The following is a 57,671-nucleotide window of genomic DNA, read 5'->3' as shown; positions in this document are numbered from 1 at the left end:
AACCGATGAATGGTTTTTAGACTGACTTCGCTCACTACAGGTACCACAATATTCTGAAAAGACATCACGATATTTCCTATTTACTTGCAAGCCTGATTGAATCAATCTCTTTTATCATCTTACAAGCTATTGATCATTTTTTAAGGCATTTAAAGGTTGAAATTTAAGGAAATTTTATAAAAAACTCCAAGCTCAAACTCAAAAACCACATTACGACTTCATCTATTTTGTGAAATACCTCTCATTTTTAAACGATAAATTTTTTAGAATGATTTATGCTATATCACACATCAATAAACGAAAATTGAATAACAAGAGAGTTTGATCTATGCCACATTCTTACCACCTCGAAAAACACTATATTGAACGGTCTGGATGGTTACGTGCTGCAGTATTGGGTGCGAACGATGGGATCATTTCTGTGACCAGTTTGGTCGTGGGGATGGCAGCCAGTGGTGCATCTTCTCAAACATTGTTAATTACCTGTATTGCAGGCTTAATTTCGGGCGCTGCTTCTATGGCAGCAGGTGAATATATTTCGGTGAAATCTCAACAAGACATTGAACAAAATGACCTTGCGATGGAAGCACGCGAATTAAAACTCAATCCAGAGCATGAGCTAAAAGAACTCACCAATATTTATATGATTCGCGGTTTAGATGCCGAATTGGCAGAACAAGTCGCCATACAACTGACTGCACACAATGCTTTAGATGCCCATGCCCGTGACGAAATTGGTATTTTAGAACACACCTCAGCGCAGCCATTTATGGCAGCTTTTTCGTCGGCATTGGCATTTACTGTAGGTTCATTATTCCCGTTGGTGTCTATTTTACTCTTACCTGAACATCTGTTAGACAAAGGCGTAATGTTGGTTGGTGTAATTAGTCTAGGGGTTATGGGTGCGCTTGCCAGCTATGTCGGTGGTGCAAGTATGTGGAAAGGCGCATTGCGTGTCATGATCTGGGGTATTGTCGCCATGGTATTCAGTGCGTGGATTGGTTCAATGTTCCATGTCGCTGTGGCTTAAAAAATCTAGGAAATTCAGTGTAAATCTCTGCCCTATCTTTGGATAAAAATATATTCAGAGATAGGGGGAAACTTCAGAAATAGCGTGAATGAGCAGCTTGCCCATACAAAGTTTACATCTCTAAAATTTCTTCTATCTTCAAAATTATTCCAATAAACCCCACAACATATTTAGCCCACAATTTTAAGTCCGTTTTAAGTTTCAAATTTTAAGCTAAAGCATCTTAAGGTCTTTTGAATCATTGACGATGTCTAAACAGCCCCAATCACCACTTGCTCCGTCTTTCTTTGCCCGACTGCGCTTTTGGCAAAAACCGATTTCTTTATTCTATTTCAATCTACTGCTTGCCCTATGGTTAGGCTTGGTATTGAACTATGGATTTTATGAGAAAATTCAACAATTCACACCTTATCAGGGCATTAAAGCCATAGGCTTATTGATTGCAACTGTGATCGTCATCGTATCGGCGTATCATCTGTTGCTGCAATGGCTAAACTGGCGTTGGAATGCCAAAATATTAGCCAGTATTTTGATTGTAGTCGGTGGATTCAGCGCTTATTTTGTTAATAGCTTGGGCGTAGTGATTACCGCAGACCAAATTCAAAATATGCTGCAAACCGATGTACGTGAAGTACGTGATCTTTTGTCTGTACGCTTAGTGGTTTGGAGTGTGCTGTTTGTACTATTGCCATTGGTCTTGGTGTGGTCTGTTAAAATTCAGCCGACTCATTTTGCCCGTCAATTACTGCAAAAGACTTTAGGCAGTGTAGTTTCGATTGTGCTGATTTTGGGTTTATTGTTCTGTTTTTATGTGGATTATGCTGCAATCTTCCGCGAGCATCGTGATTTAAAAGGCATGCTTTCTCCACAAAATGCGATTGCCTCTAGTCTATCGTATTATAAAAAGAAAGCACCCAAACAGAATTTGCCGCTGCTGCGCTATGGTGAAGATGCACATTTAATTCAACGTGCGCAAACAGGCACAGCACCCAAAATTATGCTGTTGGTGGTTGGTGAAACTGCACGTGCCGAAAGCTTCTCGCTGAATGGCTACGCAAAAAATACCAACCCTGAACTCTCTAAGCTGCCTGTGATTAATTTCACTCAAGTCAGCTCTTGTGGTACAGCCACGGCTGTTTCTGTGCCGTGCATGTTCTCGGGGATGCCACGCCAAAATTATGATGAACAACTGGCAAGTCACCGTGAAGGATTACTGGATATTGCTCAGCGTGCAGGTTATCAAGTCACTTGGATTGATAACAATTCAGGCTGTAAAGGTGCCTGTGATCGGGTGCAGCAATATCAAATTCCTGCAGAACTAAAACAAAAATGGTGTGATGCCAGCGGTGAATGTTTAGACGAAATTTTAGTAGACAGTTTACAGGCTTATCTTGCTCAACTGGACCCGAAAGACACGCGCTCACATTTAATTGTATTGCACCAAATGGGCAGTCATGGACCTGCTTATTTCAAACGCTCAACCGCAGCTTATCAACCCTTCCAACCGACGTGTAACAGCAATGCGATTCAGGGGTGCAGTGCCGATGCCTTACGCAATACCTATGACAACTCGATTGTCTATACCGACCATGTTTTAAGTCAGTTGATTCAAACTTTAGAGCAACAAAAAACTATCAAACAAGTTTTTGGTATTTGTCTGATCATGGAGAATCGACAGGCGAACATGGTTTATATTTACACGGCGCACCGTATTCTATGGCACCCACTCAACAAACTCATGTACCGATGCTGATGTGGTTTTCAGAAACTTGGCAACAACAAAATGCTGCGCAAGTGAATTGCTTAAAAGCACAACGCCAAACAGCATTGAGTCAGGACAATCTTTTCCCAAGTTTATTGAGCTTACTAGATGTAAAAAGCCAAGTGATTGATCCGAAAAATGATATGCTGAATCAATGTTCTGCCCCATCTACCACTCAACCGCAGCACGAGTCATCACATGCCTAAAATATTAATCATTGAAGATGATTTTATGATTGCCGAATCGACCCAGACCTTGCTCAAGCTACAGCAATTTGATGTTACTTGGGTGAATAACGGGATGGATGGCTTAAAGCAATTACATCAACATGATATCCAGCTGGTGTTGCTGGACTTAGGCTTACCCATGATGGACGGCATGCAGGTATTAAAAAATATTCGCCAGTTACATCCACAATTGCCCGTGCTGATTATTTCTGCGCGTGATCAATTGCAACAACGGGTTGATGGTTTGAATCAGGGCGCAGATGATTATCTAATTAAGCCCTATGAGTTTGATGAATTACTGGCGCGAATTTATGCCCTACTCAGACGCAGCGGTACACAAAATCCAGTGAATAATACTGCGCATATTTTAAGTTATGGCGATTTAGTCTTAGATACCGAACAACATTTGGCAAAATTCAAAGGTGAATATATTGAACTGTCGAATCGTGAATGGGCAATTTTAATGGCTTTGCTCAGCCACCCTAATAAAATTTTCTCTAAAAGTAATTTAGAAGATAAATTATATGATTTTGACAGTGAAGTCAGCAGCAACACCATTGAAGTCTATATTCACCATTTACGCGCCAAACTTGGCAAGGACTTTATTCGTACCATTCGTGGTTTGGGCTACCGTTTAGGGCAAATTTAATGCAATCCTACTCTTTGCAAAAACGTCTGATTGTTTATGTTTCTATCTTTAGTGTCATGTTGGGCTGCGTTTTGGTATTTGCAGCCTATCGAATTGCCCTAGAAGAAATCAATGAAATTTTAGATGCTCAAATGCAAAGTTTGGCAGAACGCATTGCAGCGAACCACCCAGAACCTACGCGAAGCCAAATCAATTTAAATCAAAAATATAGTGAAGAAGACTTATTTGTCGATATTTGGGCGTATGCTGATGCAACGCCACAATTACACCCTCAAGATGTATTACTACTACAGCCTGTAGAAAAACCGGGTTTTTATAGTCATCAAACTCAATCTGAATTGTGGCGTACTTATATTTTGCCGCAGGAAAATCTGCAAATTCAAATTAGCCAGCAAAACTCTGTGCGCCAATATTTAGCTTTAGAGTTAGCAGCAAATATGTTTATTCCCTATGCACTATTTTTACCCTTTGCATTATTGGCTTTAAGTTGGCTAATTCGCCATAATTTTCGACCTCTAAATGACTTTAAAAGTGAATTGGCACGTCGTAAAGCGCAGGATCTCAATCCAATTAGAATGCTGGATTATCCAGTTGAGCTTGCACCCACGATTCAGGAAATGAATCAGTTATTTACGCGAATTTCTGCCGCACAGCAGGAACAGCGCCAGTTCGTTGCCGATGCTGCACATGAATTACGTACCCCACTCACTGCACTCAATTTACAAGTACAAATTTTATTGCAGCAATTTCCACATAGTGATGCCCTCAATAATTTAAGCCAAGGGGTTTTGCGTTTACAGCATTTAGTCAATCAGTTATTAAGCTTAGCCAAGCAAGATGCCTCAGATAGTCTAATTGAAAACGATCAAACCCTATCTTTAAATCAAATGACCATTGCCTGTGTGGAACAACTTATTCAATTGGCATTGCAAAAAGATATTGATTTAGGTGTCGAACAACGCCAAGAGTTGAATATTCATGGGCAAAGTTCTGCTTTGCATTCCATTATTTATAATTTAATTGATAATGCGATTAAATATACGCCCAAACAAGGCGTGATCAATGTGACTATTTTTCAGCAAGAACAACATGCAATTTTGCAAATTGAAGACAGTGGTGCAGGCATTGACCCCGCACTATTCAATCAAATTCGACAGCGTTTTTACCGTATTCACAACCATGCAGAAATTGGCAGCGGTTTAGGTTTATCTATTGTAGATAAAGCCACCCAACGCTTAGGTGCAAGTTTAGAGTTTTCTAAAAGTGCCAGTTTAGGTGGTTTATGTGTGCAGGTTAAATTTCCGATGCGTTAAGATCGGGTTTTAATTTAGATTTTGATTGTGGCAATTTATGCGCCAAGAATGCATAGGCAACCACATTTAAACACCAAGTAATCCAGCCTGTCCAAAGATTATGACTAAAAAAATGTGCCCCGCGCATCATTTGCGCCCAGCCCATCCCCATGCCTAAAATACATGCTGCAATTAAGAAAAAATAAGCACGTTTAGGTTGAGCAACCCGATAAACAAAATACCCTACCAATAAAGCAAAACCACTTGAGGCATGCCCACCAGGAAAACAATGCCCTGCCGTTGCACTTAAATCCTACCAAACGCCATGCGCTGTGGCAATGCTCATATCCCACGGGCAAGCATGTGCCGACTGCGATTTAAGTATTGCAATCACACTGGTTGAAATCACCGCCATCCAAAAGAAATAGCCAAACTTCCAACGACGAGCACGTAATTTTTGAAATCTGAAAGACAGCAACCAAGCCAGCAAATAGCTCAGATATACTGCAATCAGGATATATTTGACATAACGATGATTTAATTCAGCCAATGCCCAATTTTGTCGCAGTGGAAATTCTGCATGAGCATCCACAAAGGGTTGAATTAGGTGTAAATCTTGCGTGCCTGCAACGCTAAAAAAATTGAGCAATATCAGCAAACTCAGAAGGAGTAAAATTGCTTGAAGAAGTAAAAATTTTGAATGCTGATGCCGCATGAGGATTACTCAACTCACTATCTATTTTAAAGTCTGTCTTATGCTTTTTTGAAGGATTAAGCAGGAATCAGGCATGCGCCCCAAGTCAATGTGATAATTGCCAAAGCAACAAATTGCGCTGCACTGCCCATATCTTTGGCATTTTTAGACAAGGGGTGTTGCTCCATCGAAACACGATCGACCACGGCTTCAATAGCAGAGTTAATCAGTTCGACAATGATGGCAAGTAAACACACCACAATCATGAGCACTTGTTCAACACGACTGACAGGCATGAAAAAACTGAGCGGGATCAGCAGTAAATTAATCAGAATGATTTGCCGAAATGCCGCTTCATTTTGAAAGGCGGCTTTAAAGCCTGCCAAAGAATAGCCTGTGGCATTCAAAATCTGTTGTAAACCAGAAGTGCCTTTGTAAGGAGAGCGTGGAAGCATAGTGAATCTGATTTGAAATAAATCGGATGTTAAGTGGTTTAGCTTAAAATTGGCTTAACTATAACCTTTTGAGACTATTAAATTAAATCGGTGTAATATGTAACATTATGAGTGCCCTATTGAATAATAAGACTCCATCTAAAGTAAGCTGTAAATACCATCAATTTCTTATTGTTGAATCTAAGGTTGTATCAATTGCTCGGCTTCAACTTGCTTAATATCAAAATCAGGACTTTCTTTGGCTTGAATAATTTGCACAGGAATAAAGCGCACTTGAACCACACTTGGTTTTCCACGTGGGTCTTGTGCTAATTTTTGATTCAATGCAGAAATCTGTTGAGGTTTTGGCGCTATATCTCCACGCAAGACTACGCGAATTAAAGTCATCTCTTTACGCCGATCAAACTGCACCGTATCAATCAAATTATTATGTTGATTAAATTGACTTTCAATCAAGCTTTCTACCTGATGTTCATACATCTGTTTATTTAACATCATCATAAAGTTAAAGCTTAAATAGATACCCAGCGCAAAAAGTACTAAAAGACTCACGATATTTCTTTTAATAAATTCAATTACTGTGCTATTTACTTCTTCATCTGAACCGCGTCTAAAACCTGCTGCCCATAACACCAGTGAAGAACTAATTTGAATAGCAACAATATTGGTCAGTGCCAACAGCAGAGCATTTGCTGCATGTTTCCATTCCAGATGCGCAATTAATATGCCACTTGCAACCAGCGGCGGTACCAAAGCAGTCGCAACTGCAACGCCAACAACAGCCACAGACAGACGTGGTGAAACGGCTGCAAATGCCCCTGCTGCACCACCCGCAAGTGCAATCATTAAATCCATAATGGTAGGCTGAGTTCTAGACAGAATTTCATGGGTGATAGGTAAGTTAATATTGATAAGACCTAAAATGATGCCAATACTGACAATCATCGACACACCTAAAACTAAGGTTTTAAATGCTGTTTTAAAAAACAACCATCGATTATCAATAAATGCTAAAGCCATACCTGAAATAGGGCCTAGCATCATCGCAACCAGCATTGCACCAATCACCACTGCGGCTGAATTTGACAATAAACCATAGCCCGCAATAATCGCTGCCAAAGCATTCATTATAAAAAAGGTTTTGCTTGGTAAGGCATCCGCTTGAATGTTCAACCGTACTTGTTTATGATCAATTTTTTTAGAATTTTCGCGCTCCGCCTGTTTGTATTTCAGCTTTTCTTTCAAAAGTTCATATTTTTCTTGTTCAGGACTGTCTTCAACCACTATCGTTGGATCTTGATCTTTTTCCAAAGCATACCTCCGTGTCAGCTAAAGAAGAATCTTTCCAAATCCTCATACGGCCGTAGACTTTGTGCAATTACGCCCATCATGTTTAGCTTCATACAATTTATTATCTGCAAGTTTCAGTACATCAGAAACATCTTCTGCATCTCGAGGCCAAAAAGCGATGCCAACAGAGATGGTGATTTGACCCATCTGATTAATCGTAGTTTCCTGCATGGTTTTTCTAAGCCGCTCTGCAGCTTTGTACGCCACATTTGCATCTGCAGTCGTCATTAAAACCAGAAATTCTTCACCGCCACTACGACAGCAAATATCCTGTTCCCTAAAATTAGTTAGCATTAGTTGCGCTAGCGTTTTAAGTACCACATCACCCTGATCATGCCCATACTGATCATTAATTTTCTTAAAAAAATCAATTTCAATGGCTAATACTGCAAACTCGGTACGAGTCTCTAGCAGTTCATTTAAAAATAATTGCATACCACGACGGTTATATAAACCTGTCAACGGGTCCGTATTGACACGATGTTTTAACTCCGCAATCCGATGACTAAAGGTTTCCGAACTCATTAATAATGAGGTTCTAAACTTTAAAACCTCGAAATACCATGGATCAATTTCTTTAATTTTATTTTCAATGTCCGCATGATTAAGCATACTTGCCATACGTGCCAGGCGGTTCAAAGGAGAAGAAATAAAGCTTGAGATATACCAAATCAATAAAAAAATAAAAAAGTAGAAAATGAAGATTCCAATCGATACTTTTGAAATCAGCGTATACGCTTGTGCAAGTAAATCCTCTGTGGGCTGCTGAGAAACTACAATCCAATTTACACTTGGAATATGTGCAAAACCTGCTAAATTATCTATACCTAAACTATTTTTTAAACGGATTGAGCCATTTTTATGCTGATTAATATAGTCTAAACCCGTATTGTTGATAATTTTTTCACCAATCCGCTTTTTATCTGGATGAAAAATAATACGATTATTTTGATCAATCACATACATATAACTTTTTTTATAATCATACTGTGTATTGAGCATGGTATTGATCAAGTTCTTCTTCTGTAAATAAATCGTACCACTGATCATGCCTAAATATTGATGTTTTGCATCATGAATAGGTTGTGACATCATGACAACTAAATTATTAGTTACTGACCAATAGGGAGATGAAATATAAGTTTTCTTTTTCTCAATAGATTCACTAATACCAACAGAACTATAAGCATGATTAAAATTAAGTTTTAATGTGTTAGGTGCATAAGCTAAAATATGTTTATTCTGCCCTAGCAATAAAACACTATTAAAATTATTGGATTGATTTTTTAAGCGTTGTACTTCTTCTTTTCTAACTTGTGTATTGTAAAAATTTTTTTCTAATAAGCGTGCACTATAATCCAACTCTTGAATCATATCTGAAAAATGTTGATTGGCACTGGTGGCAATTTTTTCTGCATATTTTTCATTGATCGAAAGTGAATTTTGAATTAATTGTTGTTTAATTACATAATTTAAAATAAAAATACTTACGACAAATAAGCCTGATACACTTAAAATTGTGGAAATTAAAATAAGTTTACGCAGATCCAATCCGAGTCGTAGTAAAAAATGTTTCAACAGCTCCTACCCCAAAAAATTAAACAACTGTGACAAGTATCTATTTTAACACATAATTTTACAACTCAATCACATATTTGAAAGCAATACAGTTGAATTTTAGTTGTGAATTTTTGATGTTCAATTGCACAAATTAGATAGTTCGTTTGTTGCTGACCACCAACTAAATCAGAAATATATCCTCTAAATACAATTTCTACCACACACTTCCTAAGAATGCACCGACTAATAACAAATAATGACAACTTGAATTTTTCGTTCTTATTTTTTGCTGAAAACCTTGTCTATTCGATAAATTTTTTGGGTCAATGACTCATAAAATTACAAAAAACTATTATCTTTTTTTGCTTTAAATTTACATAACCACTTAATAAATAGGTTTTTTCTTATATTTAAGCAATATTTTAATTTAAGCGGTTGCTCATTTTTAACAGTCTTTGTTGTGGACGCATTAGCATCAGGGCAAATTCCCATGATCATAACTCAACCTCAAACTCTACTCAGTACACCTATAGAATGCGCTGCTCAACAAACCCTTTATGTGCCAATACCTTGGTCTTATCCTGCACAAGCATAGTAACAAAAATTTCAATATTAAAACCTAAAATGGTCGCTGCGTCGATTTTAGTCATAAAATCAACTTAGCTTTCAGAATTCGCAATGTCATGATGCTACTCATCCACATTTTATTTTCCATCCTGATCAAAACATTAGCGTGCAAGGCAAATGCCTAAATATGGCATGAAAACAGAAACATGGTGATGCTGAAGTTATTGCTTATAACTTTAATGGACAAAGTAACCAAAATGGTATCTCGATAGTCAGTGTATTCGTAGTGCTGATACAGGCGAATGTTGAGACATTTATATGGAAAATTGAAAATGTATAGCTGCAATCTAAATCGTGGTCAGAAATTCAATTTTATTGCATTACAAATAAAAATCACTCATCCGATTAACCTAGTCTTTTCATTTAAAGATGGGGGAATTAGTGAATGATGATTTAAAAACAACTTTAAAAAAATTTAAACACCATTAATTAAGGATGCTGGCTAAACAAATCAAAAATCACTTTTCTTAACCACTGATGACAGGTTTGGTGATGACAAGACGTATGCCAATACTGTCGTACAGGATAAGTTGGAAAATTCAACGGCGCACTTACTACTTGTAAATTCCCACGTGCCAACAATACCTCACTTAAATAATAAGGTACTGTCGCAATCATATCGGTTTCTTGCACAATTAAACCAACGCCCAAATAACTTGGGATACTCATTAGAATATTACGTCTTAAACCACGATTGCTTAATTCATTTTCAATATGGTAGTGACCTATACTGGTATCTACATCGACATGCGATTCACGAATATAAGCTTCAACATCTAAACTTTTTTCACAAATACGTGGATGATCTTTACGACTAATCACCACATAATATTGTAAAAATAATTGCTGCTGATAAAAACCCTGCTCTAACTCAGGTAAAAAACCAATCGCAAAATCAATTTCACCATTTGCCATTTGATAACTGGTTTCACGGGTAATAGGACGAATTTTAATCCGCACTGAAGGTGCATATTTTTTTAAAAACTTGGTCAGTTTTGGCAATAAAACCAAATGCGAAACATCGGTCATTGCCAAGGTAAATAATTGATCGGAATGTGTCGGATCAAAATCGACTTTAAAATTATTGACCGTTTCAATTTTATTAATAATTTCACTAATCGGTGAAAAAATCTGTTTCGCCAACTCTGTAGGCAACATTTCATTGCCAACCCTTAAAAATAATGGGTCATTAAAATGCTGACGAATCTTATTTAAACAGTTACTAACCGCAGGCTGACTCATGCCCAACGCATCTGCGGCAGCAGACACATTTTTTAATTTATACACATAATAAAAAATCTGTAGCAGTCTGCTATCTAACTTAAACATATCCATCTATCCTTAGAATCAGTTTCACTGCTCAGTTTTCATCTGTATTCAACGCCAAGCTTTTAATTTTGAGCTATGTCCAATGCCCACATTAAAACAATTGGTCGGGTCCAATTTTTGATAATGTTGCTTCAGGGCAGGCTTCGCCACATATAAATGCCCAACATTATGTTCTGCAGGATACTCTGCCCCACGTGCATCTAGCAATGACCACATTTGATGTTCCATTGCCAATGGGTCTAGACCTTTTTTAATAATATAGTCCTGATGAAAGACATGACATAAAAAATGACCATAATACAACTTATGAATAATCGCCTGCTCCAACTCTTCGGGCAAGGTTTCAACCCATTGCTGATCATTACGTCTTAACGCAATATCTAAAGCAACAATGTCTTCCACTTCATTTCGATGTGTATCACGATAACGGATTGCAGCACCTGCCACTGCAAAGCGATGCAGAAAAGCCTTGCGGCCTTCATCTTCATTACATAGAAAAAAACCGCCGGAATTGCGCGTGATAAAATAATCCATTAAAAACTGCTGTACTGCCGCAACATCTTGCTGCTCAATGCGCAAAATTAAATGATGTTCATACAAATCACGAAATTGGTTCATGCGTTCTGGTAAATGATTTGGCAGTAGTTTCGTGAACATTTGCAAAACTTTATCCGACAATCCACGCATGCCCCAACGGGTTAGAAAACCATCAACTTTATCTTTCATGGCAAAAGCTGCAGGTACTTTACTGGTGCCAAACTTCTCGATAAACAAGAAGCTGTCTTTGCCATATTCTGCACCAATGTCATAGGCATCTCGATGAATATACTCGCCAGCAATCGGTACACGCGGCAAATCACGTAATAAAAAACGGCGAATCGCGGTTAAATCATCCTGCTGATTGCTGCCGATATAAAACACCTGACTCGGAATTTTCTCAAATGTATCCAAACGCACTGCAAACACACAGACTTTACCTGCCGAACCCGAAGCTTCAAACAAACGGCTCGGGTCGGCATTAAACCGTGCAGGCGTATCGGCATCGACTTGGGCAACATCATGCACGTAACGCTGATCTGAAGCACAACAATGTTCCGAATATTCAATATCTTCAGGGCGATATTGTTGTTGCTCAAGTTTGGTTAAAATTTCTTCTGGCGAGTTCCCTAAATTCACCCCCAAATGATTGATGAGTTGCAACTCGCCCAGTGCATCGACTTGTGCATATAAGGCCAACTCAGTATAGGCAGGACCACGTCTGACCAATGCACCACCTGAATTATTACATACCCCGCCCAACACTGAAGCGCCAATACAAGATGAACCAATGACTGAGTGTGGCTCACGCTGATGCGGCGCCAATTGCTGTTCCAAAGCATCCAATGTTGCACCAGGCAAGCAAATCACTTGCTTGGCATCGTTGATGAGCTGAATACCTTTTAAACGTTGGGTGTTGATCAAAATTACAGGACGATCATAGTCATCACCAAAAGGGGTAGAACCACCCGTGAGTCCAGTATTGGCGGCTTGCATAATAATAATGCAATCTGCTGCCACAGCCACTTGTAACACTTGCCACTGCTGCAATAAAGAACCTGGCGTGACCACCGCAAAAACCTGTCCTTCGCCAAAACGTCGCCCTTGACGATATAAACGAGTATCTGATTCATGGGTCAATACATGCGCTTTTCCCACAATATCGACCAAGTTTTTGAGGGTTGCTGCAGCATCAAATTGTGTTGCAGAAGAAATTGTCTGTGGCATAGTGTACAAGTCCTGAAACAAGGTGAAAAATACAATTAAGCGATTCAGCCAAATGCATCGGTTGATGGATTGATCGCTCCTGTTGGCAATTTAGCCTTTCAGTTCACGCTCAAGTTGTACCAAGCAATCTGAGTTAATCGCTTGAATGTTTTTAGCACCCGTTAAGGTCATTGCGACTCGCATTTCTTTATCAATCAATTCGAGTAAATTACTCACACCCGCCCCACCTGCTGCACCTAGTGCATAAATAAAGGCACGTCCGAGCATACAAGTATCCGCACCCATCGCCAACATGCGCACCACATCTAGGCCATTACGAATACCTGAATCCACTAGAATTTTTAGATCTCCTTTTACTGCATCGGCTATTGGCGGTAAAGCACGTGCAGTCGAGAGCACACCATCTAACTGACGACCACCGTGATTGGACACCACAATTCCATCAGCCCCAAAACGAACAGCATCCTTAGCATCTTCTGGGTCTAAAATGCCTTTAATGACCATTGGGCCATCCCAGAATTCACGAATCCACTCCAAGTCTTTCCATGAAATAGATGGGTCAAAGTTATTGCCTAACCAGCCAATATAATCTTCAAGTCCTGTTGGTTTGCCTAAGTATTTAGAGATATTGCCCAAGTCATGCGGACGACCTAGTAAGCCAACATCCCATGCCCAGTTTGGATGCATCACTGCCTGCATATAGCGGCGCATAGCAGCATTTGGACCACTCATGCCCGAATGTGCATCCCGATAACGTGCGCCAGGCACAGGCATATCTACTGTAAAGACCAAAGTTGAACAGCCTGCTGCTTTAGCACGTTCCAAAGCATTACGCATAAAACCACGGTCACGCAATACATATAATTGAAACCACATTGGCCGTGAAATGGCAGGCACCACTTCTTCAATTGGGCATACCGACACGGTAGATAAAGTAAACGGAATGCCTTTTTTGTCAGCTGCAACTGCAGCCTGCACTTCACCACGGCGCGCATACATGCCCGTTAAACCCACAGGTGCCAAAGCCACAGGCATTGACAAGGTTTCATTAAATAAGGTGGTTTCTAAACTCAAAGCCGACATGTCATTCAAAACACGTTGGCGCAAGGCAATCTGTGAAAGGTCTTCCACATTTCTTTTCAGCGTTTGTTCCGCGTACGCACCTCCATCAATATAGTGAAATAAAAATGGCGGTAAACGGCGTTTGGCTGCTTCGCGGTAATCATTCGCAGAAGAAATAATCATGGCGCTATCCTGTTTAATCGACTCGCACGCTGACGACGCGCATCTTCCTCGTCTATCATGCGTACTTGTTGAACTACAAATTCAATATGTCCACACACTGCCGTACGGGCAGCTTCTGGATCCTGGCGTTCAATTGCATCCATCACTTGAAAGTGCTGATCATGCAACTGATCGAAACGGTGGGCTTCGGTATAAACTTTACGTCTGCCCAAAACCACGTTGTATTGCAACAAATCAAATAAGCCGCGCATCATTTGAATGAGCACCAAATTGTGCGATGCCTCGGCAATTGCCAAATGAAACTTGGCATCGGCAATTGCCGCCTGATCGTCATCACCCAAAATCTGAAAATGGGCGATTTGCTCATAACAGGCGCGGATGTTTTGCAAATCTTCTGCGGTTGCTCGCTGAGCGGCATACCATGCAGTTCCGCCTTCAAGCACCATCCGCGCTTCCTGCACATCAAAACGATAAGCAGGGTCTTCATCAATCAGGTTACTTAAAGGCTGCACAATTTGATATTGCGACCAATTGGTAGGCAGTTGTTGCAAAAAAGTACCCGCTCCAACTTTGCTGACCAGCATGCCCTGACTGGTCAATTGCTGAATAGCTTCACGCAAAGAGGAACGGGAAACCCCGAGTTGTTCACATAACTTTCTTTCGGCAGGCAATCGGTCTCCGACTTGCATCTGATTTTTTTCAACCAGTGTGCGCAGGTCTTGTACAACTTTGTCGGAAACTTTCATGCGGCTGTCCTCTTGTGCATGTGGTTATGGAATCATCCATGGGAACACATAAGCTTGTAGAGTGATAATAATACCGATCATTACGGTGAACGTGATACTGTGTTTCACGGTAAAGCGGAATAAATCCGATTCTTTTCCGACTAAACCCACTGCCGCACAGGCAATTGCAATCGATTGTGGTGAAATCATTTTGCCTGTTACTCCACCACTGGTATTGGCAGCAACCAACAAGACTTCTGGTACACCAATTTGCTGTGCAGTTGTGGCTTGCAAGGCAGCAAATAAGGCATTGGCTGATGTATCTGAACCTGTCAAGAACACTCCAATCCAACCTAAAAATGGCGAGAAGAATGTGAAAGCATTGCCTGTGTGTGACAAAGCCAGTGCCAAAGTCGCAGACATGCCTGAATAATTGGCAATAAAAGCAAAAGCTAACACCATCCCAATCGAATAAATTGGTGTTTTTAGCTCGTTGATGGTTTCTGCAAAAGTTTTAACCGCTTCACGTGGTTTCATTTTTAAGTAAATGATGGTGATGACAGCCGCAATCATAATTGCAGTCCCTGTTGCACTCAGCCAATCGAACTTAAAGATTGCATCGTAGTCTTTAACTTCAGCAACCACAGGCGGCATTTTTTGCACCAATTGATGTAAAAATGGCACTTTGATGGAAATTACCCAGTCGTGCATTGCGCCATCTTTGGCAAATAAATCTTTAAACGGCTTGATGCTCCAAATAGTGACCATCACCGTTAACACTGCAAAAGGTGACCATGCTTTGACAATCTGACCCATGCTGTATTTTTGCTGTTGTTCTGCAACTAAGTTGGCATCCACTTTGGTGTCTGCATCGCTAAAACGGAAAATGTGTTTTGGCTGCCAGAATTTAAACAACACCGTTAAACTGACCAAAGATGCAATTGCAGCGGTAATATCGGGTAACTCAGGCCCTACAAAGTTAGAGGTCAAGTATTGTGCAATCGCAAAAGCACCACCACCCACCAACACTGCAGGCCAAGTTTCCTTAACACCGCGCCAGCCATCCATAATTGCCATAATCCAGAACAGTACAATAGGCACCATAAATGGCAACTGACGTCCAACCATCTGGCTAATTTCCATAGTTTCTACACCCGAAACCTGACCCGCCACAATAATTGGAATCCCCATTGCGCCAAACGCAACAGGTGCGGTGTTCACAATCAAACATAAACCCGCAGCGTATAAAGGTTTAAAGCCTAAACCTACCAACAAAGCTGCAGTAATTGCCACTGGCGCCCCAAAACCCGCTGCACCTTCTAAAAATGTCCCAAACGCGAAGCCGACTAATAGCATCTGGAGACGCTGATCTTCTGTAATCGAAAGAATAGATGAGCGAATAATGTTAAATTGCCCTGTTTTTACAGAGATTTTATATAAGAATAATGCGCCAATAATAATCCATGCGATTGGCCATAAACCGTAAAAAAAGCCATAGATCAATGAAGCAAAAGCCATTGGTGCAGGCATGCCATAGGCAAATAACGACACCAATAACGCCAAAATCACCGTAATTGTTCCCGCAACACTTCCCTTTAAGCGAAATACAGCCAATGCCAGAAAGAAAAAGATAATCGGGATTAATGCAATAAGACTCGAAATCCAAATATTTGCCATTGGATCGTAGATCTGTTGCCAATGTTGAAGCATTGTCATCTCCTTGAAATGCTCACTCAAACGTAAACATAGGTCTAAGCATATAGATAAAATTCTAATTTTGGTCTGACCAATATTAAGATAAAAATCAAAATACTCTTAATATTTGCAACAAATAATAGTTTTATACAAATAAATGTCAACATTGGTCTGGTTATTTATTTAAATGGTCATACCAATTTAAATAAAGATGATCTTTGTTCGCAGCATAAAAAATACGGTGAAGAAAAATTTAAACTTTGTTTTTTCTGTAGTTTTTAAAAGGAAGGAAAAACCAAATTTATTCGGCACAGCCTTATACAACTTTCGTCTAATACAGTAAAATACGTGTGCTTTCTTCTAAGATGAATTGAACGCTTGATCAAAGGAATCATGGATAAATTCAGCTCAAGTGGCCGCTATTCGGCTTAAAAACATGTGGATTAAAAGAATTTTTTAGACAAAAAAATAACGCCATTATTGACTGCAACAATGGCGTCATCGTGTATTTATAACAGCAACTCACACCTTACTGTGGCTTAACCTGTCACCACGTTCAGGCGCTTTAAACGCGAAATATGCAAATCAATTTGCCCTGCAATTTCAGGTAAAATTTGCTTTAAAAACTGGCTATAGTTCATTGCATCTTCTGCTCTTAATACGCCTGCTTGTACCAATTGTTCCTGCTGTAGCAACATACTTTGTACACGGTTTAAATCAGGCTTTTGCCCTTGGCTTAAACCTGTACTAATTTGCTTAAAGCCTAAATACAACTGATCACGTTGCTGGATTAATTGCTGCATTTCAACTGCAGATACCGCAGCACGCTCTAGCATAGCGTTTGTTTCCAGTACATTTTCAGATTCATCTGAATATAGACTTTGCGTTGTTTCTATCTCTGTGGAAGCCGTGTTCGGTTTCACCCACACTGTTTCCGAAACAGTCTTATTCGGTGGTTGAAACACATACACCACGGTAAACAACACCGCGACCGCCAAAACAAAAAAGCCAATACCGAGCCATCGAGTCCCATTCATGTGCATGCTCCATAAGCAAACCATCCTAAAATGCGCTCAATTCAAATATCGTCTTGAGCGCCTTAGCATGCTTTGCCTGTTATGATCGGCTTAAAAATTACGGCGTCGACCAATCGCTTGGTGCATAACCCAAACGCACTCGCTGTGGGTGATTCCCCACTGGCACACTGCGGACTTTTTCTCCCGTAGCAAAGTCAATCACCGTTACCACATCGGTTTCACTTTCTGAAATCACACAGCTTTTTCCATCTGGGCTACGGGTTGCCCAATATGGTTTACCTGCAGGAATCAGTTTGCCTGCTTTTAAACTCTGACGGTCTACAATGGTCGCGTAATCATCCATCGTGCCTGCCACACAGAGTTTTTCGCCATCTGCGCTGATGGATAAACCATGATGACGTGAATCATTTACCCATTTGCTGCGGTCTTTTGGAATTGTACTGCTGCCCGGTAATTGTCCAATACGCGTGACTTTATCGGTTTTTAAGTCGTATTCCACCAAACCATTAAAAAATGAAACCTGCGCATAAAGTTTGCTTTCATCTTTACTTAGCACCATAGGACGCACTGAGTTGGATAAATCTTTACGTCCAAAGGCATCTAACGCAGGTCGGAAATCAATTTTTTTCAGAACTTTATAATTGTTGGCATCGGCAATGGTAATAAAGCGCTTACCTTTGGTAAAATCTTGCCACTGTGCATCCATCGAAGTTTCTACGTTACCAATCGCAGAGTTTAAGATTTTCGTTCCACCTGCAAAGTAAATATTTTCGTGCGGCTTATCCCCTGTTGCAAAACGCCCCAATTCTTTACCTGTATGAATATCTAAAACATGCACCACATTACCTGACGATGCCGACACAGCAACACGTTGTCCATCTGGTGAAACCGCCATGTGGTCTGCGCGGAAACCTTCGACTGGCGTACGCCAATTAATTTTGCCCGTTTTAATGTTGATGGATACCACATCGGCAAAACTTGGACGTGAAGCCACAATCGACTGTCCATCTGGCGTGGAATACATATCATCCACCAACTGGTCATTGCCCTCACCTGCAGTTTGTTGAATGTAAGTGTAGGCAATCAATTTCACTGGATTTAAATGAATTTCTAATAAACGCTCTTTGCGGTCAGGAATCATATTGACCACACCCACTTTGCCAAAGTCTTGTGAAGGGTGAATCACCGTCACTGTGCCATCCCAGTTATTGCCGACAAAAAAGACTTGTTGGGTATTCGGTGGCTGCGGTAAATAGGTCGAATCTGCATAACTTTGTGCGCTGACACAACTTCCTAAAGCCAGCACGCCTTGAAGTAGATGTTTAAACACCTTGTTGGAATAATTCATGTTCTTGTTCTCCCTGAACAGCAAAATGAAAGTGTTGTTTTTGTTTTGGCTTGTGTTTTTACATATTTGTTGTTTTTAACTGAAGCCTGCCTAATCCATCTTGAAGCGATCTTGAAGATTGTTGGCGTGGCATTGATTGGGCAATAGCATAAGAGTTTTTGTAATTTTGCGTCTAGGGTTCGAGCTAGACTATCCGATAGCAGGTCAAGTTTCAGATAAACAGAAATACAGCATCACATCCTGTTAAAATGCCAAGTATGATAAAAGCTTGTTTTTGTCGATGAAATGACAGTAATCCCATACCCATTCAAGCATTTAAACTCAAGAATATAAGGATGTGCCGAGATGCAGTTGTTGGAACTTAAAACCTTGCGTAAACAGCTTCGACAACAGCGCAGAGCGGTCACGCGCACCCAACAGCAACACGCACAGCAAGCTGTTTTGCAGCGGCTAATACGACTGCCAAAATTTCAGTACGCAAAAAAAGTGGGTATGTATTTACATGCTTTTGGTGAAATTCATACACACCGCATCATTGAATATTGCTTCGCGCATAGCAAACAAGTGTATTTGCCCATGATTTGCAATATGAATCAACACTTGGTGTGGGTACAAATCACCCCACAACAATATCGTCAGCGTCGCTTTGCCCATCATCGTTTGGGGATGCAAGAACCAAGAACAAGTCGCGGAAAACACATCTCCCATTTAGATTTAGTCTTGATGCCCTTATTGGCTTGCGATACGCATGGCACCCGCATTGGAATGGGCGGTGGTTATTATGACCGCACTTTAGCCTCTGCCCCGCAGCATCCTTATCGCTTAGGGATTGCACATGATTTTCAGCTAATTCATACACGCTTGCCACGTGAAAATTGGGATCAACCTGTAGATGCCTTACTAACTCCACAACATTTTTTACAGTTTAAACGCACCTTGAAACGCTAAATTGATCATTTTGACTGAATAGATCAATTTAAAATCACATATTTAGCTACTTTTTAAACAATTTGTGTTGACCTACCCTTGTATTTTAAAAAATACCCATCACTATTAAAAACATGGCAACACCGTTGTCACTCATTAGGAGTGCCCATGTCTGAAATTATTATGAATCAAGAAACCTTAGAGCCTCAGGTTCCAAGTGTATTACCGCTTTTAGCGCTACGTGATGTGGTGGTTTATCCACACATGCAAATCGCGCTATTTGTAGGTCGTGAAAAATCGATCAATGCAGTTGATGTGGCTCGTAACAGTGACAATCTAGTATTTGTAGTTGCGCAAAAAGATTCGCTTACAGAAGAAATTGATCACGACAATTTATATCAATACGGTACTGTCGCGAAGATTGTGCAAGTTGTGAATCACGAAAATGATGAAAACTGTATCAAAGTTCTGATTGAAGGCTTATACCGCGCCAAACTCGAAAAAATTATTGATGAAGACGCGTATTTGACTGCAGAACACAGCTTGAGCCCAATGACTGTTGCGATGGATGAAAATACCCAAGCAACACGTTTGCAAGAATTACGTGCCTTATTTGCGCAATATGCAGAAGCAAAATTACGCAATGCACGTGAACTGATTGCTGCTGCCAATAAAATTGAAGATTTATTGCAGTTGTTGTTCTTTGTTGCAACCCGTGTGCCATTGAATATTGATGTCAAACAAAAATTCCTTGAGCACGATGAGTTTGAAGCTCACTTGACCGAGTTAATGACTTATTTATTGCAACAGTCTGAAGAACAGCAGATTGAGCAAACCTTGCATGACTCTGTTAAACGCCAGATGGAAAAAAATCAGCGTGAATACTTCTTGAATGAGAAGATGAAAGTCATTCAACGCGAACTGTCCGATATGAACGGCGGTGCGGAAGATGATGTCGCTGAAATTGAAAAACGTCTGGCCGAAGCAGACTTGCCAGAACATGTCCGCAAAAAAGCAGAAGCTGAGTTCCGTAAGCTAAAAGCCATGCAACCTGCATCTAGCGAAGCGGCTGTGGTACGTAACTATCTGGAAGTAATTTTAGATACGCCATGGAACAAAGCCAGCAAAGTCAGCATTAACTTGGCGAAAGCACAAGAAATTTTAGATGCCGACCATTACGGTTTAGATGAAGTCAAAGACCGTATTGTGGAATACCTTGCTGTGCAGTCGCGCGTGAAAAAACTCAAAGGTCCAATTCTGTGCTTAGTCGGTCCTCCGGGTGTAGGTAAAACCTCACTGGGTGAATCGGTTGCAAAAGCCACTGGACGTGAGTTCGTGCGCATGGCGCTAGGCGGCGTACGTGATGAAGCGGAAATTCGCGGTCACCGCCGTACCTATATTGGTGCGATGCCGGGTAAAATTGTGCAGTCATTGACTAAAGTTGGTGTGAAGAACCCACTGTTCTTGCTCGATGAAATTGACAAAATGGCACAGGATTACCGTGGCGACCCTGCATCTGCTTTGTTAGAAGTACTTGATCCATCACAAAACAACAAGTTTAATGATCACTATTTAGATCTAGACTTAGACTTGTCTGAAGTGATGTTCATTTGTACTGCCAACAGCATGAATATTCCAGAAGCTCTGTTAGATCGTATGGAAGTAATTCGTCTACCGGGTTATACCGAAGATGAAAAAGTGAATATTGCAGAACGCTATCTTGTCCCTAAAGCCATCAAAAATAATGGCTTGCGTGCTAAAGAATTGACGGTTCATGAAGAAGCGATTCGTGACATTGTGCAGCGCTATACACGTGAAGCAGGTGTGCGTAGTCTGGAACGTGAAGTGTCAAAAATTGCCCGTAAGGTGGTGAAAGAAGCAGTCAGCAAAAAAGCCAAAAACCTACAGGTAGATGTGACTTCACAAAACTTGCCTGACTACCTTGGTCCACACAAATTTGACTATGGTATGGCAGAAGAAGAAGCCGAAGTGGGTCGTGTAAATGGCTTGGCTTGGACTTCAGTGGGTGGTGAATTACTCACCATTGAAGTGGCAACCATGAAAGGCAAAGGTAATTTCATCACCACAGGTTCATTGGGTGATGTGATGCAAGAGTCAATCAAAGCCGCGATGACCGTTGTGCGTACCCGTGCCGACAGTTTAGGCATTGAAGCCAATGTATTTGCCGAAACCGATGTACACGTACACTTGCCAGAAGGTGCAACACCTAAAGATGGTCCATCTGCAGGTTTGGCATTGACTACGGCATTGGTATCTGCATTTACAGATATTCCAATTCGTCCTGATATTGCCATGACAGGCGAAACCAGCTTACGTGGTCGTGCAATGCGCATTGGTGGCTTGAAAGAGAAACTTCTTGCGGCACATCGTGGTGGTATCAAACTGGTATTTATCCCACAGGAAAACGTGCGTGACTTGTCTGAAATTCCAGACAATGTCAAAGAAGGTTTGGAAATCAAGGCTGTGAAAAGCATTGATGAAATCTTGCCTTTGGCACTGACCAGTATGCCTAAGCCTTTAACCAAGGCACCGATTGTGAAGCCAGTAGCAGCAGGCAAAGCCGCACGTCATTAAGCAAGTTACTCTGCTTTAAGCATAGAACATCTCAAAAGAGCACTTCGGTGCTCTTTTGTTGTATTTAGATTCTGGATTTAAAATAATTGAATAATTTTTTAATTATTTTTAAAATGGATAGTCTGTTTTTAATTCAATTTCCTTGAAAAATAGGCAAACCATCCACATATATAAATTTAAGATACATCGCGCTGTATGTTTCTTGTTTGGTCTATTTAGACCGATAAATTGATCAGACGCTTTTGATTGAAGTGTGCTTCATGGTCTGGTCATCCATATCTCCAGGTGGATGACCTTTTAACCGCAGTCCTATTTCAATTCAGGGCTGCGTTTTTTATGCGCTGCGATCAATCATCAAGGTGATAAAATCTGTGCAACCAAGCCATTCACGACATGTGCCATTTTTTCAAAATTTACTGTTTTTAAAGTATCACCTGTGGTATGGCGAAGTGTGCTGCGATAACTGCCTGTATCGGTAATTAAAATGGCAGGAATATCATATTTCCAATAATTTAAATGATCTGAAAAATCCATGCCCTTGACGAAAGTCGGTGCGACCACACGCTCACATTGCAATTGATTCAAACGCTGCATCGCATTGCAATAGCTTGCACTCATTTCACGTGACTGCATATTGCTCAATGCCGCAATAAAATTGCCATGACTTGGGTAAATCCACTTTAAACCGATTGGGTAATTTTGCACCAAATTTTTATCGTAATAACCAATCATATCCAGCACATACACCGCACGGATTTTTTCCTTTTCAGCCTGCACAGATTTGGCATGTATAAAACTGCCCATCGACTCGGTTTTAAAAAATGGTGGCTCTGCCAAGGTATAAAAAACAAATTCAACATTTTGACTAAGTTTATTCTTTTCCTGCGCCAAAATTCGTGCTGTTTCGATTACACCTGCAACGCCAGAAGCGTTGTCATTTGCCCCCTGCTGCTGCCCATAAACATCGTAATGCGCACCAAAAATCGTTTTTTGCGCAGCACCGATATTCAATTTGCACACCACATTGCGGTAGCTTTGCTGATTGACCACATAATTTTGAAATTGACACGGAATTCCAAATACTCGCATTTGTTCCCGAATCCATGCCGAAACCCGATTCAGTTCAATCACATTTTTATAATGACGATACTGTTCGGAATTACCCAAACCCTGCTGCCCAATCACTTGCTGCATATAGACTTGCAAATTGTTTGGTTCTGCCCATTGAGCCTCAGGCACAGCAAATGTAGCAGTGGTCATCAATCCCATACCCGCGCCCAATATCCATGAATATAACTGCTGACTTTGAAACGCGCGCATGCTGATAATTCCAAGACAAAAAAGACCAATAAGATTGCTGAGTATTAAAGCAACAGCCTGTTGGCAAATTCAATTGCAAATTGTGTCGTTACACAGCGCTTGTGTTGAATCATGGTTATAATGCGAGATTCTGATTGATCGCTACATGAACTCGCCTATGAAAATTCGCATTCTGACCATTGGACAAAAAATGCCTGCTTGGGTGCTGACTGGTTTTGAAGATTATTTCAAACGGATTCAGCCTTTTGTGCAGACTCAAATTGTCGAACTGCCAATGGCGAAACGTGGCAAAAATGATTCTGAGGCCGATATTCTAAAATATCGCCAAATTGAAGGTGATAGCATTTTAAATGCCATGAAAAACAATGAGCTGTTAATTGCCTTGGAAGTGGGCGGCAAAGAGTTCAGCACCGAAAAACTTGCAGAAACCATGAAAGGCTGGATGCTAGAAGGCAATGATGTCGTGCTTGCGATTGGTGGACCAGATGGTCACTCTGAAGCAGTACGTAAAGCAGCAGCATGGCATTGGTCATTATCCAAACTAACTTTGCCACACCCTTTAGTTCGCGTGATGCTGATTGAGCAGCTATACCGTGCTATGAGCATCAACCACAACCATCCTTATCATCGTGCAGGTTAAATCAACTTATTCAATTTGTACGTTGAGTTATCAAAATATCTTCAACTCAAACGACGTTGCAAAGCTGCAACATAGCGTTGAACAAAAGTACATTTCGCTATACACACTTTTTTGCGATGCTGTAGAACAGCAGGCTTTAGGGATCTAGGCATGAACTTACAGACATTACCCGGTTTATTTATCTCACATGGTTCGCCCATGTTGGCACTCAATCCTGAACAGGTCGGGCCTGCACTCAGCCGTTTAAGTGAAAATTTGCCAACACCGCAAGCCATTGTGGTGATGTCGGCGCATTGGGAAAGTAATGCACTGGAGGTCAACACAGGTATTCGCCCTGAAACATGGCATGACTTCCGTGGTTTTCCTGAAGCCTTGTACGCCCTGCGCTACCCTGCACCTGGATTACCTGAACTGGCAGAAGATATTTTGCAGCGTTTGGCTGATGCGGGCTTTGCTGCCCATGCCAACAGCACACGCCCGCATGATCATGGCGTATGGATGCCATTACTACACATGTATCCCGATGCCAATATTCCAGTGATTACCATTTCTTTGCCCATGAATATGAGCGCCGAACAGATTTATCACATTGGGCAAAGTTTAGCGCCATTACGTGAACAGCAAATTTTACTGATTGGCTCAGGCAGTATCACCCATAACTTACGTGAATTATCATGGAATACACCCAATGCGGCTGTGCCTGAATGGGCATCTAGTTTCCGTAATCGTGTGGTGCAGCATTTAAGTCATCGCAATTATGATGCAGTACTAGATTGGCAACAATTGCCACATGTAGCACGTAATCACCCAACCCTAGAACACTTTGCACCGCTGTTTTTTGCAATGGGTACGGGAGATCGATTTAACATTGTACATAGCAGCTTTAGCATGGGTTCACTCGGTATGGATATTTATCGTTTTGACTAACCGATAGCTCCGCTTATTTAAAATCTGACTTTTTAATTTCGATACATTTTGTTAGCAAAAGCTACGATTTGTATCCATATTTTTTGTTAATCTCTTGATTATAATCACGTTGAAACTTTAGCACATAGAATATAAACCAATGAAATTCAGTATTTTTGCGCTTGCCCTGCTCCCTTTGGCTTTAACTGCATGTCAATCTTCACATCTTCCTGCCACTTCAGGAGATCCGGCTATTTCTACTCTATCCACCACATTAAAAACGCCTACACAAATTTTGCCCGCTTATACCTGGGAACTTGATCGTGGGCTGCAACGCCCGATTGTTCTGAGCTTTGATCAACGAGGCAGACTAAGTGTAGCTTCTGGCTGTAATGGCCTTGGCACGAGCTGGACTGTTAAAGATAATACCCTGAGTACGGGTGACATGATGGGCACCATGATGGCATGTGATGCACCATTAATGGAACAGGAACGTTTTATCAGCCAGCTTCTGCAAAAGCGTAATATTCCGTTTAGTTTGGATCTAAATGATGCCAATCAGCCAAAACTGAGTATTACTGCAGCTGATGGTCAAAAATATGTCTTTACCGGAAAAATGACACCGGAAACCAAATACCAAGGTCAGGCAGAAACCATTTTCCTGGAAGTTTCGTCACAGACTAAAGCCTGTACGGGTGTAGCTCAGCAAACCTGCTTACAGGTGAAAGAAATCAAATATGATGAAAAAGGCTTAAAGACTCAGGTCGATAAAGACTGGACTTTATTTTACGATCAGATCGAAGGTTTTCAGCATTCATCGAATGAGCGTCAGATTATTCGGGTAAAACGTTATGAAATTAAAAATCCGGCAGCTGACCAGTCTAAATATGCCTATGTATTCGACATGACCGTAGAGCGTGAAGCAGTCAAAGGCACTCTATAACGATAAAATCGCAATATAAAAAAACCGAGGCATTCACCTCGGTTTTTTTTCAAGCTTAAACTCAGTCAGACTTAGAATACGCCTTGAGAAAGCATTGCATCAGCAACTTTTACGAAGCCAGCGATGTTTGCGCCGTCTACATAGTTCACGGTACCGTCTTCTTTCGTACCGAATTTTACGCAGTTGCGGTGAATTTCTTTCATGATTGCGTGTAAGCGCTCATCAACTTCTTCGAAAGTCCAGCCTAAACGCAATGCGTTTTGAGACATTTCCAGACCAGAAGTTGCTACACCACCGGCGTTAGATGCTTTACCTGGCGCATAAAGAATTTTCGCTTCAACGAATTTCTCAACCGCTTCAAGTGTAGAAGGCATGTTCGCACCTTCAGCAACACAGATTACGCCGTTTGCAAGAAGCGCTGCTGCATCATTCGCATCAAGTTCGTTTTGAGTCGCACATGGAAGCGCGATATCACATTTAATACCCCAAGGACGTTGACCTTCAAGGTATTCAAAACCGTGCTTAGACGCAAATTCAGAAATACGACCACGTTTTACGTTTTTAAGTTCCATCACTTCAGCAAGTAATTCTGGCGTGAAACCTTCTTTCACGTACACAGTACCATTCGAGTCAGAAAGTGAAACTACTTTCGCACCCAAGTACATTGCTTTGTCTGCAGCAAATTGTGCAACGTTGCCTGAACCAGAAATCGCAACGACTTTATCTTTAAAGCAATCGCCACGAGTCTTGAGCATTTCCTCAGCGAAATACACAGTACCGTAACCTGTAGCTTCTGGACGCGCCAAAGAACCACCGAAAGACAAGCCTTTACCTGTGAATACACATGAAGTGTCATTGCTGAGCTTCTTCATCATACCCGCCATGTAACCCACTTCACGACCGCCTACACCAATATCACCCGCAGGAATATCCGTGTTAGAACCTAAATGACGATATAACTCGATCATTAAGGCTTGGCAGAAACGCATAATTTCGCCTTCAGACTTACCTTTAGGGTCAAAGTCTGAACCACCTTTACCACCGCCCATTGGCAATGTAGTCAAAGCATTTTTAAAGGTTTGTTCAAAACCTAAGAATTTTAAAATAGAAAGGTTCACTGATGGGTGGAAACGCATACCACCTTTAAATGGACCAATTGCTGAGTTGTACTGTACACGGAATGCACGGTTTACGTGGGTTTGACCTTGGTCATCTACCCAAGAAACGCGGAACTGAATTGCACGCTCAGGCTCAACCAAACGCTCAAGCAAACCATGTGCTGCATATTGAGGGTTCTTTTCAATGAATGGCCAAAGACTGGTCATTACTTCTTCTACAGCTTGTAGAAACTCTGGTTGATGTGCATCACGTGTTTTAACGTAATCTAGGAATTCGTTAAGGCTGTTGTATTTCAACGCTTAATCCTCAGCAGAAAATGGATCAAAATTGGTCAAAATTTCAATCAATGATATATTTTGGCGCAAAATATTAAATATCTTTTGTTAACAATCTACAATAGTTTTTTTCAAAAAACTTTAAAACATTTGTATTTTCATAAATTTAACTTATTTTTTAGCGTGTTAAGCCCATAAGTTAATGTAACAAATTAATTCATAGTTTTGAGCATTTTTGCCCAAAAAGCTAGCAATTGTTGTTCTTAATTTGCGCACAAGCCTAAAAGCAAAAATCGTGCTAAAATCATCGACCTAGAATTTTCCCCTAGCCTTATCTTCCGTTTTTCTGCTGCTGTTTAAAGTGGCATTGGTTTGTCCATGAATTCGCAAATTGCTCTGATTCAAAATATTGATGCGCTACTCCCTCAAACTCAATGTGGCTTATGTGGTCACCGTGATGGCTGTTTACCCTACGCCAAAGCGATTGCAGAAGGCGAAGCGGCCAATAAATGCGTACCCGGTGGACAACCTGTTGCAGATGCACTAGCAAACTTACTGCAACGCCCTGTATTGACCGCAGAAGCCAGTGTTTGGCCTGTGCAGGCAGATGGACGCCCACAGCGTATGAAAGCGCTAATTCGTGAAGATGAGTGCATTGGTTGTACCAAATGTATTAATGCCTGCCCTGTCGATGCCATTTTAGGCTCAGGCAAACTCATGCACAGCATTTTGACTGATTTATGTACGGGCTGTGAATTGTGTATTCCGCCTTGCCCTGTCGATTGCATTGACTTGGTAGAAGATACACAACCCCTGCTTTCTGATAGCGCACGAGTGGCAGAACAGAATGATTTACGCCAACGCTACTACGCCCACATACAACGTGAAGAACAACGTCGTCTGCACCGTAAAGGCCCTGTGGTACGTGCAGAAATTGATACCGAACTGTTTGCTCAATTTTCTGCACAAGCCGATGCTGCTGTGCCTGTGATTGAATTGCCTGTGCAAAAAAATGAACAGATTTCCACTGCCGATGCACAAACCACCATCGAACTGGCAAAATTACGCACACAAATTAAAAAACTCGAAAAACAACTCAGTGTGCGTGACGATGAGAAAAAACGGCTATTACTAACCAATTTACAACAACAGTTACGTGAATTAGGAGCATAAACATGCCCGAAAGAAATACACGTCTGACCAATAAAGCGGTCAAAACAACGGCTGCCAAAAGCACCACGCTCAAAGAAAAGCCGTCTAAAAATATGACCAAAAAGCAAATTCAGACTTTTTTTGAGCGCTTACGTGACCAACGTCCAAATCCGACCACTGAACTGAATTTTTCCAATCCATTTGAATTGCTGATAGCGGTGACCTTATCTGCACAAGCGACCGATGTCAGCGTCAATAAAGCCACCGACAAACTGTTTCCTGTTGCCAATACTCCCGAAGCGATTTATGCCTTAGGTGTGGAAGGTTTAAAAGAATATATTAAAACCATCGGGCTGTATAATTCCAAAGCAGAAAATGTCATTAAAACCTGCAAAATTCTCATCGAAAAACACGGCAGCATCGTGCCTGATAATCGTGCCGATTTAGAAGCCTTGCCTGGCGTGGGACGTAAAACTGCCAATGTGGTCTTAAATACCGCGTTTGGACAGCCAACCATGGCGGTCGATACGCATATTTTCCGCTTAGGTAACCGTACAGGTTTAGCTGTGGGTAAAAATGTTTTAGAAGTCGAACACCGTTTAATTAAAGTCATTCCTAAAGAGTTTTTAATTGACTCACATCACTGGCTGATTTTACATGGCCGTTATTGTTGTATTGCGCGTAAGCCTAAATGTGGTGAATGTGTGGTGTCAGATGTGTGTAACTGGCCTGATCGCTTTGAATTTGGCGCGCATCGGCATATCACGCTGCATGAAATTCATCACGAGCCCGTATCTAAGTAAGTGCTTCGGTAGAGTTTTGCAAAGTGATCTAAACTTATTGAAGACAAGCTAGATCATCAAAGCAATGTGGATCATCCAAAATAGTGTGGATAACTGTGCAATCTATGCACAAGATTGTACAGAGATGAACTTGTTTCTTCATGGTTGGTATTTTCACCGTTACCTAATCTTTTTGTCTCTGTAACTGCTTGAGATTTTATAAAAATTACAATACCTGAAGTAATAATACCAACCACAAGAATTATTAATAGAATTTTATTCTTTTTCATAAGGTTTTATAAAAACTGCCCAAATTTAAAATTGCAATCTTTTGCAGATGTGTGATGGTTTATTTATCCTGAGAATCTTCAGACTGACGTTGTTGCTCTTGCTGTTGTTTAAGTTTCGGATGCAATTGATAGTGCTTGCCTGATTTTTTTTCAGCCGAATTCTGAGCTTGTGTGTTGCGCAACAACTTATAGCTCACAAAAACAAGAAAGCCTAAAACGGCAATACTTGCCAATAACATGATGATCACAGCAGCATGTTGCAAAGCACTCTCCCAAACTAAAACAAATAAAAAGAGCCCTAATATGAATCAGGACTCTTTTAAAGTCAAAACAAGCAGCCTGTTTAAGCGATTTTATTTTCTTTTAAACAGACTTGGTCTAAGACCTAGACTTATTTTGCTTGGTCTAAAATAGCAAACAAATCTGCTTGAACTTCTTCAATTGGACGAAGACCATTCAATTTGTTATAGCTTGGTGCATTTTCACCAGAAGCAGCACGACCTTGATAGAAGCCAACCAATTGCTCAGTTTCTGAGTGATACGCTTTTAAACGCTTACGAATGGTTTCTTCTTGGTCATCTGGACGTTGAACCAAATCTTCGCCAGTTTCGTCATCTTTACCTTCCACTTTTGGTGGATTGTAAACAAGGTGATAAATACGACCAGATGCAGGGTGCTGACGACGACCAGACAAACGTTGTACGATTTCTTCGTCTGCAACATCAATTTCAATCACGTGGTCGATATTGATGCCTTCGCTTTCCAAGGCTTCAGCTTGTGGAATAGTGCGAGGGAAACCATCAAAAATACAACCATTCACGCAATCTGGCTGCGCAATACGCTCTTTCACTAAGCCAATGATCAGTTCATCAGATACCAAACCGCCACCGTCCATGACGCTTTTGGCTTGTAGACCTAATTCAGTACCTTCACGAATTGCAGCACGGAGCATATCACCGGTTGAAATTTGTGGGATATTGTAGCGCTTACAGATCAACTGAGCTTGTGTACCTTTACCTGCTCCAGGTGGTCCGAGTAAGATAATGCGCATAAAAAAACATCCTCATTTTAACAATGTATTTGACACTCGTTGCATATCAGAGCCATCGCCCTTTACGCAGCCAGCATCCTCTTATAAGAAAGCGACAAACAAATGTATTAAACCAGCAATAAAACCAGTTACACCACCCAAGACAATTAAAATCCACTCATCTTCCTGAAAGGCAGGACGCAAGAGATTCTGGAATTCTTTTGGCGTCAGTTCACGAATACGATCTCTGAACATTTGATAAATTTTCTGTGCACGGCTCGCATTAAAGGCAGGGTCGCATACAGGCACCATCGTAATTTCAATCGAACGATCAATCAAGTCAGTCTTGAGTTTGGCATACTCTTTTGGCCCCAAAGACAACTGTAAAGAGGTACGAACCAATGGTGTTTCCATAATTTCGTTGATGTGGCGTTTGACAATACGGCGGGTTTTGTCTTTTTTACTGCCATACATCATTTCAGTCATAATCGATTTTAACGTAATCAGATCTTCTGTGACTACCGTTGCAAACACATCCGAGACTTCTTCTTGGCGTTTCATGAACGCACCCTGAATATTATAAGTCCCAATGCGTGGAATCACTGGCTTAATCCATGGAAATTGACGATTTTCAGTCAATTTAAAGAACTGCGGATATTTCACGTAATGTGGTTCGACTGGGTTAAATACCATCCAAATCGCAATCCAGTTGGTCAAGAAGCCCCAAATTGCCGCCCAAAATGGAACCGTCCAGTGCCATGGTACAAGAAACCAAACAATCATTTGGAAAATACCAAAGAACATCCCAATCAATGCACTGATATGCCAAATAAAGTTAATTTCTTTTTGACCGACTTTTAGGAACATACGCACCATTAAGCGGCGATCACCTTCCATTTGGCTGACCACCATTTCACGCATATCCACCAAGGATTCAACATTCAAGGTCAGTTCAGTCACCAATTCACGCAGCACACCTGGCAATTGTTTATGCGCCTGTGCGTAAATACGGCGTTTAATCGAATACGGTAGGTTTTCCCAAAGCACAGCATTGCGGTCTAACATGACCTCATCAATTAAGTGCTCAAGTTCAAAACCCACTTGCTCACCAATAATACGCGCCATATCTTCAGGGTCCATAGCATTGAGAAACTCACGCAATGAACCTAATTTTGACAATGTGTTATCGGTAATGATGCCTGAAATACGCCCTGCTTTACGCGGTACAATCCCCTGCCATCCCACAGGAATAGGCCCAAGGTGAAAGCCCCAAAAGCTAATTGGATAGAACACCATTTTTAGTGCCATCCACACGTGCGCCCAAGTCACAAAAGCAGTCACAGGAATAATACTGAGCACGGCCCAAAAATCTGGACGATTCAAAAAGGTTTGCCACAACTGATTGACGTACTCAAGCATGCATTTTTTCCATATTTAGTTCTAATTACAAGATTCTAAGGTAGTTAAAAGTCACTATTCTGACTACAAACCCATACTGAGCGTATAGGAAAATTGTAGTCTAGGCTCAGTTTCCGCAATCACTCGCCCTTGTCGATCTTCCAATTTTTCACCTGCGCCAATGCCAACACTAAAGCTACTGATGCGTTCAGGGCTCAGTAATACATAAGCCAGATCAATGCCTGCACCTAAACGCGCTTTTTCTTCACCATCCACCCATTTAGATTCTAGGTGTCCTGCGTAAGCGCCAATATAATAACCATTTTTGTCTTTACCTGTGAGGTGGTATGGGTAACGAAAACCTGTTTGCCCACCGACTTCATGGTCACCATTTAAAAAAGCCCCCGCTTTTAGATAGGCAATGCCATAAGGATTGACCCATTCACCATTCAAATGCAGTAATTTTTGGGTAATACCCGCCCCTACATTCCAGGTTTTTGCGCTATCTGCGCTAATTTTTGCTTCAGGTAAAAAAGTAGTGTTCCCAGCAAAGCTAAAACTTGAAAAGGCAAGTAATGCCACGAAAGAATAGACTTTTGTCATTATTGTCACCAGTGTCCATTTGTTTTAATTTTAAAAACAGTCCTGTTTTCGTGTTTTGACTCTAGCAGAATTGTCAGGATTCTTATATACAGCAAATTACAATTTTGATGTCGCTAAAGTCAAAAATTAAGATTGCGCCCATCTTCTAGGTTAAATCGGGCAATTCAGTCAAACATGGTTACTCAAAATTGCCAATAGATGCGTTAGAATAGTCCAAATTCGTTCTCCCTCATTTTTGTTAAGCCAATTTTTGTATGAAACAACACTATCCGTTAAAAAATGCTCAGCAAGAGAAGCGTATTTTTCGCAATCGCATCTTTTTTTCGGTGGGTGTTGTGGTTTTTTTCTTGCTGCTGTTGGTGGCTCGTTATGCCTTTTTACAAATTAGCGGCTACGATGAATTTGCGACTGCATCAGATAAAAACCGAATTCGGCTACAACCACTCGCACCTGCACGTGGTTATATTTATGACCGCAATGGTGTGTTATTGGCAGATAACTACCCTGTGTTCTCAGCCACTTTAAGCCGTGCAGATGTTGAAGATATTGACGATACCATTGCGCGACTGACACCTGTTTTACAACTGACAGAAGAAGATATCGATCGCTTTAAAAGTCGGATTAAAACTTCACGTAAAACTGAACGTGTATCGATCAAGCTGAATTTAAATGAATCGGATATTGCCCGTTTTAGTGAAGTTAAATTTCAATTCCCTGGGGTCAATATTGAAACCCAGATGACACGTTACTATCCGCATGGTGACTTATTTGCGCACGTGATTGGTTATGTCGGGCGCATTAACGACAAAGAACTGAAAGAAATTGACAAAGATGCTTATGCAGGCACCAACTTGATTGGCAAAATTGGGGTGGAGAAATCGTATGAGCACTTGCTACATGGCGTACCCGGCAACGAATCTGTAGAAGCCGATGCACATGGTAATGTGCTGCGCAATTTAGGACGTAAAGACCCTGTACGTGGCAATGATTTGTTTTTGTCATTGGATTATGGCTTGCAAGTGGTCGCCTCTGAACAACTGGCAGAACGCCGTGGTGCAATTGTGGCACTTGACCCACGTACAGGTGAAATTTTAGCTTTAGTCTCCAGTCCGAGTTTTAACCCTAACTTATTTGTCACAGGTATTAGCCATACCGACTACTCTGCCTTACGCGATAATTTAGATCAACCACTCTATAACCGTGCAGTACAAGGTGTTTATCCACCGGGTTCTACCATTAAGCCGATGTTTGGTTTAGGCGGTATTCATTATGGCTATGTCGACTGGAAAACCGCCATTCAGGATTATGGTTATTTCACTTTACCAGGCGACAGCCACCGTTTCCGTGACCATAAAAAAACTGGGCATGGCATTGTCGATATGCACAAAGCTCAAGTCGTGTCGTGTGATACCTACTTCTATGTATTGTCGTATCGCATGGGCATTGAAAAAATGAACGACTGGATGCGTCAATTTGGCTTTAGTGAAAAAACTGGGGTCGATTTACCAAGTGAAAGCACAGGACTCTACCCAAACCCGGACTGGAAAATGCGTACGCGCAAAGCCAAATGGATGAAAGGTGAAACAATTTCCGTCAGTATTGGTCAGGGTGCATTTACCTCGACACCATTGCAATTAGCAATGGCCACCGCCATCACCGCCAACAAAGGATTTAAAGTCACACCGCACGTGTTACGTGAAAGTCGTGGCGCGAAACCATTTAAAGTTCACAATGGTACCAACGTAAAAATTGACTTTAACGGCACAGAAGAAGACTGGATTAAAATGCGTGATGCCATGGTTGATGTGATTCAATCAGGTACAGGTAAAGGGATTAAAGGCGGCTTGCAATATTCAGTTGCAGGTAAAACAGGTACAGCACAGGTTAAAAGTATTGCGCAAGGTAAACGCTATAACGAAGCCTTATTGACCGACCGTCAGCTTGACCACGGTTTATTTGTTGGCTTCGCTCCTGCCGAAAACCCTGAAATCGCAATTGCCATCATTCTAGAAAATGGTCGCGGTGGTTCTGCAGCAACGGCTTTGGCGCGTCCAATTTTAGACTATTGGTTACTGAATAAAAATAAAAAGCCAATTCGTCCATCTGCCGCACAAGTGAGTGGTGGCTTAATGACTGCAGGTTTAAAACCAAGTGAATTGCCAAGTGGTGAAGTCCCTTCATCTACTGCACCAAATACGAATAACGCGAATAATCCGAATACAGCAACCAATCACCCTGCGCTCAACCCAAATCCTTCGCAAACTACTCCGAGTTCAGCTCCAACCAATCCACCTGCAACTGCGCCAACAGCAGTTGTACCCACTAACCCAATTGAGAGCGACTAAGCCATGAAAAATCAATTACGCATTATTGGTGGAGAATGGAAACGTCGTCAGTTGGCTTTTGCTTCAATTGAGGGATTACGCCCTACGCCCGACCGAGTGCGCGAAACCTTATTCAACTGGTTAATGTGGGATGTGCAAAACGCCAAAGTGTTAGACCTCTGTTCAGGTTCGGGCGCTTTAGCTTTTGAAGCCCTGTCTCGCGGTGCGGCACACGTGGTCATGATTGAGCCAAACCGTACACAAGCACAGTTTTTACAGCAAAATTTAGAATTATTACGCGTCAATAAAAGCAAAGCACAATTAAAAGTTTCTACCGCACAACATGCTTTGGCGACACTAAAAGATCAGTTTGATTTGGTATTTTTAGACCCGCCTTATAGTTTAGATTTATGGGAAGAATTGGCAGGGTTGGCTGATCCACTCATTGCGGCACAAGGTCTGATTTATGTTGAAGCAGATCGTGATTTAAACCTGTTAAAATTACCGCAGACTTGGCAAAAAGTTAAAGAGAGCAAAGCGGGAACTGTACGTGCGGGCTTATACCAAAAGATTGTTGTTTAAATTTTCTCCTTAAAAGATACGCGGTAATTTTATGACTATCGACACTTTTCAAGAGTCATCTATTAATGTAATATTATAACATTACATATTGTAGTGTTTATCTTCATGAAAGTTCGTTCATCTTTAAAAAGTGCAAAATCGCGTGCCGATTGTCAAATTGTGAAACGTCGTGGCAAATTATTTGTGATTTGCAAATCCAATCCACGTTTTAAAGCAAGACAGGGATAATCCCCTGTCTTTTAGTTTTGATAGATTATTACACTGAAATAGTGTGCTTATTCTGAATAGTAACGTGTATCGACACTAAAACTTTCAGGAAATTTTGCTTGAACCTGTGCATAAAATGCCATGATTTCAGCCATATCTTTTTCAAAATCACCGGTTGGATGCACAATTTTTCCCACACCCGTTTTCTTTTTTGCGTAATCCATATACGCCAAAGCAATTGGCACACCTGCATTTAACGCAACATGATAAAAACCTGTTTTCCATTGTTCTTGACGCGCACGTGTGGCTTCAGGCGTCACCAACATCACCAATTTAGGATGGTTTTTAAATAAGTCCGTCATGAGCTGAACCATACTAGGTCGTGCTTCGCCTGGTGCTTTCGGACGACGGTCTATACCAATGCCTCCCATCGCACGGACAAATGGCCCAAACGGCAATTTCATATAGCTGTCTTTAATGGTCAAGCGAACATTAACGCCCAAAGCTTTAAGCCCTAAGCGTGCATATAAGGCATCCCAATTACTGGTATGCGGTGCAGCAATCATCACATATTGGTCTAATTCCAACGGACAATGATTGTCGATTTCCCAACCCATTAAATTTAAGCTTCGCTCAGCTAACTTTTCAAACACAACCGCATACCCCAAATAAAGTGTGCGAATTTTAGCAAGCATCGACAAATACAAAAGTCTAAAACGACGAATAAATAAACAAATACTTTATAAATGTATAAAAATTTCCTGCACTCATCTTATTTTTGTCATTCCATGCAAAATCATACTGTTTTTGCGCTTATTCATTGCTAGATTCAAGCAAGTTTAAAATGGTAAATATATAAATTTACGCACAGTTTGCTGAGTTTTTTACGGTCTAATCCGATGTAATCCTTGAAGTGAAACTTAAAACTTTAAAACATCTGGCTTGTTATGATTTGCTACAAATCTTCATTAAAAATAAGGCAAATTGGCTTTTCAGATACAAGGTGAAAGTTTAAGGTGGCAGCAAGACAAGTTTGAAGTTCAGAACATTTATGCTGAATCGTTATCCGATTGCACTCAGTACACTTAGCTTATTTTTAGTAGCTTGCGGATCAACTGATCCAAGCAGGGAATATCAATCCGCTTTGCCTTCTGAGCCACAAATTACGCCCAAAACTGAAGTTCAAAATTCAGCAACTTCATGGACAGGACAAGCTACAGGTAACTTTAGAGCCTTATTGCCTTGTGACAACTGTGAACAGCATGTGATTCATTTACGCCTGAATGATGATCAAACCTTTCAACTCATCGACATTAAACGCTCGAAACAGCGGCAGCGCGAAAACCAAGTGGCGGGAACGATTCAAGCTGCTCAGGGCAACAATCAGCAAGACAAACAGAACCAACACCCATCGCAAAACACGGCAAATGAATGGTTGCTCAATACAGAAAATGGGCAAGCCTATGCACGTATTCAACTCACAGCTCACGGTCTTAAATTCAGCCTATACAATCAGAACAATATACAAAATCAACAGAAAAATGAAACTCAGGTTTTCTTACATCCTGTAGAAAATATGCAAGTCAGTAATGCCCTGAAGCATGTCGATATTCAGGCTGAACACGTACAAAATGTTGAGGTCAAAGAATTAAACGACCCTGTGATGGCACACGATTATTTTCTGGCAATTCACAATCAATCTGATCAAGCATTACAATTACATGCCAATGACTTGGTTTTGGTCGATCAGCAATATCAGGAATATGCTGCTGTAGTCGATCCGCAATTTTTAGAACCGATTCCTGCACAACAAAAACAATGGATTAAGGTGTCTTTCCATTACCCTGCTTCTGTACAGGCAGATGTGATCAAAATTAAATAGGTTACAGCTGCTGAATTTTCATAAATAAAGAAACTTCACTTTAAAGTTATTTCTTAAAAGTGTTTCAGAATTCTTTGATTTTTTCTACAGCCATAAAAAAACCCTGCTGATGCAGGGTTTTCTTTTAAACCATCAAGCGATTACGCGTTGAATTGGTTCATTGTGTTTTTAGCTTCGTCCGCTGCTTTAAGCGCGTTGTCACCAGAGAAAATTTCTTTGTGATCGTCACCGATGTCAGAACCAGCCATTGCTTGGTGTTTAACACAAGCGATACCACCGCGGATTTCTTTACGTTGTACGCCAGCAACATAAGCCAACATACCTTCAGAACCGAAGTAACCTTGAGCAAGCTCGTGAGTAGAAAGAGCAGCTGTGTGGTAAGTAGGCAGAGTGATCAAGTGGTGGAACACACCTGCTTCACGAGAAGCGTCTGCTTGGAATGTACGTACTTTTTCGTCAGCTTCAGCAGCCAATTCAGAATCGTCGTACTCAGCGCTCATTAATTTAGCGCGGTCGTATGCAGATACGTCTTTACCTTCAGCAACCCAACGGTCGTACGCTTGTTGACGGAAGTTCAGTGTCCAGTTGAATGATGGAGAGTTGTTGTAAACAAGTTTCGCATTTGGCACAACTTCACGTACACGGTTAACCATGTGAGCGATTTCTTCTACGTTTGGAGTCGCAGTTTCGATCCAAAGAAGGTCAGCACCGTTTTGTAAGCTAGTTACACAGTCAAGTACAACGCGGTCAATTTGAGTGCCTTCACGGAACTGGTACAAGCCAGAAGCTAAACGCTTAGGACGGTGTAATTTACCATCACGCTTGATTAGGATTTCGTCTTCTTTCGCTTCAGAGATGTCAATTTCTTGAGTGTCTAAGTAGCTGATGTATTGAGAAGCGATGTCGCCTGGCTCTTTAACTACTGGGATTTTTTGAGTTAAGTCAGCGCCTTCAGAGTCAGTACGTGCAACGATGATACCGTCGTCAAGACCCATTTCTAAGAACGCATAACGTAACGCGTGGATTTTAGCGATGAAGTCTTCGTGTGGAACAGTTACTTTACCAGCTTGGTGACCACATTGTTTCGCGTCAGAAACTTGGTTTTCGATTTGAAGTGCACATGCACCCGCTTCGATCATTTTCTTAGCTAATAAGTAAGTTGCTTCTTCGTTACCGAAACCAGCGTCGATGTCCGCAATGATTGGCACAACGTGAGTTTCAAAGTTGTCGATTTGAGCAGTGATTTCAGCAGCTTTAGCAGTATCACCAGCGTCTTGTGCTTTTTTAAGTGCGCGGAACAAATCGTTTAATTCTTTTGCGTCAGCTTGACGTAAGAATGTGTAGATTTCTTCGATCAATGCAGGAACAGAAGTTTTTTCGTGCATAGATTGGTCAGGAAGTGGACCGAATTCTGAACGAAGTGCAGCAACCATCCAACCAGAAAGGTAGATATAACGGCGTTCAGTAGTACCGAAGTATTTTTTGTTCGCAATCATTTTTTGTTGCGCAACAAAACCGTGCCAGCAACCTAAAGATTGAGTGTATTTGCTTGAATCAGCATCATAAGCAGCCATATCACGACGCATAATCGCAGCTGTATATTTAGCAATATCTAAACCAGTTTTGAAACGGTTTTGCATTTGCATACGCGCAGCATCTTCAGGACTGATGTCTGCCCAAGTGTTGCCGAATTTTGCTTTTAATTCGCGGATTGCATCAATCGCTGTTTGGTATGTAGTCATGATATTGTACCCTGTAATATTATTTAGGATTTATCAATCGAAGGCTAAATCGCGCTTATGCTTGATTGCTCAGATTTAGAGCACTTCGTTACGATGAATACAGAGTAGAGTGACTGAATGAATTAATCCAATATTCTCGTGTAATTCTCGGTATTTTTTAAAAAAATGTATAGATCAAAGTCTTAATTCACAAAAACAATAAAAACACAAAATATTGATTTTAAAAACCTTATTTAGAAAATCAATCAAATATCTTTGCTTACAAATTCATCTCTGTGCCGATATTTTCTGCATTAGACTTAAGTCTTGCATTTCATAAAAAATGCTTGCATTGGCGATTTCTGCCATTTTTTAGCAAAATTTTGCTGCTTTTCAGCGCAATGTAAGTGCATAAGTTTCATACAAAATAGAATCTGCTATCAGTTCTGCCAATGCTTTTAAGTGTTTTTGCATTTAAGATTAAAAAGTATAGATGCAGTACTAGGCAACCTACATTTCTTTAGGAAATAATGATGGGGCTGGCTGTTTTTATTCAGATTTTTTGCTGTTTATCTCGTCGATTTTTTCATCATAATTTATACACAAGCCTTACGGCTTATGGCATAATTCCAATAATTTAGTGATTTTATTTTCGGTATTTATTTTATGAATCTGGAGCGGGTTGATCTTAATCTATTAATTTATCTTGACGTCTTACTTCGTGAAAAAAATGTAACCCGTGCTGCAGAACAATTGGGCGTTACCCAACCTGCGATGAGTAACATTTTACGTCGTTTGCGCAATTTATTTAATGATCCCCTGCTGATTCGTTCTTCTGAAGGCATGACGCCAACTGAACGTGCCTTAGAATTACAACCGCGTATCCGCGATGCCTTATCTGACCTTTCTATGATTTTGGAGCCGCGTACTGAGTTCCGCCCTTATACTTCAAATCGTGTATTTCGGATTATGACCTCCGATTACGCAGAAGCCACATTAGTCCCACGCTTGGTTAAAGCTTTACGCTCTGAAGCACCTAATGTGGTATTAGACTTTTTAACCCCGAGTGATGTGTCTTATCGCGACATGGAACAAGGTAAAGTCGATTTGGCGATTAACCGTTTTAATGAAATTCCACAAAGTTTCCATCAGGTTTTAGTTTGGCGTGATAGTTTTTCTTGCCTGCTCAATCACAAACACCCTGCTGCCAATAACCTGAATTTAAAAAGCTACTTAGATGCACAACATATTTGGGTTTCTAAAACAGGTATGGGCGTTGGTTTTGGTGTGAATCCAGAGAAACAAGCGGGACTGGGTTGGATTGATCAAGCTTTAGAGCGTATTGGACAAAAACGTAAAATTTCGGTGTTTACCCGTCATTATCAAATGCCTGCACTACTCGCGTCTAATGTAGATTTAGTCGCAACCTTACCTACACGTATTGCGCGCTTACAAGCCAAAAGCCAAAGCTTACTGATTAAAGACCCACCATTTTATATTCCAGAATTTGAATTAAAGATGGCATGGTGTCCGTTGTTACATCATCACCCTGCACACCGTTGGTTACGCCAATTGATTTTATATGTAGCGCGCCAAATGATTGAAGAAGAAAACCGTGAGTTTTTACTGAATAACTCTCAATTTTCACCCTATTAATTAAAAATTCACTGAACTTATTGGCACAAACGCTTATACTCAGATGAGGAATATTTCGATATTCCTCATTGTTTAATCATGATTTAATAAAGATTCAAATTGTTATATTTAAAATAATATAATCCACAGGTGGATTCGTGAGCCTCTTCCAGAATATTGTTATTATCCTCATCCTCATTGTCGGAGCTGGTTTTTTATCGCTGACTGAAATTGCGTTGGCTGGTGCACGTAAAGTTAAACTGAAAATTCTAGCCGAATCAGGCGATGAACGTGCCCAAAAAGTTTTAGACCTACAAGAAAACTCAGCTGATTTTTTTGCTGCCTCACAAATTGGCTTAAACGCAGTTGCCATTTTAGGTGGTATTTTAGGTGAAGGCGCATTCCGTCCTTATTTTTACAACTTAGTTGTGCGCTTCTATCAAGGGCCATGGGCTGAAACGCTTAGTTTTGCCTTGTCATTTACCTTAGTGACTTCGCTGTTTATTTTATTTGCCGACCTGATGCCTAAGCGTTTGGCGATGATCGCCCCTGAAAAAATTGCGGTGTCGGTCATAAACCCGATTCAAATTTTTATTCGGGTATGCAAGCCTTTGGCATGGATGATTAATGCGATTGCCAACGTGCTGTTCCGTTTATTCAAAGTAAACACCACGCGCGAAGACAATATTACCTTTGATGATATTTCTGCAGTCATGGATGCAGGCGCTCAAGCAGGTGTTTTACAAAAGCAGGAACATCACTTTATCGAAAACGTGTTTGAACTCGAAGAACGTAACGTACCTTCGAGTATGACTACACGTGAAAATGTGGTGTTTTTTACCCTAAAGGAATCTGAAGCCAGTATTCGTCAAAAACTTGCAGAATATCCTTATTCCAAATTTTTGGTCTGTAGCGAAAATATTGATGATGTGATTGGTTATGTTGATGCCAAAGATATTTTGGTCAGAATCCTCAATAATCAATCTTTACTACAACTAAATGAAAGCACCATCCGTAATGTATTAACCATTCCAGATACACTCACGCTGTCTGAAGTCTTAGACCGTTTCCGCTCTACCAAAGAAAAATTTGCCGTAGTCATTAATGAATATGCGTTGGTTGTGGGCGTAATTACCCTGTCTGATATTATGATTACTGTGATGGGCGATTGGGTAACACCTATTGAAGAAGATCAGCAAATCATTAAACGTGATAACAATTCTTGGCTGATTGATGGCAGTACACCAATTGAAGACATTAAACACGCGCTGCAAATTGATGAAATGCCAGATGATGAAAATTATGAAACCATTGCAGGTTTTATGATGTATAAGCTACGTAAAATCCCGCGTCCTGCCGACTCTGTACTTTTTGATGGTTATAAATTTGAAGTGGTCGACGTCGATCATTTTAAAATTGACCAACTTTTAGTGACACGAATTGTAGAAACGCAGGAAATACAAAACAACACTGAAGCAGATGGATAGTGAGATTCCTTGTATTCGTTCAGCCTGATTGCATCTACATTTTCTCGCATTCACAAAAAAGCACCACATCAAAATGAAGTGGTGCTTTTTTTAAATCTGAACTGATACTTCTGAAATTTAGCTGAGTATTTACTTAATACTTACTGATCAACTCATCCAATACTGCTTGATAATGAATCGCAATATCTTCAGCTAAAATTTTATAGACATTGTCGAATTGCACCATTGGCCAACCTTCTTTCCAGAAAGGGAAAATATTGTGCAAATCATGCGTTACCACAGCATCTTCACGCACAATCGCTTGTGCAACCTGAGCCAATACTTGTGCAGTTTCTGTGCCATCAATGGCTAAATAATCAATCCCACGTGCTTTTAAAATACGCACACGGTCTTTTTTATAACGAATTTTTTTCATTTGCGCTTCATTTAACTGCAAAGCCAAACTCACCGCTTCTACAAATTTGCTTTCAAATGATTGATTCAGTGCCACCAACGCTGCTTTATGCGCTTCCTGACGACCTGCTTTCCCACCATTACGGATAATTTCTTTTGCCTCTGTGTCTAGCTCATCACTTTTCATAGACTGCAAAATGTCGAGTATTTCGATATCACTTAATGATTCAGGAGATTGGTCAATCATGTACTGCCCTTGGACAAAAATAGCAAAACGCTATTTTCGCACAATTTAGCTAAAAGCTCGACACATTCCGAAGCAATTGTTCACACAAGGCAGTGCTGCACCTATTACAGTGCAGCAGTTTAAAATTGATCTTTCAGCTTTGATCATCCTTGTTTATTTTAAATTTCTTATTGTTCCCTTAGTTTTTCTCCTGAATTTTACCGTCTATTTAAAACCCGTTATTTCAAATGAATAATCCAATAAATAACAGGTTTAACTTTTCAACTCACTTGTACTTTTTAGTAAAAAATAATTAACAGGTTGCTCTTTACACTTAATACAAGTTTTCGCGTTTATCATGATCAAGGCGGTCAATATAGCGCTCTAAATGTAGCATCGCATGATACATTTTATTTAAGTTCCCAACATTGATTTGCTGACGAACAATATTTTTGTGTAACCGTTTTAATGCACGTAGACTGTGCTTTGTCGTATATGCAGATAAAATTTTCATAAGCCTGCTCTCTCTATCAAATTATTTTACATGAACCGTTTTGTAATCTTGAGAATGAATTCAATGAATATAAAGATAAGGTTTATTATTGACAGGGTGTGTCCTACACCTCCTTAATATTTGACTATTTGGAAAAATTTTATTGTGTTGAATTGTAGTTTAAAGGAATATTTATGTAATTATGATTAAAATAATTGCTAAAACTGATTCAAAAAATCTTTGTTAAAATCCTCTATAAAGTACACATAAAAAACTGACACTCGGTCAGTTTTTTTATGTACGTTGATTTTAAATTTGAGTCTTTAAATCACTTCGACCACTACTTTGCCCACATGCTCGCCTGTATCCATTTCTGCATGGGCTTGCTGGATTTGATCAAACTTAAATGTTTTATAGATCATTGGTAAGCATTCACCTTTTTCCAATAAAGGCCATACTGTTTCCTGTAAACCTTTAGTGATTTCTGCTTTTTCGGCCGTGTTACGCGCACGCATGGTTGAACCCGTAATGGTCAAACGCTTCATCATAATTTGACCTAACTTAACCTCTTTGGCTTTTGCACCACCTAAAAATGCGATATACACCAAGCGGCCATCACGACGTAATAAGTTTAAATTACGCTCTAAATACGGCGCACCGACAATATCTAAAATAATATCAACCCCAGCATTGTCTGTAGCAGCCTGAATTTCTTGCTCAAAGTCCTGAGTTTTATAGTTAATTGCTGTAGTGAGGTGTGAAATTGCCTGTACTTTTTCATCTGAACCCACTGTCGCAAAGGTTTTTAAACCGAGAGCATTACACAGCATTAATGCTGTTGTACCAATGCCACTGGTGCCACCATGAATAAGTGCTGTTTCGCCAGCTTTGGCTTTGCCCATTTGGAATACATTGGCCCACACAGTAAAAAATGTTTCAGGTATCGCAGCGGCTTGTACAAAACTGACACCTGTTGGAATTGTCAAAGTCTGGCTTTCTGGTACAACACAATATTCTGCATAGCCACCACCATTGGTTAAGCCACACACTGCATCACCAACTTTAAATTGGCTGACATCTGTACCCACAGCAACCACTTCACCTGCTACTTCTAAGCCTGGCACTGGCGTCACGCCTTTAGGCATAGGATACAAACCCTGACGCTGTAAAATATCAGGACGATTTAAACCAAAAGCATGTACTTTGACCAAAACCTCATTGGCTTGTGGCTCAGGTATTGCAACCGTTTCATAGGCTAATTTTTCTGGGCCACCTGGTTCTGTAATAATAATCTGCTGCATTGTGTTTTGTGTCATGGCAAATCCCTGATTGTTTGATGCTGATATGAATTCTGACTATTTGAACATAAAACAGCAAAGCATTAAAACCCAGATTAACTTAGGTATAATTCTCATGCCGTGGTGTTTCATGCGTGATTAAATTTTTATTTATGATTAAAGAGTATGTGATGTCAGAAATTGTGGAATACAACGAAAATAATTACCGTGAGTTTGAATATGAAACAGGCGTTGCGGTGATTCGTTTTTATGCGACGTGGTGTACGCCTTGTGTTCAAAATGCACCATTTTTTGAGCAGCTTGCCCAACTTTTTGATGCTTCGGTAAAGTTTGGCAAAGTGAATGTCGATCAATCTCCAATTTTAACTTTGCGTTATCAAGTCTTTGGTTTACCGACCACTCTGATTTTTAAAGATGGGCAAATTGTTGAACGACTGTCGGGCAATGTTTCTGTCGTACAACTTCAACAAAAAATTCAGAGCTATCTTTAAGCCATGTAGAGTAGCGTCAACATATTAAGTTTGAATTACTACCTGATCGCGTCCTGCATGTTTGGCTTGATACAAATGCGCATCTGCAGCTTTCATAAAATCATCCACGTGCGTATACGCTTGTGCGCGAGTCATCCACGCTACACCGATACTTAAAGTCACATATTGTTTATGGTCTTCTCGTGCTACATGCTCAAAAGCTGCATCACGCACAGCCTGCAAGACCTTTTGCATGAGTGGTGCAATCGCAGGTTGCGGAATATCGTGCAGTAAAATGGCAAATTCTTCACCCCCATAACGTGCCACAAACGCATTTTTAGGCAAAGTATCTTGTAAAACTTTAACTAGGTTTTGCAGAATTTGATCGCCTTTTAAGTGCCCATAATGATCATTGTATTTTTTAAAATAATCGACATCGAGCATTGCAAAAACCAAAATATGTCGCTTATTTTGCAAGGTTTCAAAATACAAACGCTGAATTTCTTCATTTAATGCACGGCGGTTATACGCCTCCGTTAATGCATCAGTATTAATCTGTATTTCCAGTTTTTCATTCAAAAGACTGAGTTGTTCAGTGCGTTCCTGTACTTTTAAATCTAACGAGCTGTTTAAATGAATCAGTTTTTGGTTCAAGCGTTCAATGCGCAAGCTATGGTATGCATAATTTCGTGCCTGCTGAAACATAATGAGCAATGCATAAACACTGGTCGAAATAAAAGATAAATGAATGGAATTGACCAGATTCAGCATTAATAAAAAGTCATGAATAAATGTGCCACACAGAATAATTACTGCCCAAAAATTGATTTTGGAATAATGCTCTCCTGAACGCAGAGTTTGATAAAACCCATAGGCAAAATTTGCCAAAATCAGCACAAAGAAAAAAGAACTATAAAATGCGAACTGCTGAAAAATAGTGGGTTCTGCCCACAGCGTCACCCCAATATTAAAGCTTAATAACAGCATTGCCGCGTTATATACCCAACGATGCAAATAGCGCGAACTGAGCAAAAACATATAACTCAGGAAAAATAAAATCGCTAGAAAACTAAATAAATATTCGAGCCTTATTCCCCAAGACCAACTTAAATTCAGGAAAGTGGTGTAAGCATAGGGCGGAGAAAATAAATTATGTAATGCTAGAAAAACAATAAACAAGCCAAAAATAAACATAAGCTTGGTCTTGCCGCCATTTGCAAGACTAAATGCCGAAAACATCAAGGTAAACAAACCAACACCAAGTACTGCCCCAGAAATCATGGCAATACTCATCATCAAACGCTGATACTGTTGATTGATGGTGCGACTTAAACCAATTTTCATTGGATTTTTTAAACCACCTTGCAAGCTCTGAAAGCTAGACGCTTGAATGGTCAGGGTAAAATATTCACTTTCAGGAACAAAATATGCAATTCGTGGGGCATTTTCGGTTTGGTGACTACTCGCATCTGCACCGACTGTGCCAACACGCACCAGTGGATCGCCATTTAAAAATACCCGATAGGCGCCATATTGGTTGGGAATCCAAATCGCAATACGTCTGCCTAGAAATTCTTTTGGAATTTGAAAGTGCCCAATAAAAGTGCCGTAAGTATTGGCATTGCCCATTAAATCTTCAAATGAAGCAGGCAATTCAACGGTATTCGATGCCAGTACCGCACTGGGTTCTTGAATCAATTGTTGCGGATAAAACAACCATCGCCCAGTCAAAATACTCGATTGATCTTCAGTAAATTGAACAGAATTGAGCAGTTGTTGATGTAGATAGTAAGATTCAGGTGCAGACTCATACTGCGCCAACACACGCGGTGGTGTGAGTACACTGCACAGTAAAATTAAGAAGAGAAATGCACACTTGTGCCACATCCGAGTGAAATTCAAAAACGCAAACGTCCTATTATGCTTATTTTTAAATCTAATCGTTCTTGCACTAAATTTGAAGTAAAAAATTAAGTCATTTATGCTAGACCTTACTGGCATCGGATGAATGACTTAAATTCTAGCGGTTTGGCTAAGTTGAAAGGTGTTTATTGATCGCGTGTTTTCACATCATACAATTCAATTTCAAAAATCAAATTAGAATTAGCAGGAATGATATTACCCATTTTGCGCTCACCATAAGCCAAATGCGCAGGCACAATCAGTTTGCGTTTACCACCCACTTTCATCCCCATGATGCCTTGATCCCAGCCTTTAATGACACGACCTGTACCAATCACAGTTTCAAAATAGTTACCACGGTCTAAGGATGAATCAAACTTGGTGCCATCTTCCAACCAGCCTGTGTAATGCGTAGTAATTAAAGCGCCTTTAACCGCTTCTTTCCCCTCACCCACCACCAAATCAATAATTTCTAATTCTGCACTCATGTTCATCTCCAAATATTTACACTTCGATGTTTAAGATAATTTCCAGCTCGTGCAAGTGTTATTGCAACTGTGTCCACTCAATCTGAGCCTGTGCCTGATCGCCAATCAATGTCCATTCGCCATCCATTACATTCAACTGCAATTGCATGGTACGTTCGCATAAAGCTTGAACGGCTTCGGTACTCGCTGGCGATAGTTGCCACACTTCAACATTATTTAAAGTTTTGATTTTACTGTTACGTTTGTACCATTCATCTACCGATGAACCATAAGCAATAATCGCAACTTGCTTACAACGCGAACTGGCTTTTTTGACTTTGTCTTCATCTGGGCAACCAACTTCAATCCACTTAATTAACTGCCCTGTTAAGTCTTTTTCCCACAAAGCAGGCTCATCGGTTTCAAACAAATCTTTGGTAAATTCCAAAGCTTCATCTGCATAACGTGCGAATGCCAAAATACGCACCATCAAACGCTCAATAGTTTCAGAAGGATGCAATGCCATGGTGAGCTGATAGTCACCGTATTGATGCACATCCATATTGGCAATGTTCAAATCTGCCTTATAAATTGTCGCTTTCAGCGCCATTGTCTATTCCTAAAACCATGTTCAAATTTGCCGCTAAGCATAATGGATTTTCTGGGATTTTGCTTTATCGTTTGCCCGATAACGTATAGATTTCAGTCTAGAACCGCAGCAGCATCGACCCGATACGCCAATAGTTCAGCCTCAAATTTTTCCCAATCACGCTCGCTTTGATAAATAATTTCCAACCGATTGTCTATGCCTTCATCGGTAGATTGATAATTAAATTGCTGCGGATTGAAGTTGAAACTTTTCCAACCCTGATTGGTATAAAAAATTCCTTTAATACGCAGCCAATCTTGCTGTTCACAGAGTAAATCTAATAAGGGATAAAAGTCGAATTGCCAACGTTTAGGCAATTTCCAACCTGCGACTGCATATCCTTGTGCAGTTTCGACATAGTGATATGGCAATTGTTTGATTTCTGCAGACTCTTGCAGATTTGTAGAGCTGACCTTCTGTTGCAATTTTAGCAACGGCTGAATTTTACGCTGTGTACCGACATACGGTATATCCATTTCGGTCAAAGCCAGATGACCCTGTTCTGCTTTCAACCATTTTTGCGCGTAGGCTTGATATTCCTGTTGTAGTTGTATGAGGGCTTGCTCATCTGCCGCCTGCATTTGGTCTGCATGTGACACCACAATAATTTGTGCAGCTTTGAGCTGATCGGCATACAGGTTTTGCTGCGTCCACGCCTGATCATGCAAACGCGAACCATCTACTACCGTCACCAAGGCGCGCATCGATAAATGCGTATGCCAATGTGGTTCGGTCAGTTGTTCCAAGAGTTGCGCAGGATGCCCCAAACCTGTCGGCTCGATGAATAAACGGTCAGGCTTCGCTTCGGACAATAAACGCGACAAAGCAATTTGCATAGGCAATTGGCTGCTACAACATAAGCAACCGCCCAATAATTCTTTGACTTGATAACCCTGTTGCTGAGGTAAGAGTTGTTGATCGACCCCGATTTGTCCAAATTCATTCATCAGCACCGCCCAAACTTCATGTTCTGGTTTTTGGCTGAGTAACTGTTTCAATAAGGTGGTTTTTCCTGCACCGAGAAAACCAGAAATAATATGCGTCGGGACTGCTTTTTGTGGTGCAATTAATTTCAAAATAAGCTCACTTTATTGAATTTCAAACAACTCAAGCATGCTAAGCAAGTTTAGCGATTAGTTCAATCTGAATCTAAACACACTGAAATTTATTCATTTCAGCACATCTATCACCATCATGATTTGAAAAATTCGCTTACATTTATTACGTGATGATCTGCAACTTATTTGGGGAAATACACGAGTTTTAGCCGCTTGATGTTATGTTTTATTGCCAACCACGCAATTTTATTGCGGAAAACACAGCCATTTTGATTGGATTTGACTGCATATTTAAAACAAAAATTACCAAACTACGACCTATTCATCATCATTGTGCGGTTCAAGTAACCGTCATTGTTTTGCTTTGTTGCAAGCATTGATCCCATAGCTTTGGCTCTTTAGCATGAGTTCCTGTTCAGCCCGTTCAAATCAGGTGATGACTGACTTGAACACTTTAGCCGCAATAAGTTTTTTTACTTAATGCTTGTGCTGAGCACTCCCTACTACTCATGAAAAACTTTAAATAAGGATGCCAAACCATGAAATTGACACAAATTTTACTCGCTTCAACTTTTGCTTTTGCCACTGCAACTACTTTTGCAGCACAGGCTGAATCGACAGCAACAGAACAGGAAAAAGTGGTTGTTTCAACGCAGGAAACTGTGGCTGAACCAGCTTCAGAACAAGCTGCTGCACAACCTGCATCTGAAGCAAGCACTGAAACCCCTGCTGCATCGACGCAACAGCCTTAAAACTTAGATACATTTAAAAATGTAAATCGAATACAAAAACTGAGTTTTCCGCCACTCTCTCGGTTTACTCAGTTTTTTTTATCTGCATAACTAATCAATATTGCCTTGGACAAAATTAAAAAATAGGCACAAAAAAACCTGTCTACAATTGCAAACAGGTTTTCAGCTAAATTTGATGAAAATTTAGTTTTGTTCAGTTTTCTTATAAATGCTGCAAGATGGATGATGATTTTCTTGCAAACGTGCTACTTTACGCTGCTCTGCTGCTTCAAAACGGCAACGCTTCCAGTCATTGTCTAATTTCAACGCAGGGATTTGTTTTGGTTTACCATTTTCATCGACTGCAACCATAGTGAAGTAACAGCTGTTGGTATGGCGCACTGTACGCTTTTGAATATTTTGTGCTTCTACACGAATCCCAATTTCCATTGAAGTACGACCGACATGGTTCACACTAGCAAGGAAAGTCACCAATTCACCCACATGAATCGGCTCTTTAAAGTTCACTTTATCAACCGAAAGGGTCACCACATAACTACCAGAATAGCGGCTCGCACATGCATACGCCACTTGGTCTAATAGTTTTAAAATTGTTCCACCATGTACATTCCCTGAGAAATTTGCCATGTCGGGTGTCATTAACACGGTCATGGTTAATTCTGACTGGTCATCTAACACTGGGGCAATTTGATCTAATGGTGACATCGCGTTCTCTAGACTCTTTTAAAGACAGTAAGATATGAGCCTATTATTATATCGCGTTTATAAAAGTTTGAATGTTCATTTCGGCAACAACTGCATCATTATTATTTATATTGTTTATGATAACATTTATTTAAAATTATAAGACTAAAGACTAAGACTCCCAAGCTGTTATTTTTTAATCCATTTCTGATTTTTTAGAATATTTGTTCAAATTGAATATTACGTGAATCCCCCTGATTCAAGTGTTCAAAAAACAATCTAAAATCTTTTATTCAATGGATTATTCAAGCAAATTTCGGCGAATTTACACGAAAAAAAGTTCAATTTCCCCGTAAATTTTCAAACTTCGCTGCGACATTTAAACCAAGCGCAGCATTTCCTGCGACACATTGCTATAAGTCAAAGTTTGTTCGGTACTCAGTGCAGCTTCAATCACATAAGAACCATCTGGATTAATCATCGTCACTGTAAAAATAACTTGCTCCATAGTGGCAAGTTTCACCTGCTGTCCAATTTCAAAGCCGTGCATGAAGTATCCCCTCGATTTTTTATAAAGTTTTAAAGTCCTGAAGCACAAAAGTTAGGCTGTCTTGGAAGCATGTTCAATTGGTAAACTGCTTAAAAAACGAATTCAGTAAATGCTACATAGAATAAATGGAAACGGTGCGAAAGAACACGCTAAAAAATTGATTTTAAGTCTAAATACCTCATCTCAGTATTTAGATATCTTTATGGTATCTTTATTTTTAAACTATAATATCAAATACTTACAAAGAATAAATCTAAGCAATCTAACATTAAAGTTATTTTTATCAAGCACCTAATTAGACTTAAGTTAAATCTGTTGATTTCATTGAATTGACCTAAATGAAGGATCTGGACAGCTATTTAAACTGTCCATAAAGCCCAAAAGTATTACTCACTTTATAGTCTACAATTCTATGCCCATGCGCATAATGATGCTGTTGATAGACCTGATCAATTTTATTTAATTGCGCTGCAGTTGCTTCTGCGCCTGCCAACATGGTCGCTTCGCGCCCTTTCACATCAAAAATATGGGCTTTTTCACGTAAATCGGGTTGAATGACCACATCTGCCAGTTTCAATTCTTCATTGGCCAAATGCTTTTGCATAATATTAATATTTTGGTTAAACAATCCCCACACATTACTGGTTTCAGTATGAATAGGCTGCGCCAAAATATTCACGGCAATCACAATATCTGCCCCTAAATCGCGTGCAACCTTGACAGGTACAGGGCTCACTAAACCACCATCGACATATTCATGTTCTGCAATTTTAGTAGGTACAAACATACTTGGGATAGACACTGACGCACGCACCGCTTGACCCGTATTGCCATAATTAAATACAACTTTTTTGCCTTCTTTTAATTCAGTCGCCACCACGTACATCGGGATTTTAAATTGCTCCAAACGGAGTTGATCGACTTGTGCATTGACATAATTTTCAACTTTTTTACCATCAAAAAAGCCTTTTAAATCTAAAGTCACATCCCGCACATCATTGGCTTTCATATTCATGGCAATTTCACGTAATTGCTGTGCATTTTTACCACTGGCATAAATTGAACCGACAATGCTGCCTGCGCTGCTGCCCACAATAAAATCAGGATGAATACCGTACTGCTCAAGTACTTCAATTACTCCAATATGTGCATAACCACGAGCACCACCACTGCCCAAAACCAATGCAACAATTGGACGTTTTTTTTGTTGTTTTAACTGACGAAAATCAATTTGATTCAGGCGTGACTCTGCTTCAACCACGGGCTGCGACTCAAGTAAAGTTTGAGTCGAAAATTGCTGCTGTGATGGCACTGCCTGACATCCCACCATCAATAATGCTGTAAGAGATACATACCCAATTTTCATAATGACCTTCTTGAATCCATAGGTTTCAGTCGATATTTCACCGCCAATCGTGACAAGGTTGATCAGCTAACTTGATACAGCAACCATCTTAACCATGCCACTGATGCTATTTGTTTCGCCTTGCATGACCGCCCATAGTCTATCTATTATTTTAACCGATCCTTGTAGTAATTCGTTAAACTGTCACGTCTAGCCACTACAGTGGCGCACAAGTCGAATCTGTCTAAAATTATATGCCAACACCTTCTTATTCCTTATTATTCTGGATTTTTCTGCAATTAGGCTGTCTGTCTTTTGGTGGGCCTGCAGCGCATTTGGTGTTTTTCCATCAGCGTTTTGTGCAACAACTCAAATGGCTAGATGAATCCCAGTATTCACAAATTGTCGCACTTGCACAACTCTTACCTGGCCCAACTAGTAGTCAGGTGGGGTTAGCGATTGGTTATTTGCAAAAAGGCTATTGGGGTGCAGTCCTAGCTTGGTTGGGTTTCACCCTACCTTCAGCGTTGTTTATGGCTTTGGTTGCAGTTTTGGGACATCAATATTTAGATGTACTGTCGTCAAATAGCTTTCACAGTATTCAACTGATCGTATTGGCCGTGGTAGCTTGGGCATTTTGGCAAATGTTGCGTAGTTTTTGTAAAACGGTTTGGCAATATGCCTTAATGTTTGCTTCTGCCCTATTTATTTATCTGATGCCCTTGAGCTTCAATCAAGTTTTAGTGATTCTGATTGCAGCTTGTTTTGGCATTTGGATGGCGAAACGCGCAGCACCGACTGCTGCACCATCATCCACCAATACACGGGCGACAGATACGCATTTTACTGCGGCACATTTACTCAAACATCGTCGTTATGCTGTATTTTGGGCGGTACTATTTGTTGCACCCTTTATTGTGCTGTCAGGTCTAAACTGGCTACAACCTCATTTACTCTATGCAGCTAATTTAAGTTTCTATCAAGCCGCATCTTTGGTCTTTGGCGGTGGGCATGTCATTTTGCCTTTATTGCATCAAGATTTTGTTAGCACAGGCTTAGTCAGTGCAGAACAGTTCGATTTGGGTTATGCCATGGCGCAATTGGTACCTGGTCCACTGTTCAGCTTTGCAACATATTTGGGCAGTTTGATTCCAATGACAGAATCTATGCTGCTGAATGCGACTTTAGCCACGTTGGCGATTTTTCTGCCGTCTTTCTTTTTGGTATTTGCGACCTTGCCTTATTGGTCTTGGTTAATGCAGCAAGCCTCTATTCGTCATGCAGTAACAGGGATTAATGCAGCGGTAGTCGGATTGCTTCTGTATATGGTGCTCGAAATGGCACAGCGTTATATTTTGAGTATTGTTGATCTGCTGTTTATTGTTTTGGTGATTGGATTATTAAAATCCAAACTACCTATTTGGCTCAGTTTAATTGGTAGTTTTCTGGTCTATACAGCATTCTTGCATTTCATGGCTTAAATTAAAAATGCTACAGATCAAATAAAATGCCAGTTCAATTGAACTGACATTTTTTGTGGATGATTAAATCAATCCTTCATGCTTTGGAGCTTAGCCACCAAAGAATTTTAGAATAGATTGAATCACCGCAACGTTAATTAAATCGACAAAGAATGCACCACACAGCGGCACAATCAAGAACGCTTTATAAGATGGACCATACATATTGGTAATGGCCTGCATATTGGCTACTGCTGTTGGCGTTGCCCCCATCCCAAAACCACAGTGTCCTGCTGCCAACACGGCTGCATCGTAGTTTTTCCCCATAATACGGAAGGTCACAAAAGCAGCATACAACGCCATTGTGAGCGTTTGCGCACCTAAAATCACCATTAAAGGACCTGCCAAATCGGCCAATTGCCATAATTTGAGTGACAACAACGCCATCGCCAAATATAACGATAAAGATGCATTCCCAAACACATCAATCGCACGGTCAAAAATATTGACTTTAAAAATACTTTCTAAGACATTACGCAGAATCACACCGCCCGCCAATGCCCAAACGAAAGTTGGCAATTCAAACATCGTGCCTTTGGCAACGCCTGTCATAAATTCGGCAAATGCCAAACACGCTGCAAATAAACCTAAAGTAGTAATTGCATTATCTGCTGTAATTAAACGAACCTGATGCGGATATTCAAATGGAATAAACTCATTGGAATCTTGATCCGCAGGCGTATTATCGCGTTTTTCAATTTGTTCGTCGGTACGTGGTACAGCCAATTGATGACGATTGATTAAAGTTTTAGCCAGTGGACCACCAATTAAACCACCAATAATTAAACCAAAGGTCGCACTTGCCATGCCCAGTGCCAAAGCACCTTGAATACCATATTGGGTTTCTAAAATTTCACCCCACGCACCTGCTGTACCATGACCGCCAGTTAAAGTAATCGATCCTGCAATTAAACCAATTAGTGGATCAATACCTAACAATGTTGCAAGACTAATGCCGACAATGTTTTGCAACACAATAAATGTGGAAATTGCAATCAAGAAAATAATTAAACCGATTCCGCCCTGACGCAATTTTGTGAAGTTCGCGCTTAAACCAATCGAGGCGAAGAAAATAAGCATAAAGCTAGTTTGCAATGCGCTACTGGTGGTAATGCTATAACCCCAAAATTGATTCACCAACAATGAAACAATAGCGGCAACCAAACCACCTGCAACAGGTTCAGGAATATTATAGCGTTTTAAAAAATCAATTTTATTGACTAAAAGTCGCCCTAAGAGCAGGACGATGACCGCAGCAATCAGCGTATAAAACGCATTAAAAGTAAATTCCATGGCAATATCCATATAGTGATTGCAGATTATTTTTAATATGATGAAGAGCTGTCAATGCAAACCAAAGCATTTGCATCATTATGACTCTAAATCAACTAAAAAATGCCGCAATACAAAGTATGTAAACAGTATCGTATTTGACCGAAGTTTAAGAGGTATGCATTTCGCTCAGCCAACCCATCCTTTGGTTTCACTCAAGCGTTATCATCTGCGTTTGCCTAGAACAGAAGAAAAGAAAGACAAAAGACAGCATTTTCACTTTCGGGGTGACTTCGAGTGCAAACAACTGAATCGGCTTAACACTGAGAGGTAATCTCATATAAGCTCCAAAATATCTGAGGTGGATAAATACCTTCCGATAAAGATATTCAACCACTTGATAAAAAACAGCAAGATTAAAGGTCGATCATTATGCATTTTTTTTGACAAAAAGCTGCTATTTTCTACATTTTTTCTATAAATTTTAATGATTGTTTTAAGCTATAAGTGAAAGTTACAGCATTTTATAAAAGTGAATAAAATTTAAGTTATTGAATTAATTTCATAAATTTAAATCATAAAAAAACAGAGCTTAATATTAAGCTCTGTTTTTTGTTTTCGCTAAAAGTACTGAAACTTAGAAGCTATAACGTGCCATAAAGCCTACACGGTCATCACTGAATTTTTGACCTTTGAAAGTTTCACGCTCACCATTGATATATTCAATACCTAAATCGACTGGTTTTACAGGTGAATAGATAAAGTTAATCCACGCTTGTTGTACTTTCTCATTAGCATCATCATTTATACGCGCATAGTCTGTACCATCATCCGCAAATAAAGCACCGTAGGCTAAAGTTGAACGTAGTTGTGGTGAGAACTTATAGGTTGCACCCACTTGTACACCAATCGTTTCATTTTGCTCAATGCTATTACCATCAACTACAAATGCTGTGTTATTACCATATAAGTAATTGCTGTTACCTTTTACATATGATACGTCTGCAGATACTTTTAAAGGTTCTGCAACTTGATAATTCGTACCTACAGCAGCACCCCAACCAGTTTTATCATCATTTGCCGCTTCTGATTTGTAATGTTCAACCAATGCACGTGCAGAAGCTAAACCTTTACCATCAGCAAAACCTTGAGTCACTTTTGCTGTTAACACTGGGGCACGATAAGTTACATCACTATCTGTAGCTGAACTATTCCCTTCTTCAGCCGAAACAAATAATTCTGTTGCAGGCGCTAATTTTTGGCTATAACGTATTTGTGGCACACGTGCAGTACCACCTGATCCACCAATGTTCGTACTAAAGTCAATCATTTCTGGCGCATGTACTGAAGCAAAGCTTGAAGTCGTTTGACCAAATAACCAGTTATTTAAAGTCAAATAAGCATGGCGAATACGTAAATTCTCTGCCGCACTTGCAAAGTCAACCTCAACTTTACCGCCTACTTTATTGTCACCAACAGGTGTATTAAAGTCTAAACCTAAACGGGTTACTTTTGCTGTAGCACGTAATTTGTCACTTGCTTCTTCATTACTTGTATGTGCTGAGTTAAAGTCATTATCCGCACCTTTAATAATATAGTTTGCATCACCACGTACAAAACCATAAATAGAAACATCTGCACCAGATTTAGACTTTAAGCTGCTTAATACACTTACAGGTGCAGCAGTAGGCTTCGCCTGTTGTACTTGGGCAATTTGAGTTTGCTGCTGTTGTTGTACTTGCTGTTGTTGCTGAATTAACGATTTTAACGCTTCAACTTCTTGACGAAGTTCTTGAATTTGTTGTTGCTCAGTTTTTGCTGCGTGTGCAGTACTTACCATTAAAGTTGTAACGGCAATAGCTAAACCTTTGATCATAAACTGACCGTTGAGTAATTGACTCATTTATCTCTCCAAAATAAAACAACGCTGCATCCGTGCATGATGATTTTGTTCGTCATCTATCGATTTCACATCGAATTATAAA

General features: G+C 40.3%; 49 protein-coding genes and 2 pseudogenes. 20 read left to right on the top strand and 31 right to left on the bottom strand.

The genetic code is table 11. The features are described from left to right. Window positions 1–328 precede the first annotated feature (328 nt). From FTV28_RS03240 to FTV28_RS03225, 4 genes and pseudogenes are all read left to right on the top strand, one after another. The gene (locus tag FTV28_RS03240) at window positions 329–1,030 is read left to right on the top strand and encodes a VIT family protein (RefSeq protein ID WP_096902719.1); all 702 of its coding nucleotides are present in this window, start codon (window positions 329–331) and stop codon (window positions 1,028–1,030) included. Between the two features lie 247 nt (window positions 1,031–1,277). Beyond that, window positions 1,278–2,998: pseudogene (locus tag FTV28_RS03235) on the top strand (phosphoethanolamine transferase). Continuing rightward, window positions 2,991–3,668 carry a response regulator transcription factor gene (locus FTV28_RS03230; protein ID WP_179989401.1) on the top strand — a complete coding sequence of 226 codons (678 nt, stop codon included), beginning with the start codon at window positions 2,991–2,993 and terminating at the stop codon, window positions 3,666–3,668. Before FTV28_RS03235 ends, FTV28_RS03230 begins: the two are co-directional and overlap by 8 nt. Further along, on the top strand, window positions 3,668–4,981 hold the full coding sequence (locus tag FTV28_RS03225; protein WP_154320483.1) for an ATP-binding protein: 1,314 nt from the start codon (window positions 3,668–3,670) through the stop codon (window positions 4,979–4,981). Before FTV28_RS03230 ends, FTV28_RS03225 begins: the two co-directional genes overlap by 1 nt. Here FTV28_RS03225 and FTV28_RS03220 read toward each other — a convergent pair. From FTV28_RS03220 to FTV28_RS03170, 11 genes and pseudogenes are all read right to left on the bottom strand, one after another. Next, a pseudogene (locus FTV28_RS03220) lies at window positions 4,962–5,675 on the bottom strand (phosphatase PAP2 family protein). The gene FTV28_RS03225 and the pseudogene FTV28_RS03220 overlap by 20 nt on opposite strands. A 56-nt stretch (window positions 5,676–5,731) precedes the next feature. Further along, window positions 5,732–6,109, bottom strand: coding sequence for a diacylglycerol kinase (locus FTV28_RS03215; RefSeq protein ID WP_154320482.1), 378 nt, complete (start codon window positions 6,107–6,109; stop codon window positions 5,732–5,734). Window positions 6,110–6,289: 180 nt separating this feature from the next. Further along, entirely contained in the window at window positions 6,290–7,420 is a 1,131-nt protein-coding gene (locus tag FTV28_RS03210; protein ID WP_004970544.1) for a TIGR00341 family protein, read from the bottom strand. 42 nt (window positions 7,421–7,462) lie between these two features. Continuing rightward, the gene (locus tag FTV28_RS03205) at window positions 7,463–9,010 is read right to left on the bottom strand and encodes a sensor domain-containing diguanylate cyclase (RefSeq protein WP_257222791.1); all 1,548 of its coding nucleotides are present in this window, start codon (window positions 9,008–9,010) and stop codon (window positions 7,463–7,465) included. 1,065 nt (window positions 9,011–10,075) lie between these two features. Further along, complete coding sequence (locus FTV28_RS03200) at window positions 10,076–10,975, bottom strand: LysR family transcriptional regulator (RefSeq protein WP_179989399.1); 900 nt, start codon at window positions 10,973–10,975, stop codon at window positions 10,076–10,078. 48 nt (window positions 10,976–11,023) lie between these two features. Beyond that, window positions 11,024–12,739, bottom strand: a complete 1,716-nt coding sequence (gene dld / locus FTV28_RS03195) for a D-lactate dehydrogenase (RefSeq protein WP_179989398.1) — start codon at window positions 12,737–12,739, stop codon at window positions 11,024–11,026. Between the two features lie 90 nt (window positions 12,740–12,829). Further along, a complete protein-coding gene (gene lldD, locus FTV28_RS03190; protein ID WP_016659249.1) occupies window positions 12,830–13,984 on the bottom strand; it encodes an FMN-dependent L-lactate dehydrogenase LldD in 1,155 nt (384 codons plus the stop codon). After that, window positions 13,981–14,730 carry a transcriptional regulator LldR gene (lldR, locus tag FTV28_RS03185; RefSeq protein WP_045795925.1) on the bottom strand — a complete coding sequence of 250 codons (750 nt, stop codon included), beginning with the start codon at window positions 14,728–14,730 and terminating at the stop codon, window positions 13,981–13,983. Before lldR ends, lldD begins: the two co-directional genes overlap by 4 nt. A 24-nt stretch (window positions 14,731–14,754) precedes the next feature. Then, entirely contained in the window at window positions 14,755–16,425 is a 1,671-nt protein-coding gene (gene lldP / locus FTV28_RS03180) for an L-lactate permease (RefSeq protein WP_179989397.1), read from the bottom strand. Window positions 16,426–16,943: 518 nt separating this feature from the next. Then, entirely contained in the window at window positions 16,944–17,441 is a 498-nt protein-coding gene (locus FTV28_RS03175; protein WP_004970693.1) for a hypothetical protein, read from the bottom strand. A gap of 97 nt (window positions 17,442–17,538) precedes the next feature. Beyond that, entirely contained in the window at window positions 17,539–18,789 is a 1,251-nt protein-coding gene (locus tag FTV28_RS03170) for a YncE family protein (RefSeq protein WP_096902747.1), read from the bottom strand. 351 nt (window positions 18,790–19,140) lie between these two features. On the opposite strand from FTV28_RS03170, the gene FTV28_RS03165 reads away from it, so the two are divergent. Together FTV28_RS03165 and lon are read left to right on the top strand one after the other, a co-directional pair. Continuing rightward, complete coding sequence (locus tag FTV28_RS03165; protein WP_026438444.1) at window positions 19,141–19,737, top strand: 5-formyltetrahydrofolate cyclo-ligase; 597 nt, start codon at window positions 19,141–19,143, stop codon at window positions 19,735–19,737. Window positions 19,738–19,884: 147 nt separating this feature from the next. Continuing rightward, window positions 19,885–22,311, top strand: a complete 2,427-nt coding sequence (gene lon / locus FTV28_RS03160) for an endopeptidase La (RefSeq protein WP_131260796.1) — start codon at window positions 19,885–19,887, stop codon at window positions 22,309–22,311. Window positions 22,312–22,665: 354 nt separating this feature from the next. Here lon and FTV28_RS03155 read toward each other — a convergent pair whose 3' ends face one another. Next, window positions 22,666–23,580: a M28 family peptidase gene (locus FTV28_RS03155; protein WP_257222795.1), complete on the bottom strand. Its 915-nt coding sequence runs from the start codon at window positions 23,578–23,580 to the stop codon at window positions 22,666–22,668. A gap of 208 nt (window positions 23,581–23,788) precedes the next feature. On the opposite strand from FTV28_RS03155, the gene rlmH reads away from it, so the two are divergent. From rlmH to FTV28_RS03140, 3 genes are all read left to right on the top strand, one after another. Continuing rightward, complete coding sequence (gene rlmH / locus FTV28_RS03150; protein WP_026438445.1) at window positions 23,789–24,271, top strand: 23S rRNA (pseudouridine(1915)-N(3))-methyltransferase RlmH; 483 nt, start codon at window positions 23,789–23,791, stop codon at window positions 24,269–24,271. A gap of 150 nt (window positions 24,272–24,421) precedes the next feature. Next, window positions 24,422–25,198, top strand: coding sequence for a dioxygenase (locus FTV28_RS03145; RefSeq protein ID WP_096901485.1), 777 nt, complete (start codon window positions 24,422–24,424; stop codon window positions 25,196–25,198). 139 nt (window positions 25,199–25,337) lie between these two features. Then, on the top strand, window positions 25,338–26,120 hold the full coding sequence (locus FTV28_RS03140; protein ID WP_004970709.1) for an META and DUF4377 domain-containing protein: 783 nt from the start codon (window positions 25,338–25,340) through the stop codon (window positions 26,118–26,120). Window positions 26,121–26,191: 71 nt separating this feature from the next. On the opposite strand, the gene gdhA is transcribed toward FTV28_RS03140, so the two are convergent. Then, complete coding sequence (gdhA, locus tag FTV28_RS03135; RefSeq protein ID WP_004970711.1) at window positions 26,192–27,535, bottom strand: NADP-specific glutamate dehydrogenase; 1,344 nt, start codon at window positions 27,533–27,535, stop codon at window positions 26,192–26,194. A gap of 357 nt (window positions 27,536–27,892) precedes the next feature. Here gdhA and FTV28_RS03130 point away from each other — a divergent pair, with 357 nt between their 5' ends. Continuing rightward, window positions 27,893–28,687 carry an RnfABCDGE type electron transport complex subunit B gene (locus tag FTV28_RS03130; RefSeq protein WP_004970712.1) on the top strand — a complete coding sequence of 265 codons (795 nt, stop codon included), beginning with the start codon at window positions 27,893–27,895 and terminating at the stop codon, window positions 28,685–28,687. A 2-nt stretch (window positions 28,688–28,689) separates the two neighbouring features. After that, complete coding sequence (gene nth / locus FTV28_RS03125; protein ID WP_228258764.1) at window positions 28,690–29,469, top strand: endonuclease III; 780 nt, start codon at window positions 28,690–28,692, stop codon at window positions 29,467–29,469. 328 nt (window positions 29,470–29,797) lie between these two features. Here the strand turns inward: nth and FTV28_RS03120 are convergent, their stop codons facing one another. The 4 genes from FTV28_RS03120 to FTV28_RS03105 all read right to left on the bottom strand — a co-directional run bounded on the left by FTV28_RS03120 (window position 29,798) and on the right by FTV28_RS03105 (window position 32,769). Further along, the gene (locus tag FTV28_RS03120; protein ID WP_004970716.1) at window positions 29,798–30,001 is read right to left on the bottom strand and encodes a hypothetical protein; all 204 of its coding nucleotides are present in this window, start codon (window positions 29,999–30,001) and stop codon (window positions 29,798–29,800) included. Between the two features lie 128 nt (window positions 30,002–30,129). Then, the gene (gene adk / locus FTV28_RS03115) at window positions 30,130–30,789 is read right to left on the bottom strand and encodes an adenylate kinase (protein WP_004970717.1); all 660 of its coding nucleotides are present in this window, start codon (window positions 30,787–30,789) and stop codon (window positions 30,130–30,132) included. Window positions 30,790–30,870: 81 nt separating this feature from the next. Next, window positions 30,871–32,187 (bottom strand): hypothetical protein, encoded by a 1,317-nt coding sequence (locus FTV28_RS03110; RefSeq protein WP_004970719.1) that lies wholly within the window; start codon window positions 32,185–32,187, stop codon window positions 30,871–30,873. A 63-nt stretch (window positions 32,188–32,250) separates the two neighbouring features. After that, complete coding sequence (locus FTV28_RS03105) at window positions 32,251–32,769, bottom strand: hypothetical protein (protein WP_004970721.1); 519 nt, start codon at window positions 32,767–32,769, stop codon at window positions 32,251–32,253. Window positions 32,770–33,023: 254 nt separating this feature from the next. Here FTV28_RS03105 and mrdA point away from each other — a divergent pair, with 254 nt between their 5' ends. From mrdA to ykgO, 3 genes are all read left to right on the top strand, one after another. Then, window positions 33,024–35,114, top strand: coding sequence for a penicillin-binding protein 2 (gene mrdA / locus FTV28_RS03100; protein ID WP_179989396.1), 2,091 nt, complete (start codon window positions 33,024–33,026; stop codon window positions 35,112–35,114). Between the two features lie 3 nt (window positions 35,115–35,117). After that, window positions 35,118–35,675, top strand: a complete 558-nt coding sequence (gene rsmD, locus FTV28_RS03095; protein ID WP_004970724.1) for a 16S rRNA (guanine(966)-N(2))-methyltransferase RsmD — start codon at window positions 35,118–35,120, stop codon at window positions 35,673–35,675. A gap of 105 nt (window positions 35,676–35,780) precedes the next feature. After that, a complete protein-coding gene (gene ykgO, locus FTV28_RS03090; protein ID WP_026438469.1) occupies window positions 35,781–35,903 on the top strand; it encodes a type B 50S ribosomal protein L36 in 123 nt (40 codons plus the stop codon). Window positions 35,904–35,950: 47 nt separating this feature from the next. Here the strand turns inward: ykgO and FTV28_RS03085 are convergent, their stop codons facing one another. Then, entirely contained in the window at window positions 35,951–36,577 is a 627-nt protein-coding gene (locus tag FTV28_RS03085) for a 1-acyl-sn-glycerol-3-phosphate acyltransferase (RefSeq protein WP_104852321.1), read from the bottom strand. A 356-nt stretch (window positions 36,578–36,933) separates the two neighbouring features. Between FTV28_RS03085 and FTV28_RS03080 the strand changes: the two genes are divergently transcribed. Next, on the top strand, window positions 36,934–37,764 hold the full coding sequence (locus tag FTV28_RS03080) for a copper resistance protein NlpE N-terminal domain-containing protein (RefSeq protein ID WP_179989395.1): 831 nt from the start codon (window positions 36,934–36,936) through the stop codon (window positions 37,762–37,764). Between the two features lie 140 nt (window positions 37,765–37,904). On the opposite strand, the gene FTV28_RS03075 is transcribed toward FTV28_RS03080, so the two are convergent. Continuing rightward, window positions 37,905–39,506 carry an isocitrate lyase gene (locus FTV28_RS03075; RefSeq protein WP_004977281.1) on the bottom strand — a complete coding sequence of 534 codons (1,602 nt, stop codon included), beginning with the start codon at window positions 39,504–39,506 and terminating at the stop codon, window positions 37,905–37,907. A gap of 645 nt (window positions 39,507–40,151) precedes the next feature. Between FTV28_RS03075 and FTV28_RS03070 the strand changes: the two genes are divergently transcribed. Both FTV28_RS03070 and FTV28_RS03065 read left to right on the top strand, forming a co-directional pair. Continuing rightward, complete coding sequence (locus FTV28_RS03070) at window positions 40,152–41,141, top strand: LysR family transcriptional regulator (RefSeq protein ID WP_179989394.1); 990 nt, start codon at window positions 40,152–40,154, stop codon at window positions 41,139–41,141. A 137-nt stretch (window positions 41,142–41,278) separates the two neighbouring features. After that, window positions 41,279–42,607 carry a hemolysin family protein gene (locus FTV28_RS03065; RefSeq protein WP_179989393.1) on the top strand — a complete coding sequence of 443 codons (1,329 nt, stop codon included), beginning with the start codon at window positions 41,279–41,281 and terminating at the stop codon, window positions 42,605–42,607. A gap of 133 nt (window positions 42,608–42,740) precedes the next feature. Here FTV28_RS03065 and FTV28_RS03060 read toward each other — a convergent pair whose 3' ends face one another. The 3 genes from FTV28_RS03060 to FTV28_RS03050 form a co-directional block, all read right to left on the bottom strand. Further along, window positions 42,741–43,247 carry a hypothetical protein gene (locus FTV28_RS03060; RefSeq protein ID WP_004977287.1) on the bottom strand — a complete coding sequence of 169 codons (507 nt, stop codon included), beginning with the start codon at window positions 43,245–43,247 and terminating at the stop codon, window positions 42,741–42,743. A 313-nt stretch (window positions 43,248–43,560) separates the two neighbouring features. Next, window positions 43,561–43,740: a hypothetical protein gene (locus FTV28_RS03055; RefSeq protein ID WP_131262037.1), complete on the bottom strand. Its 180-nt coding sequence runs from the start codon at window positions 43,738–43,740 to the stop codon at window positions 43,561–43,563. A gap of 302 nt (window positions 43,741–44,042) precedes the next feature. Further along, complete coding sequence (locus tag FTV28_RS03050; protein ID WP_179989392.1) at window positions 44,043–45,035, bottom strand: NAD(P)H-quinone oxidoreductase; 993 nt, start codon at window positions 45,033–45,035, stop codon at window positions 44,043–44,045. 152 nt (window positions 45,036–45,187) lie between these two features. On the opposite strand from FTV28_RS03050, the gene FTV28_RS03045 reads away from it, so the two are divergent. After that, window positions 45,188–45,508 carry a co-chaperone YbbN gene (locus tag FTV28_RS03045; RefSeq protein ID WP_004977299.1) on the top strand — a complete coding sequence of 107 codons (321 nt, stop codon included), beginning with the start codon at window positions 45,188–45,190 and terminating at the stop codon, window positions 45,506–45,508. Between the two features lie 24 nt (window positions 45,509–45,532). Here FTV28_RS03045 and FTV28_RS03040 read toward each other — a convergent pair whose 3' ends face one another. From FTV28_RS03040 to FTV28_RS03025, 4 genes are all read right to left on the bottom strand, one after another. Continuing rightward, complete coding sequence (locus FTV28_RS03040; RefSeq protein ID WP_257222790.1) at window positions 45,533–47,374, bottom strand: GGDEF domain-containing protein; 1,842 nt, start codon at window positions 47,372–47,374, stop codon at window positions 45,533–45,535. Window positions 47,375–47,535: 161 nt separating this feature from the next. Further along, window positions 47,536–47,877 (bottom strand): FKBP-type peptidyl-prolyl cis-trans isomerase, encoded by a 342-nt coding sequence (locus tag FTV28_RS03035; RefSeq protein WP_004977304.1) that lies wholly within the window; start codon window positions 47,875–47,877, stop codon window positions 47,536–47,538. Between the two features lie 58 nt (window positions 47,878–47,935). Further along, entirely contained in the window at window positions 47,936–48,466 is a 531-nt protein-coding gene (locus FTV28_RS03030) for a YaeQ family protein (protein WP_004977306.1), read from the bottom strand. Between the two features lie 92 nt (window positions 48,467–48,558). Beyond that, window positions 48,559–49,581, bottom strand: coding sequence for a GTP-binding protein (locus FTV28_RS03025; protein ID WP_096901474.1), 1,023 nt, complete (start codon window positions 49,579–49,581; stop codon window positions 48,559–48,561). 521 nt (window positions 49,582–50,102) lie between these two features. Between FTV28_RS03025 and FTV28_RS03020 the strand changes: the two genes are divergently transcribed. After that, complete coding sequence (locus tag FTV28_RS03020) at window positions 50,103–50,315, top strand: hypothetical protein (RefSeq protein WP_179989391.1); 213 nt, start codon at window positions 50,103–50,105, stop codon at window positions 50,313–50,315. A 183-nt stretch (window positions 50,316–50,498) separates the two neighbouring features. Here the strand turns inward: FTV28_RS03020 and FTV28_RS03015 are convergent, their stop codons facing one another. The 3 genes from FTV28_RS03015 to FTV28_RS03005 form a co-directional block, all read right to left on the bottom strand. Further along, window positions 50,499–51,020, bottom strand: coding sequence for an acyl-CoA thioesterase (locus FTV28_RS03015; RefSeq protein WP_004977311.1), 522 nt, complete (start codon window positions 51,018–51,020; stop codon window positions 50,499–50,501). 358 nt (window positions 51,021–51,378) lie between these two features. Further along, window positions 51,379–51,549: a hypothetical protein gene (locus tag FTV28_RS03010; protein WP_004977313.1), complete on the bottom strand. Its 171-nt coding sequence runs from the start codon at window positions 51,547–51,549 to the stop codon at window positions 51,379–51,381. A 355-nt stretch (window positions 51,550–51,904) separates the two neighbouring features. Continuing rightward, complete coding sequence (locus tag FTV28_RS03005; RefSeq protein ID WP_179989456.1) at window positions 51,905–52,879, bottom strand: patatin-like phospholipase family protein; 975 nt, start codon at window positions 52,877–52,879, stop codon at window positions 51,905–51,907. A 269-nt stretch (window positions 52,880–53,148) separates the two neighbouring features. Between FTV28_RS03005 and chrA the strand changes: the two genes are divergently transcribed. Further along, complete coding sequence (chrA, locus tag FTV28_RS03000) at window positions 53,149–54,375, top strand: chromate efflux transporter (RefSeq protein WP_179989390.1); 1,227 nt, start codon at window positions 53,149–53,151, stop codon at window positions 54,373–54,375. Window positions 54,376–54,465: 90 nt separating this feature from the next. Here the strand turns inward: chrA and gltS are convergent, their stop codons facing one another. Both gltS and FTV28_RS02990 read right to left on the bottom strand, forming a co-directional pair. Then, a complete protein-coding gene (gltS, locus tag FTV28_RS02995; protein ID WP_179989389.1) occupies window positions 54,466–55,707 on the bottom strand; it encodes a sodium/glutamate symporter in 1,242 nt (413 codons plus the stop codon). Window positions 55,708–56,323: 616 nt separating this feature from the next. Then, window positions 56,324–57,589 (bottom strand): DcaP family trimeric outer membrane transporter, encoded by a 1,266-nt coding sequence (locus tag FTV28_RS02990; protein WP_179989388.1) that lies wholly within the window; start codon window positions 57,587–57,589, stop codon window positions 56,324–56,326. Between the last annotated feature and the right edge of the window lie 82 nt (window positions 57,590–57,671).

It is taken from the genome of Acinetobacter sp. YH12252, from assembly GCF_013417365.1.
Classification (GTDB): domain Bacteria; phylum Pseudomonadota; class Gammaproteobacteria; order Pseudomonadales; family Moraxellaceae; genus Acinetobacter; species Acinetobacter towneri.
This window is presented reverse-complemented; position numbering and strand designations above follow the sequence as displayed.

Coding starts and splice junctions, on each gene's coding strand:
- FTV28_RS03240 (WP_096902719.1), top strand. CDS start 329: ATGCCACATTCTTACCACCTCGAAAAACACTATATTGAACGGTCTGGA.
- FTV28_RS03230 (WP_179989401.1), top strand. CDS start 2,991: ATGCCTAAAATATTAATCATTGAAGATGATTTTATGATTGCCGAATCG.
- FTV28_RS03225 (WP_154320483.1), top strand. CDS start 3,668: ATGCAATCCTACTCTTTGCAAAAACGTCTGATTGTTTATGTTTCTATC.
- FTV28_RS03215 (WP_154320482.1), bottom strand. CDS start 6,109: ATGCTTCCACGCTCTCCTTACAAAGGCACTTCTGGTTTACAACAGATT.
- FTV28_RS03200 (WP_179989399.1), bottom strand. CDS start 10,975: ATGTTTAAGTTAGATAGCAGACTGCTACAGATTTTTTATTATGTGTAT.
- dld (WP_179989398.1), bottom strand. CDS start 12,739: ATGCCACAGACAATTTCTTCTGCAACACAATTTGATGCTGCAGCAACC.
- lldD (WP_016659249.1), bottom strand. CDS start 13,984: ATGATTATTTCTTCTGCGAATGATTACCGCGAAGCAGCCAAACGCCGT.
- lldR (WP_045795925.1), bottom strand. CDS start 14,730: ATGAAAGTTTCCGACAAAGTTGTACAAGACCTGCGCACACTGGTTGAA.
- lldP (WP_179989397.1), bottom strand. CDS start 16,425: ATGACAATGCTTCAACATTGGCAACAGATCTACGATCCAATGGCAAAT.
- FTV28_RS03175 (WP_004970693.1), bottom strand. CDS start 17,441: ATGAATGGGACTCGATGGCTCGGTATTGGCTTTTTTGTTTTGGCGGTC.
- FTV28_RS03170 (WP_096902747.1), bottom strand. CDS start 18,789: ATGAATTATTCCAACAAGGTGTTTAAACATCTACTTCAAGGCGTGCTG.
- lon (WP_131260796.1), top strand. CDS start 19,885: ATGTCTGAAATTATTATGAATCAAGAAACCTTAGAGCCTCAGGTTCCA.
- FTV28_RS03155 (WP_257222795.1), bottom strand. CDS start 23,580: ATGGGATTGATGACCACTGCTACATTTGCTGTGCCTGAGGCTCAATGG.
- rlmH (WP_026438445.1), top strand. CDS start 23,789: ATGAAAATTCGCATTCTGACCATTGGACAAAAAATGCCTGCTTGGGTG.
- FTV28_RS03145 (WP_096901485.1), top strand. CDS start 24,422: ATGAACTTACAGACATTACCCGGTTTATTTATCTCACATGGTTCGCCC.
- FTV28_RS03140 (WP_004970709.1), top strand. CDS start 25,338: ATGAAATTCAGTATTTTTGCGCTTGCCCTGCTCCCTTTGGCTTTAACT.
- FTV28_RS03130 (WP_004970712.1), top strand. CDS start 27,893: ATGAATTCGCAAATTGCTCTGATTCAAAATATTGATGCGCTACTCCCT.
- nth (WP_228258764.1), top strand. CDS start 28,690: ATGCCCGAAAGAAATACACGTCTGACCAATAAAGCGGTCAAAACAACG.
- adk (WP_004970717.1), bottom strand. CDS start 30,789: ATGCGCATTATCTTACTCGGACCACCTGGAGCAGGTAAAGGTACACAA.
- FTV28_RS03110 (WP_004970719.1), bottom strand. CDS start 32,187: ATGCTTGAGTACGTCAATCAGTTGTGGCAAACCTTTTTGAATCGTCCA.
- FTV28_RS03105 (WP_004970721.1), bottom strand. CDS start 32,769: ATGACAAAAGTCTATTCTTTCGTGGCATTACTTGCCTTTTCAAGTTTT.
- mrdA (WP_179989396.1), top strand. CDS start 33,024: ATGAAACAACACTATCCGTTAAAAAATGCTCAGCAAGAGAAGCGTATT.
- rsmD (WP_004970724.1), top strand. CDS start 35,118: ATGAAAAATCAATTACGCATTATTGGTGGAGAATGGAAACGTCGTCAG.
- ykgO (WP_026438469.1), top strand. CDS start 35,781: ATGAAAGTTCGTTCATCTTTAAAAAGTGCAAAATCGCGTGCCGATTGT.
- FTV28_RS03085 (WP_104852321.1), bottom strand. CDS start 36,577: ATGCTTGCTAAAATTCGCACACTTTATTTGGGGTATGCGGTTGTGTTT.
- FTV28_RS03080 (WP_179989395.1), top strand. CDS start 36,934: ATGCTGAATCGTTATCCGATTGCACTCAGTACACTTAGCTTATTTTTA.
- FTV28_RS03075 (WP_004977281.1), bottom strand. CDS start 39,506: ATGACTACATACCAAACAGCGATTGATGCAATCCGCGAATTAAAAGCA.
- FTV28_RS03070 (WP_179989394.1), top strand. CDS start 40,152: ATGAATCTGGAGCGGGTTGATCTTAATCTATTAATTTATCTTGACGTC.
- FTV28_RS03060 (WP_004977287.1), bottom strand. CDS start 43,247: ATGATTGACCAATCTCCTGAATCATTAAGTGATATCGAAATACTCGAC.
- FTV28_RS03055 (WP_131262037.1), bottom strand. CDS start 43,740: ATGAAAATTTTATCTGCATATACGACAAAGCACAGTCTACGTGCATTA.
- FTV28_RS03050 (WP_179989392.1), bottom strand. CDS start 45,035: ATGACACAAAACACAATGCAGCAGATTATTATTACAGAACCAGGTGGC.
- FTV28_RS03045 (WP_004977299.1), top strand. CDS start 45,188: ATGTCAGAAATTGTGGAATACAACGAAAATAATTACCGTGAGTTTGAA.
- FTV28_RS03040 (WP_257222790.1), bottom strand. CDS start 47,374: ATGTGGCACAAGTGTGCATTTCTCTTCTTAATTTTACTGTGCAGTGTA.
- FTV28_RS03035 (WP_004977304.1), bottom strand. CDS start 47,877: ATGAGTGCAGAATTAGAAATTATTGATTTGGTGGTGGGTGAGGGGAAA.
- FTV28_RS03030 (WP_004977306.1), bottom strand. CDS start 48,466: ATGGCGCTGAAAGCGACAATTTATAAGGCAGATTTGAACATTGCCAAT.
- FTV28_RS03020 (WP_179989391.1), top strand. CDS start 50,103: ATGAAATTGACACAAATTTTACTCGCTTCAACTTTTGCTTTTGCCACT.
- FTV28_RS03015 (WP_004977311.1), bottom strand. CDS start 51,020: ATGTCACCATTAGATCAAATTGCCCCAGTGTTAGATGACCAGTCAGAA.
- FTV28_RS03010 (WP_004977313.1), bottom strand. CDS start 51,549: ATGCACGGCTTTGAAATTGGACAGCAGGTGAAACTTGCCACTATGGAG.
- FTV28_RS03005 (WP_179989456.1), bottom strand. CDS start 52,879: ATGGTGGGATGTCAGGCAGTGCCATCACAGCAGCAATTTTCGACTCAA.
- chrA (WP_179989390.1), top strand. CDS start 53,149: ATGCCAACACCTTCTTATTCCTTATTATTCTGGATTTTTCTGCAATTA.
- gltS (WP_179989389.1), bottom strand. CDS start 55,707: ATGGAATTTACTTTTAATGCGTTTTATACGCTGATTGCTGCGGTCATC.
- FTV28_RS02990 (WP_179989388.1), bottom strand. CDS start 57,589: ATGAGTCAATTACTCAACGGTCAGTTTATGATCAAAGGTTTAGCTATT.